The organism is Flavobacterium psychroterrae (assembly GCF_018380615.1).
Taxonomy (GTDB): Bacteria; Bacteroidota; Bacteroidia; order Flavobacteriales; family Flavobacteriaceae; genus Flavobacterium; species Flavobacterium psychroterrae.
This window is the reverse complement of record NZ_JAGYVZ010000005.1, coordinates 1-57,671: the sequence shown is the minus strand read 5'-3', so window position 1 is coordinate 57,671 and position 57,671 is coordinate 1. Positions and strand designations below refer to the sequence as shown.

The 57,671-nt window shown below is 32.3% G+C and carries 55 protein-coding genes (1 of these 55 running past the window's edge); 14 read left to right on the top strand and 41 right to left on the bottom strand.

Features of this window, described 5'->3' with window-relative positions; translation table 11 throughout:
* The 4 genes from cysS to KHA90_RS07145 all read right to left on the bottom strand — a co-directional run.
* Positions 1-395, bottom strand: the beginning of a protein-coding gene (cysS, locus tag KHA90_RS07160) for a cysteine--tRNA ligase (RefSeq protein ID WP_213296915.1). It extends 1,093 nt beyond the left edge of the window; only the first 395 of its 1,488 coding nucleotides appear in the window; its start codon is at positions 393-395; its stop codon lies beyond the left edge, outside the window.
* 77 nt (positions 396-472) lie between these two features.
* A complete protein-coding gene (locus KHA90_RS07155; RefSeq protein WP_213296912.1) occupies positions 473-838 on the bottom strand; it encodes a four helix bundle protein in 366 nt (121 codons plus the stop codon).
* Positions 839-923: 85 nt separating this feature from the next.
* On the bottom strand, positions 924-1,595 hold the full coding sequence (gene folE / locus KHA90_RS07150; RefSeq protein WP_072956467.1) for a GTP cyclohydrolase I FolE: 672 nt from the start codon (positions 1,593-1,595) through the stop codon (positions 924-926).
* Between the two features lie 204 nt (positions 1,596-1,799).
* Positions 1,800-2,996 carry a pyridoxal phosphate-dependent aminotransferase gene (locus tag KHA90_RS07145; protein WP_213296909.1) on the bottom strand — a complete coding sequence of 399 codons (1,197 nt, stop codon included), beginning with the start codon at positions 2,994-2,996 and terminating at the stop codon, positions 1,800-1,802.
* Between the two features lie 122 nt (positions 2,997-3,118).
* On the opposite strand from KHA90_RS07145, the gene KHA90_RS07140 reads away from it, so the two are divergent.
* The 5 genes from KHA90_RS07140 (at position 3,119) to KHA90_RS07120 (ending at position 10,983) form a co-directional block, all read left to right on the top strand.
* Positions 3,119-4,444 carry a PDZ domain-containing protein gene (locus KHA90_RS07140; protein ID WP_213296908.1) on the top strand — a complete coding sequence of 442 codons (1,326 nt, stop codon included), beginning with the start codon at positions 3,119-3,121 and terminating at the stop codon, positions 4,442-4,444.
* 158 nt (positions 4,445-4,602) lie between these two features.
* Positions 4,603-7,230, top strand: a complete 2,628-nt coding sequence (locus KHA90_RS07135; RefSeq protein WP_213296906.1) for a gliding motility-associated C-terminal domain-containing protein — start codon at positions 4,603-4,605, stop codon at positions 7,228-7,230.
* A 33-nt stretch (positions 7,231-7,263) separates the two neighbouring features.
* Positions 7,264-8,193 carry a PorP/SprF family type IX secretion system membrane protein gene (locus KHA90_RS07130; protein WP_213296904.1) on the top strand — a complete coding sequence of 310 codons (930 nt, stop codon included), beginning with the start codon at positions 7,264-7,266 and terminating at the stop codon, positions 8,191-8,193.
* A 10-nt stretch (positions 8,194-8,203) separates the two neighbouring features.
* The gene (locus KHA90_RS07125) at positions 8,204-10,375 is read left to right on the top strand and encodes an OmpA family protein (protein ID WP_213296903.1); all 2,172 of its coding nucleotides are present in this window, start codon (positions 8,204-8,206) and stop codon (positions 10,373-10,375) included.
* A gap of 137 nt (positions 10,376-10,512) precedes the next feature.
* A complete protein-coding gene (locus KHA90_RS07120; RefSeq protein WP_213296901.1) occupies positions 10,513-10,983 on the top strand; it encodes a hypothetical protein in 471 nt (156 codons plus the stop codon).
* A 188-nt stretch (positions 10,984-11,171) separates the two neighbouring features.
* On the opposite strand, the gene KHA90_RS07115 is transcribed toward KHA90_RS07120, so the two are convergent.
* Entirely contained in the window at positions 11,172-11,552 is a 381-nt protein-coding gene (locus KHA90_RS07115; protein WP_213296899.1) for a DUF1573 domain-containing protein, read from the bottom strand.
* A gap of 283 nt (positions 11,553-11,835) precedes the next feature.
* Here KHA90_RS07115 and KHA90_RS07110 point away from each other — a divergent pair, with 283 nt between their 5' ends.
* A complete protein-coding gene (locus tag KHA90_RS07110; RefSeq protein ID WP_213296896.1) occupies positions 11,836-14,472 on the top strand; it encodes a valine--tRNA ligase in 2,637 nt (878 codons plus the stop codon).
* 371 nt (positions 14,473-14,843) lie between these two features.
* Here KHA90_RS07110 and KHA90_RS07105 read toward each other — a convergent pair whose 3' ends face one another.
* From KHA90_RS07105 to KHA90_RS07095, 3 genes are all read right to left on the bottom strand, one after another.
* Complete coding sequence (locus KHA90_RS07105; protein ID WP_213296893.1) at positions 14,844-16,160, bottom strand: APC family permease; 1,317 nt, start codon at positions 16,158-16,160, stop codon at positions 14,844-14,846.
* 192 nt (positions 16,161-16,352) lie between these two features.
* Positions 16,353-18,647, bottom strand: coding sequence for a TonB-dependent siderophore receptor (locus KHA90_RS07100; RefSeq protein ID WP_213296890.1), 2,295 nt, complete (start codon positions 18,645-18,647; stop codon positions 16,353-16,355).
* Positions 18,648-18,908: 261 nt separating this feature from the next.
* Positions 18,909-19,634 (bottom strand): hypothetical protein, encoded by a 726-nt coding sequence (locus KHA90_RS07095; RefSeq protein WP_213296888.1) that lies wholly within the window; start codon positions 19,632-19,634, stop codon positions 18,909-18,911.
* A gap of 239 nt (positions 19,635-19,873) precedes the next feature.
* On the opposite strand from KHA90_RS07095, the gene KHA90_RS07090 reads away from it, so the two are divergent.
* Positions 19,874-21,034, top strand: coding sequence for an MFS transporter (locus tag KHA90_RS07090; RefSeq protein ID WP_213296886.1), 1,161 nt, complete (start codon positions 19,874-19,876; stop codon positions 21,032-21,034).
* 81 nt (positions 21,035-21,115) lie between these two features.
* Here KHA90_RS07090 and KHA90_RS07085 read toward each other — a convergent pair whose 3' ends face one another.
* The 10 genes from KHA90_RS07085 to KHA90_RS07040 all read right to left on the bottom strand — a co-directional run bounded on the left by KHA90_RS07085 (position 21,116) and on the right by KHA90_RS07040 (position 29,397).
* A complete protein-coding gene (locus KHA90_RS07085; protein ID WP_213296884.1) occupies positions 21,116-21,265 on the bottom strand; it encodes a hypothetical protein in 150 nt (49 codons plus the stop codon).
* 2 nt (positions 21,266-21,267) lie between these two features.
* Positions 21,268-21,744: a DUF6265 family protein gene (locus tag KHA90_RS07080; RefSeq protein WP_213296882.1), complete on the bottom strand. Its 477-nt coding sequence runs from the start codon at positions 21,742-21,744 to the stop codon at positions 21,268-21,270.
* 318 nt (positions 21,745-22,062) lie between these two features.
* A complete protein-coding gene (locus tag KHA90_RS07075) occupies positions 22,063-24,378 on the bottom strand; it encodes a type IA DNA topoisomerase (RefSeq protein ID WP_213296880.1) in 2,316 nt (771 codons plus the stop codon).
* Between the two features lie 247 nt (positions 24,379-24,625).
* Positions 24,626-25,705, bottom strand: a complete 1,080-nt coding sequence (locus KHA90_RS07070; protein WP_213296878.1) for an acyltransferase family protein — start codon at positions 25,703-25,705, stop codon at positions 24,626-24,628.
* A gap of 38 nt (positions 25,706-25,743) precedes the next feature.
* Entirely contained in the window at positions 25,744-26,379 is a 636-nt protein-coding gene (locus KHA90_RS07065) for a toxin-antitoxin system YwqK family antitoxin (RefSeq protein ID WP_213296876.1), read from the bottom strand.
* A 168-nt stretch (positions 26,380-26,547) separates the two neighbouring features.
* Positions 26,548-26,976 (bottom strand): hypothetical protein, encoded by a 429-nt coding sequence (locus KHA90_RS07060; RefSeq protein WP_213296874.1) that lies wholly within the window; start codon positions 26,974-26,976, stop codon positions 26,548-26,550.
* Positions 26,977-27,081: 105 nt separating this feature from the next.
* Complete coding sequence (locus tag KHA90_RS07055; protein ID WP_213296872.1) at positions 27,082-27,879, bottom strand: PhzF family phenazine biosynthesis protein; 798 nt, start codon at positions 27,877-27,879, stop codon at positions 27,082-27,084.
* A gap of 139 nt (positions 27,880-28,018) precedes the next feature.
* Entirely contained in the window at positions 28,019-28,573 is a 555-nt protein-coding gene (locus KHA90_RS07050; RefSeq protein WP_213296870.1) for a hypothetical protein, read from the bottom strand.
* Between the two features lie 123 nt (positions 28,574-28,696).
* Positions 28,697-29,020 carry a hypothetical protein gene (locus KHA90_RS07045; RefSeq protein WP_213296868.1) on the bottom strand — a complete coding sequence of 108 codons (324 nt, stop codon included), beginning with the start codon at positions 29,018-29,020 and terminating at the stop codon, positions 28,697-28,699.
* A gap of 140 nt (positions 29,021-29,160) precedes the next feature.
* Entirely contained in the window at positions 29,161-29,397 is a 237-nt protein-coding gene (locus KHA90_RS07040) for a helix-turn-helix domain-containing protein (RefSeq protein WP_213296866.1), read from the bottom strand.
* A gap of 114 nt (positions 29,398-29,511) precedes the next feature.
* Between KHA90_RS07040 and KHA90_RS07035 the strand changes: the two genes are divergently transcribed.
* Both KHA90_RS07035 and KHA90_RS07030 read left to right on the top strand, forming a co-directional pair.
* Positions 29,512-29,850: a hypothetical protein gene (locus KHA90_RS07035; protein ID WP_213296864.1), complete on the top strand. Its 339-nt coding sequence runs from the start codon at positions 29,512-29,514 to the stop codon at positions 29,848-29,850.
* Between the two features lie 378 nt (positions 29,851-30,228).
* A complete protein-coding gene (locus KHA90_RS07030; protein WP_213296861.1) occupies positions 30,229-30,606 on the top strand; it encodes a GreA/GreB family elongation factor in 378 nt (125 codons plus the stop codon).
* A 150-nt stretch (positions 30,607-30,756) separates the two neighbouring features.
* On the opposite strand, the gene KHA90_RS07025 is transcribed toward KHA90_RS07030, so the two are convergent.
* The 5 genes from KHA90_RS07025 to KHA90_RS07005 form a co-directional block, all read right to left on the bottom strand.
* A complete protein-coding gene (locus tag KHA90_RS07025) occupies positions 30,757-31,338 on the bottom strand; it encodes a hypothetical protein (protein ID WP_213296858.1) in 582 nt (193 codons plus the stop codon).
* Between the two features lie 58 nt (positions 31,339-31,396).
* Entirely contained in the window at positions 31,397-31,801 is a 405-nt protein-coding gene (locus tag KHA90_RS07020; protein ID WP_213296855.1) for a hypothetical protein, read from the bottom strand.
* Between the two features lie 404 nt (positions 31,802-32,205).
* Positions 32,206-33,918, bottom strand: a complete 1,713-nt coding sequence (locus KHA90_RS07015; protein ID WP_213296852.1) for a DUF262 domain-containing protein — start codon at positions 33,916-33,918, stop codon at positions 32,206-32,208.
* 230 nt (positions 33,919-34,148) lie between these two features.
* The gene (locus tag KHA90_RS07010; protein ID WP_213296849.1) at positions 34,149-34,991 is read right to left on the bottom strand and encodes a DUF3825 domain-containing protein; all 843 of its coding nucleotides are present in this window, start codon (positions 34,989-34,991) and stop codon (positions 34,149-34,151) included.
* A gap of 140 nt (positions 34,992-35,131) precedes the next feature.
* Positions 35,132-35,719 (bottom strand): hypothetical protein, encoded by a 588-nt coding sequence (locus tag KHA90_RS07005; protein WP_213296846.1) that lies wholly within the window; start codon positions 35,717-35,719, stop codon positions 35,132-35,134.
* A gap of 313 nt (positions 35,720-36,032) precedes the next feature.
* Here KHA90_RS07005 and prfA point away from each other — a divergent pair, with 313 nt between their 5' ends.
* The gene (gene prfA / locus KHA90_RS07000) at positions 36,033-37,109 is read left to right on the top strand and encodes a peptide chain release factor 1 (protein ID WP_213296842.1); all 1,077 of its coding nucleotides are present in this window, start codon (positions 36,033-36,035) and stop codon (positions 37,107-37,109) included.
* Positions 37,110-37,688: 579 nt separating this feature from the next.
* On the opposite strand, the gene KHA90_RS06995 is transcribed toward prfA, so the two are convergent.
* From KHA90_RS06995 to KHA90_RS06945, 11 genes are all read right to left on the bottom strand, one after another.
* A complete protein-coding gene (locus KHA90_RS06995; RefSeq protein WP_213296840.1) occupies positions 37,689-38,060 on the bottom strand; it encodes a hypothetical protein in 372 nt (123 codons plus the stop codon).
* Positions 38,061-38,071: 11 nt separating this feature from the next.
* Entirely contained in the window at positions 38,072-38,464 is a 393-nt protein-coding gene (locus tag KHA90_RS06990) for a phage holin family protein (RefSeq protein WP_213296838.1), read from the bottom strand.
* A gap of 35 nt (positions 38,465-38,499) precedes the next feature.
* Positions 38,500-38,784, bottom strand: a complete 285-nt coding sequence (locus tag KHA90_RS06985; protein WP_213296837.1) for a YtxH domain-containing protein — start codon at positions 38,782-38,784, stop codon at positions 38,500-38,502.
* Between the two features lie 46 nt (positions 38,785-38,830).
* Entirely contained in the window at positions 38,831-38,983 is a 153-nt protein-coding gene (locus tag KHA90_RS06980) for a lmo0937 family membrane protein (RefSeq protein WP_116753248.1), read from the bottom strand.
* Between the two features lie 40 nt (positions 38,984-39,023).
* A complete protein-coding gene (locus KHA90_RS06975) occupies positions 39,024-39,671 on the bottom strand; it encodes a porin family protein (protein WP_213296835.1) in 648 nt (215 codons plus the stop codon).
* Between the two features lie 35 nt (positions 39,672-39,706).
* Positions 39,707-40,219: a DUF4142 domain-containing protein gene (locus KHA90_RS06970; protein ID WP_244860265.1), complete on the bottom strand. Its 513-nt coding sequence runs from the start codon at positions 40,217-40,219 to the stop codon at positions 39,707-39,709.
* A 709-nt stretch (positions 40,220-40,928) separates the two neighbouring features.
* Complete coding sequence (locus KHA90_RS06965; protein ID WP_213296831.1) at positions 40,929-42,713, bottom strand: sensor histidine kinase; 1,785 nt, start codon at positions 42,711-42,713, stop codon at positions 40,929-40,931.
* A 10-nt stretch (positions 42,714-42,723) separates the two neighbouring features.
* Positions 42,724-43,173 carry a response regulator gene (locus KHA90_RS06960; RefSeq protein ID WP_055098384.1) on the bottom strand — a complete coding sequence of 150 codons (450 nt, stop codon included), beginning with the start codon at positions 43,171-43,173 and terminating at the stop codon, positions 42,724-42,726.
* Between the two features lie 21 nt (positions 43,174-43,194).
* Positions 43,195-43,746 (bottom strand): helix-turn-helix domain-containing protein, encoded by a 552-nt coding sequence (locus tag KHA90_RS06955; protein ID WP_213296829.1) that lies wholly within the window; start codon positions 43,744-43,746, stop codon positions 43,195-43,197.
* A gap of 157 nt (positions 43,747-43,903) precedes the next feature.
* Complete coding sequence (locus tag KHA90_RS06950; RefSeq protein WP_055098382.1) at positions 43,904-44,089, bottom strand: CsbD family protein; 186 nt, start codon at positions 44,087-44,089, stop codon at positions 43,904-43,906.
* A 105-nt stretch (positions 44,090-44,194) separates the two neighbouring features.
* Positions 44,195-44,671, bottom strand: coding sequence for a Dps family protein (locus KHA90_RS06945; RefSeq protein ID WP_213296827.1), 477 nt, complete (start codon positions 44,669-44,671; stop codon positions 44,195-44,197).
* 151 nt (positions 44,672-44,822) lie between these two features.
* Between KHA90_RS06945 and KHA90_RS06940 the strand changes: the two genes are divergently transcribed.
* The 3 genes from KHA90_RS06940 (at position 44,823) to KHA90_RS06930 (ending at position 48,918) form a co-directional block, all read left to right on the top strand.
* Positions 44,823-47,006: a DUF5723 family protein gene (locus KHA90_RS06940; protein WP_213296824.1), complete on the top strand. Its 2,184-nt coding sequence runs from the start codon at positions 44,823-44,825 to the stop codon at positions 47,004-47,006.
* 116 nt (positions 47,007-47,122) lie between these two features.
* On the top strand, positions 47,123-47,950 hold the full coding sequence (gene pyrF, locus KHA90_RS06935) for an orotidine-5'-phosphate decarboxylase (protein WP_213296821.1): 828 nt from the start codon (positions 47,123-47,125) through the stop codon (positions 47,948-47,950).
* 167 nt (positions 47,951-48,117) lie between these two features.
* The gene (locus tag KHA90_RS06930; protein ID WP_213296818.1) at positions 48,118-48,918 is read left to right on the top strand and encodes an ABC transporter substrate-binding protein; all 801 of its coding nucleotides are present in this window, start codon (positions 48,118-48,120) and stop codon (positions 48,916-48,918) included.
* A gap of 177 nt (positions 48,919-49,095) precedes the next feature.
* Here KHA90_RS06930 and KHA90_RS06925 read toward each other — a convergent pair whose 3' ends face one another.
* Together KHA90_RS06925 and KHA90_RS06920 are read right to left on the bottom strand one after the other, a co-directional pair.
* The gene (locus tag KHA90_RS06925; RefSeq protein ID WP_213296815.1) at positions 49,096-50,016 is read right to left on the bottom strand and encodes a helix-turn-helix domain-containing protein; all 921 of its coding nucleotides are present in this window, start codon (positions 50,014-50,016) and stop codon (positions 49,096-49,098) included.
* 340 nt (positions 50,017-50,356) lie between these two features.
* The gene (locus KHA90_RS06920; protein ID WP_213296812.1) at positions 50,357-51,367 is read right to left on the bottom strand and encodes an aldo/keto reductase; all 1,011 of its coding nucleotides are present in this window, start codon (positions 51,365-51,367) and stop codon (positions 50,357-50,359) included.
* Positions 51,368-52,019: 652 nt separating this feature from the next.
* Here KHA90_RS06920 and KHA90_RS06915 point away from each other — a divergent pair.
* Positions 52,020-53,513: a catalase gene (locus KHA90_RS06915; RefSeq protein WP_213296810.1), complete on the top strand. Its 1,494-nt coding sequence runs from the start codon at positions 52,020-52,022 to the stop codon at positions 53,511-53,513.
* A 271-nt stretch (positions 53,514-53,784) separates the two neighbouring features.
* On the opposite strand, the gene purU is transcribed toward KHA90_RS06915, so the two are convergent.
* The 5 genes from purU to KHA90_RS06890 form a co-directional block, all read right to left on the bottom strand.
* Entirely contained in the window at positions 53,785-54,639 is an 855-nt protein-coding gene (gene purU, locus KHA90_RS06910; RefSeq protein WP_213296808.1) for a formyltetrahydrofolate deformylase, read from the bottom strand.
* A gap of 96 nt (positions 54,640-54,735) precedes the next feature.
* Positions 54,736-55,458, bottom strand: a complete 723-nt coding sequence (locus tag KHA90_RS06905; protein WP_213296806.1) for a DUF4197 domain-containing protein — start codon at positions 55,456-55,458, stop codon at positions 54,736-54,738.
* Positions 55,459-55,777: 319 nt separating this feature from the next.
* Positions 55,778-56,371 carry a hypothetical protein gene (locus KHA90_RS06900; protein ID WP_244860264.1) on the bottom strand — a complete coding sequence of 198 codons (594 nt, stop codon included), beginning with the start codon at positions 56,369-56,371 and terminating at the stop codon, positions 55,778-55,780.
* Positions 56,355-56,975, bottom strand: a complete 621-nt coding sequence (locus KHA90_RS06895) for a hypothetical protein (RefSeq protein ID WP_213296804.1) — start codon at positions 56,973-56,975, stop codon at positions 56,355-56,357. The genes KHA90_RS06900 and KHA90_RS06895 overlap by 17 nt, the downstream gene beginning before the upstream one ends.
* A gap of 112 nt (positions 56,976-57,087) precedes the next feature.
* On the bottom strand, positions 57,088-57,510 hold the full coding sequence (locus KHA90_RS06890; RefSeq protein WP_213296802.1) for a cytochrome c oxidase assembly factor Coa1 family protein: 423 nt from the start codon (positions 57,508-57,510) through the stop codon (positions 57,088-57,090).
* Positions 57,511-57,671 lie beyond the last annotated feature (161 nt).

Below are 57,671 nucleotides of genomic sequence, written 5' to 3'. Positions count from 1 at the left end.
GTAGCCGTTGGTTCAATAGTAGGAGGAAGGAAATTAAAGGTGTCTAGCACTTTATGAAAATCCACAGTATATTTCTGTACAATTTCCATAGGTTCTAATTTCTCTAATCGGGATTGTTTTACGAAACGATCGTTATCAATATCCCCATCATCTGTTAAATGTCCTGCATCAGTAATATTTCGAACATAACGTACTTTATAATCAAGGTGCAAAAGATACCTGAAAATTACGTCAAATGACATAAAAGTCCTAACGTTTCCAAGATGTACATTACTGTAAACTGTAGGTCCGCAAACATACATTCCAATACTTCCCTCATGAATTGGATTGAAATTTTCTTTCTCGCCCGAAAGCGTGTTATGTACTTTTAAAGATTGACTTTTATATAAAGGCATAATCGTTTTACTGTTTATTCGTTTAACTGTTAATTTGTTTAATCTTGTAAACGTGCATTGTTTATTGCTTAAATGTTTTATTCTTTTGAAAGATAATACTTTTTAAGACTATTAATCTGATTGCAGATTTTCTCAATTTTCTCACGAGATGCTATATACTCAATCTCAGATAAATAATCTAAATCTTTTGAAATAATCAAATGGTTTAAAGTTTCCATTGCTGATGAATATGAAATAGTTAAAAAATGAGCTTTATCTTTATTCGTATTTCTCGAAGTTCCTTCTGCAATATTTGTAGCAATTGAACTGGAGCTTCTTTTTATCTGAGAAGTTATTCCGAATATTTCATTTGATGGAAATTTACTAGTTAATTTATAAATATCCAAAACAAACATTCTGGAGTTTTGCCAGACTTCTAACTTTTCAAACGAAAAAACATGCATGTGTTTTTTGTTTAATTGTTCAAACGTTTATTTGTTTAACTGCTTTCGATTAAACGACTTAACAAATAAACGATTAACCCGATATTTAAAATTGTGTATCCAATTTTATGTAATCTAAAAATTCTCTTTTTGTTTGAGGATCTTTGAATTTTCCGCCAAATTCAGATGTTACGGTGCTGCTTTCTATATCTTTAATACCTCTTGAATTTACGCAAAGGTGTTTTGCATCGATCACGCAGGCAACATCTTCAGTTCCTAAAGCTATTTGTAATTCCTGAACAATCTGCATTGTCAAACGCTCCTGAACCTGAGGTCTTTTAGCATAATATTCAACAATTCGGTTCATTTTTGATAAACCAATAACTCTTCCACTGGAAATATAAGCCACATGAGCTCGTCCTATAATGGGTAATAAATGGTGTTCGCAGGTAGAATAAACAGTGATGTTTTTTTCAACTAACATTTCACCGTATTTGTAATTATTGTCAAAAGTTGACGCTTTTGGCTTTTTTGTAGGGTTAAGACCTCCAAAAATTTCCTTTACAAACATTTTTGCAACACGGTTTGGAGTACCTTTTATGCTATCATCAGTCAAATCCATTCCTAAAGTCTGTAGGATGTTTTCAACATCTTTTTTTATTTTTTCTATTTTCTCTTCATCACTTAAGTCAAAAGCATCCTGTCTAACAGGGTTTTGAGCATTGCTGCTAAAATGATTGTCTCCTATTTCGTCTAAAAAATCTTCGTTATTTATCATTAAAAACTACTATTAGTATGGGTATATCTTTTTAAGGCGGTAAAGATAATTAATAAAAAGGAAACCTTTTCTATCGTTTTTACTATTTAATCGTTCCTTTTTAGATATAATTTAAATTAAAATCAAAATGGCGTTTTCTAAAAATACAAAAGACAATAACATAGCGTGTTATTGTCTTTTTGAAGGTGTTTATTTATTTTGAAATTATTTCTTATTGTAAACTAAAAGAGCTTCTTTTAAAATGTTTACAGCAGTAATTAAATCTTTTTTATTTATAACATAGGCAATTCTAACCTGATTTAATCCCATTCCCGGAGTCGAATAAAATCCGGCAGCGGGAGCAACCATTACAGTTTCTCCGTTAAGGTCATAAGTTTCAAGAAGCCATTGCGCAAAATCATCAGCATTTTCTATTGGCAATTGTGCAATGCAATAAAAAGCGCCTTTGGGTTTAGTCACAATTACGCCTTCAATTTTATTCAATTCGGTAATTAAAGTATCGCGACGACTTTTATATTCTGAAATCACTTCATCAAAATAACTTTGCGGTGTATCTATCGCGGCTTCACAAGCAATTTGCTCAATTGTAGGCGGACTCAAACGTGCCTGAGCAAATTTCATAACCGTTGCCAGAACATCTTTATTTTTAGTCACTAAACAACCAATTCTTGCGCCACACATACTGTAACGTTTTGAAACCGAATCGACCATGATTACGTTTTGCTGCACATCTTCAAGATTCATTACAGAATAATGAACATCATCTCCATCATATAAAAACTCACGATAAACCTCGTCTGCAATTAAATATAAATCGTGTTTTTTAATTAAACCCGCTAATTGTTTTATTTCGGCTTCAGAATACAAATATCCTGTTGGATTACCGGGATTACAAATCAATATGGCTTTCGTTCTTGGTGTAATTAATTTTTCGACAGCATCAATACTTGGTAAAGCAAATCCTGTTTCAATTGTTGAAATTACAGGAATTACAGTTGCACTTGTTGAGGATGCAAACGCGTGATAATTAGCATAAAAAGGTTCAGGAATAATAATTTCATCGCCCGGATCTGTAATTGTGGCCAGTGCAAACAACAAGGCTTCAGATCCACCAGTAGTAATAATGATGTCTTCTGAGTTAACATTTACGTTTTGACGTTGGTAAAATTGAGCTAATTTTTTTCTATAACTTTCATATCCGGCAGACGGACTGTATTCTATAAGAGTTAAATCAATATTTTTTACCGCCTCCATGGCCACTTCGGGTGTCTTGATATCCGGTTGACCAATGTTTAAATGATACACTTTTTTTCCTTTTTCCTTTGCAGCATCTGCAAAAGGAGCAAGTTTACGTATCGGAGATTCGGGCATGTTTCTGCCTTTGTGAGAAATTGTTGGCATGAGTTTTATTATTGAAGTGCAAATTTGCATATTTTTTTCGAATTTAACGTAAACATTACGGGTACTTATTAAAATGTAACAATTATCAATATTTTTAGTAATTTTATCATAAAATTTTATCAATGAAAAAATATTTCATGTTGTTTTTTGGGCTTTTGGCATCTTTGACGCTTCAGGCTCAAGGTGATTTTTTGATTGAAAAGCATAGCAAGAGGGTTACTATACCGTTTAAATTGATCAATAACCTTGTTTTTATTCCTATAAAAGTAAATGGTGTCGAGCTGAATCTCTTACTGGATTCAGGAGTCGAAGAAACTATTTTGTTTAGTATGGAAGACAAACAGGAAGTTACTTTTAATAACGTACAAAAAATTAAACTCAAAGGATTAGGAAGCGAGGAGGAAATTGAAGGACTAAAATCGACAAACAATACGTTAGAAACGCATGGACTAAAATCAATCAATCACTTGGTTTATATTATTTTAGATCAAAATTTTAATTTATCCTCACATATTGGGATTCCTGTAAATGGTATTATTGGATATAAATTTTTTAAAAATAATATCGTAGAAATCAATTATCAGCGAAAGAAATTAATTGTTCATTCCAATAATGAAGAAACGCGCAAAAAACTGGAGAAAAAGTTTAAAATGTTACCAATAACGATAGAAAAATCCAAACCTTATATTTATACAACAGCAATAGTTGATAGTATTAAAGTGCCGGCAAAGCTGCTTATTGATATTGGTAATAGTGATGCTTTTTGGATTTTTGAGAATAGTAAAATCAAATTACCTAAAAAGAATTTTCCGGATTTTTTAGGGAAAGGATTTAGTGGTGATATTGAAGGTCATAGAGCCAAAATTGATAATTTTTTAATCGAAGATTTTAATTTTAAAAAACCAATAGTTTCCTTTCCGGATTCAAGTTCTATTAAAAACGTAAAAATGGTTCCTGATAGGATTGGTTCTATTGGAGGAGAAGTTTTAAAACGATTTACCGTGGTTTTAGATTATGCAGATAAGAAGCTATATCTTAAAAAAAACAACAAATTTTCAGATCCCTTCAGTTATAACAAAAGCGGAATAACTGTTCAGCATAACGGGCTTCAATGGGTACAGGAAACGGTGCATTTAGAAACCGTAAAAGTAGCTACATCTATAGAAGAATCAGGTTATAATGATAAAAAAGACGGCAATTTTAAATACAAATTTTCATTAAAACCGGTTTATGAAATTGTAAATATTCGTAAAAAATCAGCTGCCGAAAAATGCGGACTGCAAAAAGGTGATATTATTGTGAGCATCAATAATAATATTCCTTATAAATATACACTGCAGCAAATTAATACACTTTTAAAATCAGAAGAAGATATCTGGATTACGCTAGAAGTAGAAAGAAATAGTCTCCTTTTAAAATTCAGATTTAAGCTTGAAGATGAACTGTAAATGTATGATCTGCAATTCAATAAAAAATTAAACTAAATTAAATCGTATAACCACATATTTGCAATTACTTTAAATTTTGTGAAAATTTAACTATTAAATCTCTTTTTTTGTTCTATGAACGTTATAATTTTATTATGTTTATAAAAAAATAGGAGTTTATGGTTAAAAAATACGCTAATTTCTTACAATTTGTATTGTTTTTTATATTTTTATCGGTTTTGCCTTCACAAATGTATGCACAATGTGCGGGAATTGATGCTAGTAAAGTAATTTGTGATATTGAACTTCCAGTTAATACATCAATATCACTATTTGATTTATTAGGTGGTTCACCAACTCCTGGCGGAACATGGAAAGATGACAATAATTCAAGAGGTTTAAATACTGCCACAGGAGTATTAAACGGACAACTTATACGTCGCGGAGGTACTTACAAATATACGTATACCGTTCTGGGTGTTGGAGGATGTACAGATAATACATCTACTGTAACATTAACGATTGGCGCATATCCTGGAGTTCCGGCTCCATTTGCTACCGTATGTAGTTCTGCTAATACTTTTAATCTTTTCACAGCATTTAATAGTACCGTAATGGGACCGCATTCAAATGGAAGCTGGACAAATAGTTCAGGCGGATCTGTAGATGCAGTAATTCCAATTACAGGATTACAGGGGTCATTTGATTTTACTTATACCGTTCCTCCGGTACTTCCTTGTGATACAGCACCTCTCTCGGTTACAGTTACAGTGACCATTTTTAGAGCACCTGAACCTGGAACAGCAACTGATTTAGAATTATGCGGAGATACTGATTTAGGCTCTTATACAGATTTAGACCTCCATACTTTACTTGCCGGTGAAGATATGGGAGGAGAATGGAATGGTGCAGGATTAACCTCATTAACAGATCATAATGTAAATCTTCAGGAAGTATTTGATGATTTAGGACCTGGAGAATATATTTATACCTATACAGTTCGATCTTTTCCTAATACTAGAATTTGTCCGGATCAAACTGTACCTATAACCATTACACTCGAAAAACGACTCGATTTTACAGGCGCCCAAATCGTAGTAAGCTCAGATATTTGTGAGGATAAAATTCCTACAGCAACTTATTCGGCAACAATTACCCAAGGACCTGAAGCAATTCCGGATGGAGAGTACAAAGTCACTTTTAACGTTTCCGGTCCCAATGGAGGATCAACAACTGTCACCGCAAATTTTGTAAATGGTATCATTAGTTTTCCTGTCGATGCTGCTTATTTTAGACAAGTAGGTTTATATACAATTCGCGTTACTAATATTGCAGCAACAACTGGTAAACAAACCTGTGTGAATATTATTGATAATTTATTTGATGAATTAAATATTTATCCGCTGCCACATTTAGATGGCGCTGTAATGACAACATTCCCAACATGCCAGAATAAGGATTCAGTTGTACAAATTTCAAATGCCGCTCAATTAGCTAATGGCAATTATAACATTGTTTATAATATAACAGGCGATAATTTTGCAACAGGACAAACTGCCAATATTAACTCATTTGGCGGAAGTTTTAATTTTAGAATTCCCGGAACTTTAAATGTAAACAGTGGCGTTTCAAATATAACGATTATTAAAATTACCAATAACGTAACAGGTTGTACAAATGTGGCTAATATTCAGGGAAACTTGGTAATTAATCCTTTGCCAAATGCAGCAACCGTGAGAGTTGCAATTAATGATGTTTGTTTAAACGATCCCGTTTCTGTATCAGTTTCCGGCTTAGGAAATTTAACAGATGCTACATTATCGTACACACTTTCAGATAGTAATTCCTCAACATTACAAACCGCGGTTTTGACTGTTTTAAACGGAAACGCGACTTTTATAATTCCCGCAGGTTTACTTTTAAACATTGGCTCTACAACAATTTTAGCTACTAATTTAAAAAATAATAGTACCAATTGTGACAGTAACTTAAGCAATGTATCCGATGGTTTTTCTATAAATTCAATTCCGTTAGCGCCAATTGCAGAAAACCAGATATTTTGTAAAGTAGATAGAGCAACAGTTACAAATTTATTTCCACGCGGACCTCAATATAAATGGTATACTTCGGCTACGTCAACAACGGCACTTGCAGGAACATATGTTTTAAAGTCAGAAGATCTGTATGTAAGAGAAACTTCTCTTTCAAATTGTACATCAGCTCCCACAATGATTTCAGTTATTGTTAATGATACACCCGCTCCTGTATTGAATCCCGGAGGAGCAGATTTTTGTGGTTTGGCAAATCCAACCATTGCTGATTTGTCCCGAGTTACCAATGTACCATCGACAGTTGCGTGGTACGATGCAGAAAATAACGGAAATTTACTCGCTTCATCACGTTTATTGGTTCATAAAGCCAAATATTACGGATTTGATCTTTCAACTGTAACTGATTGTATTTCTGATACTAATTTAGAAGTAACCGTTTCATTAATTGATTGTGATGTCTCGCAATATGCATTTTTTATTCCTGACGGATTTTCGCCAAATGGTGACAATATAAATGATACTTTCAGAATTCCTGATATTGAATTTTTATATCCGGATTATACGCTTGAAATTTTCAATAGATATGGAAACGTAATGTTTAAAGGAAATGTAAATAAACCAAATTGGGACGGAAGAAATTCTGAATCAGCTGGTTTTGGTGACGGAATAGCGCCAAACGGTGTCTACTTTTATATTATCAATTTTAATAAGGATAATAGAAAAGCGCAACAAGGCCGACTTTACCTTAACCGATAATTTCTTTTTTATATTATTAAATATAATTTTCAAATGAAAAAAATAATACTTTTTATATCTTTTCTCTTTTATATCACCTCCGCCACAGCGCAACAAGATCCTGAATACACACATTATATGTATAATATGAGTGTTGTAAATCCGGCGTATGCAACAGGAGTTCCTGCAATGCTAAATCTGGGAGGATTGTACAGAACGCAATGGGTTGGAGCTGTTGGTGCGCCTAAAACTTTTACCTTTTTCGGTCATACCGCTGTTACGGATAAAGTCGAAGTTGGTCTTTCATTAATTTCAGATGATATTGGCGACGGCGCAAAAAAGGAAAATAACTTTTATGCTGATTTTGCCTATGTTTTAAATCTTGGAGGAAAAAATAAACTTTCATTAGGATTAAAAGCAGGTTTTACTTCGCTGCAAACTAGTTTTAACGGATTCAAATTTAGCGATCCCGAAACAGATCTGGCTTTCGCCGAAAATATAAACGTAACCAAACCCAATATTGGAGTAGGAGCGTATTATTTTAGAGATAATTTTTATGTGGGATTATCAGCGCCAAATTTATTGAGTTCAAAACACATCGAAGAAAAATCCGGAATTAATGCTTACGGGTCTGAAGCGATTCATACATTTTTAACAGCCGGATATGTTTTTGAAATCAATGATATGGTCAAAATAAAACCAGCATTTATGTCAAAATTTGTAACAGGATCACCAATTTCTGTAGACTTGACGGCGAATGTTTTGTACGATAATAAATTTGAATTAGGTGCAGCGTATAGAATAAATGATGCCGTAAGTGCTTTGGTCAATATAAATGTTACGCCAACTTTAAGAGTGGGTTACGCTTATGATCATACACTTTCGAATATGGGTCAGTTCAATTCCGGTACGCACGAAATTATGCTCCTTTTTAATTTGGATTTATTAGGAAAAGGATATGATAAATCACCAAGATTCTTCTAAAATGAAAAATATGAAAAAACTACTCGTTATTATATTCGTATTTTCAATACAGTTTATAAATGCACAAGATCTTGAATTGGCAAGAGCAAAAAGATTTTTTGATAAAACATATTACAGCGAAGCAATTGTTCTTTATGAAAAATTAGCCGAAAAGAAACCTTCGCAGGAAGTTATAAAAAATCTTGCCGATTCTTATTTTTATACCAATGATTTAATAAAAGCGCAACGTTATTACAGACTTTTGGTTCAGAATTATAGTAACGATTTAGATCGAAATTATTATTACAGATATGCACAGACTTTAAAAGCGAGCAATAGTTATGATGATGCAAATGCTGCTTTAAAGGAATATTATTCAAAATCTGCCAATACTGAAGATAGCGCCAATTTTGAAAAAGAAATTAAAACTTTAGAAAATGTTACGGCAATTGGAGCGCGATTTGATATTAAAAACTTAGCAATAAATACGCCTAATTCTGAATTTGGAGCCGTAGAATATAAGGATAATTTGGTTTTTGCAGGCGTAAAACTAAAACCGGGATTGTTTGATAAAAAGTATAAATGGGACAATGAAACGTATTTAAATTTTGTCGAAATTCCTCTAAAAAATATTAATTCAGCCGATTCTACTGGATATTATTTTGCAAAAGAATTAAAAACCGGAATGCACGAATCGAATATTATTTTCACAAAAGATGGAAAAACGATTTATTTCACCCGTAATAATTCTAAAAAAGGAAGTAAAAAAACAGACGATAAAAAAATCTCCAACCTTCAAATTTTTAAAGCCGAACTAGTTGATGGAAAATGGAGCAATATAACGTCGCTCCCGTTTAATAGTGCCAACTATTCAGTAGAACATCCTGCTCTTAGTGCCGATGAAAAAGTATTGTACTTTGCTTCGGATATGCCGGGAACATTCGGTTCTTTTGATATTTATTCGGTAAACATCAATAAAGGCGCATTTGATACACCAAAAAATTTAGGTCCAATTATTAATACCGATAAAAGAGAACAATTTCCTTTTGCATCAGATGATAATAAACTTTATTTTTCATCAGATGGACATTTAGGCTATGGATCGCTTGATGTTTTTGTTTCGGATATAAGCGGAAATGAATATTCAAAACCTGTAAATGTTGGTTTACCATTAAACTCAAATCTGGACGATTTCTCCTTTAATATAAATTCAAATACAAAAGAAGGATATTTTGCATCCAACAGAGAAGGTGGAAAAGGAAGCGATGATATTTATCAGTTTAAAGAAATTAAGGATTTAATTGTAGAAGATTGCAAACAGTTTATTGCCGGAACAATTACAGATGTTGACACGAAATTAGCTTTAGAAAATGCAATTGTAACATTACAGGATGCAGATAAAAAGACATTAAATACAGTAACGACAAATGCAGACGGAAAATTTAGTTTTACAGTTCCTTGTGAAAGTTCATTTATAGTTTTAGCATCCAAAGAAAAATACACAAGCGAATCAAGATCATTATCTTCAGGAAAAACCAGAGATGCAATTAATGATGCTTCGATGGCATTAAAATCTTTAGAAGTAATTAAGCAGGAAGAACAGCAAATTGCCGAAACGAAAAAGAAAGAAGAAGAAATTGAAACAGTTCGTAAAAAAGAGAGAGAAGCTCTGGCAGTTATCGCTTTAAAAGAAGCGGAGCAAAAAGCAAAAAAAGATCAGATTGTTGCTGCTGAAATCAAGAAAAAAGAAAAAGTAGCTGAAATTGCCGCCAAAGAAGTTAAGAAAAAGGAAAAAATAAAACAGATTTTAATTGACGAAAAAGATATTGTAAGAGATAAAGACAGATTGATTATCAAAACTGATCCTATTTATTTTGATTACAATATGTGGTACATCAGGAAAGAATCAAAAGTGGTTTTAGGTCGCGTTGTAGAGTTGATGAAGAAATATCCTGATATGGTAATTGAAATTGGATCACATACAGATTCAAGAGGAAATGCAAAATTCAATGAAGATTTATCTCAAAAAAGAGCCAATTCAACCAGAGAATTTATAATTCAATCCGGTATCAATGCAAAAAGAGTTCATTCAAAAGGTTACGGAGAATCAGTTCCAATTATAAAATGTAAAACAGATGAAGCCTGTTCAGAAGAAGAACACGAACTAAACAGAAGAAGCGAGTTTGTCATTGAGAATTTATAAATATAATATTCGAATAAGATTTATTCCAAAACTTTCATACGTTTAATTTTAAATAACAATTTTAAAAAAGAAGCTTTTTTTTAGCTTCTTTTTTATTTAACTTTATAAGATAACAATCATCCTAAAAATATCTAATTATGAAAAATCTCGTAATATCTTGTTTGCTTTTGTCTTGCATTGGACTTCAAAGTTGTAAAAAAAATGAAGAAAAAAAAGAAGCGGTTCAAACCGATGCTGAAAAAATTGTAAGTACTCAATGTTATAAAGCAGTATATGAAAAAGATACTATTGATTTGAAATTGAATACTTTAAAAAACGGCAAATTATCAGGAAACATGGTCATGAAAGTGGCAACTGCTACTGAAAGAACCGGAGAAATTACGGGAGAATTTCGTGGAGATACCTTATTTGCAGATTACACTTTTGTTGAAGTCACCAATAAAACTAAAACATTCAAAAATCCTATGGCATTTTTAAAACGAGATAACCAATTGATTTTAGGAAACGGAACCATGCAAACTACAATGGGAGTAACTTATTTAGTTAAAGATAAACCAATCGATTTTGATCGTGTAAAATATAAATTTTCAACTTTGGAATGTAAATAATTAAAAAACTAAACACGACTATCTTTGTCAAAGTTTTAACAATCAAAATTTTCATCTCATTCAACGACAAAGCTTACAGTCCCGAAGCTTCGGGATAAAACCCGACAGGTTTACTTCAAAATAATATTAAAAAAAGCCGTTTCTTAAATTAAGAAACGGCTTTTACTATTTTTGGAGTTTTATTTTTTTTACAACACTTCGCCTTTAATTTTTAAGGCAATTCTACCTTCAGGATAGTTTACAGCATTTGTTTCAACCGTAATTGTTTTACGAATAGGACCTGCGGCCATATTGTATTTTACATCAATTTTACCTTTTTTACCTGGCATAACTGCTGCTGCGGGCTTTGTAACAACTATTGAACTAACAGTAGATTCTGCGCCGGTAATTAAAAGTGGAGCATCGCCGGTGTTTGTAAATTCAAAAGAGCGAAGTCCATTGTCGCTTTTTGAAATTTTTCCGTAGTCAATTGTATTGTCCGGGGCTGCAAATTCAATTTTTGGGCCATTTTGTGCATAACCTATTGCGCTAAACAATATGACAGCAATAAAAGAGGCTACATTTTTCATTTTGAAATTGTTTTAAAGTTGTAAGTAAATATACATTCTTTTAATTAACACACAAATTAATAATTCGCTTTTTATAATGTACTTAATTATTTACTTTTGTTGTCAATGTAATTACAAAAATTGAACCAATTTTTTTACTGTTAATTTGTATAAACTGTTTAATCGTTTATTTGATAAATGAAATTACGGTTAAAAAAATAAAAACAAATCAACAATTGTACACATGAAAGGATCAACAATAAAACAATAAAACAAATCAACGATTAAAACATATCTACAATAAATGACAATTCCCGCACAATTTGACGCTAAAACGATCGAGAATAAATGGTATGATTACTGGATGAAAAATAACTATTTTCATTCAGAACCAGATCATAGAACACCTTATACAATTGTAATTCCGCCACCAAACGTGACAGGAGTCTTGCACATGGGGCATATGTTGAACAATACAATTCAGGATGTTTTAATTCGTAGAGCGCGTCTTAAAGGTTTTAATGCTTGTTGGGTTCCGGGAACGGATCACGCATCTATTGCAACCGAAGCAAAAGTTGTAGCAAAATTAAAAGCAGAAGGAATCAATAAAAATGATTTAACACGCGAAGAATTTTTAGCACACGCCTGGGAATGGACAGATAAATACGGTGGAGTAATCCTTGATCAGCTTAAAAAACTTGGTGCATCTTGCGATTGGGAAAGAACCAAATTTACAATGGATCCTGATATGTCAGCTTCTGTAATAAAATCATTTGTTGATTTATATAACAAAGGATTAATTTACAGAGGATACCGAATGGTAAACTGGGATCCTGAAGCAAAAACAACTTTATCTGACGAAGAAGTTATTTATGAAGAACAACAAGGAAAATTATTTTTCTTAAAATATAAAATCGAAGGTTCAGAAGATTTCCTGACAATTGCAACAACACGTCCTGAGACTATCTTTGGCGATACTGCGATTTGTATCAACCCAAATGACGAACGTTTTACCCATTTAAAAGGGAAAAAAGCAATCGTTCCTATTTGTGGAAGAGTGATTCCTATTATTGAAGATGAATATGTAGATGTAGAATTCGGAACCGGATGCTTGAAAGTTACTCCGGCACACGACATGAATGACAAAACGTTAGGAGAAAAACACAATCTTGAAATCATTGATATTTTTAATGAAGATGCTACATTAAATAGTTTCGGATTACATTATCAGGGAAAAGATCGTTTTGTAGTTCGTACCGAAATTGCAAAAGAATTAGAAGAAAACGGAGCTTTGGCAAAAACCGAAATCCATTTGAATAAAGTAGGAACATCAGAAAGAACCAAAGCCGTAATCGAACCAAGATTATCAGATCAATGGTTTTTGAAAATGGAAGATTTAGTAAAACCTGCAATTCAATCTGTTTTGGTTGATGGCGATATTAAATTACACCCAAAACGTTTCGAGAATACTTACGCGCATTGGTTAAACAATATTCGCGATTGGAATATCTCTCGTCAATTATGGTGGGGACAACAAATTCCTGCGTATTATTACGGAGACGGAAAAGAAGATTTCGTAGTTGCAGAAAACATAGAAGATGCTTTAAAACTTGCACAAGAAAGAACTAACAATCAACAACTAACAATTAACAATTTAACACAAGATGTTGATGCGTTAGACACTTGGTTTTCTTCGTGGTTATGGCCAATGTCAGTTTTTGGCGGAATAATGGATCCGGAAAGTGAAGACTTTAAATATTATTATCCAACAAACGACTTGGTTACAGGTCCGGATATTTTATTTTTCTGGGTTGCGAGAATGATTATTGCAGGTTACGAATATGCTGGAGAAAAACCATTTACAAATGTGTATTTAACCGGTTTAGTTCGTGATAAACAACGCCGTAAAATGTCTAAATCATTAGGGAATTCTCCTGATCCTTTAGACTTGATCGAAAAATTTGGTGCAGATGGTGTTCGTGTAGGATTGCTTTTAAGTGCTTCTGCAGGAAACGATATTATGTTTGATGAAGAATTATGTAATCAAGGAAAAGCGTTTACAAACAAGATTTGGAATGCCTTTAAATTGATTAAAGGTTGGGAAGTTTCAGAAACTATTCCACAGCCGGAATCGTCAAAAGTAGCGATCGAATGGTACGAAGCTAAATTGCAGCAAACATTGGTTGATATTGAAGATAATTTTGAAAAATACAGAATTTCAGATTCATTAATGGCGATCTACAAATTAGTTTGGGATGATTTCTGTTCTTGGTTTTTAGAGATGATTAAGCCAGCGTATCAACAACCAATTGATAAAGCAACTTTTGATAAAGCAATCGAAATGCTGGAAAGTAATTTGAAATTGCTTCATCCTTTCATGCCTTTCTTAACAGAAGAAATTTGGCATTTAATTGCTGACAGAACTCCGGAAGAAGCTTTAATTGTTTCGACATGGCCTGAATTAAAATCTTTCGATGCTAATTTAATTGCTGATTTTGATAGTACGATCGAAGTAATTTCAGGAATTAGAACCATTCGTAAAGACAAAAATATTCCGTTTAAAGATGCTATTGAATTAAAAGCAATCAATAGCGAGAATCTTTCAACTTATTTTGATACCATCGTAACGAAACTAGGAAACATTTCAGCTTTTGAATATGTATCGGCTAAAGTAGATGGAGCGTTATCTTTCCGTGTAAAATCAAATGAATATTTCATTCCTATTTCAGGAGGAAATATCGATGTTGAAGCTGAAATTGCAAAACTATCGGCAGAGTTGGTTTATACACAAGGTTTCTTGAAATCTGTTCAGGCAAAATTATCCAATGAAAAATTTGTTGGCGGAGCACCTGAAAAAGTATTGGCAAACGAAAGACAAAAAGAAGCCGATGCTTTAGCAAAAATCGCTACAATCGAGCAAAGTATTGCTGGTTTGAAATAAGAGAATTAAAATTTAATTTTGAAATACGAGAGGCTTTCCGAAAAGGATAGCCTCTTTTTTTTTACACAATATTTCTCCTTGCTTCTCCGCAAGTAGCTCGACAAAGACTGTGTCTTTTCTTTGCAGAGTTACTTGCGAAGATTCTTCGTTCCTCAGAATAACAATAGGAGCGTGAAGGATTGCTTTTCGATGTCCACTAAACACCTGTCGGGTTTTTAGATAATATTGTCATCTCGACGAAGGAGAGATCACACAAGTAGCTCGACAAAGATTGACGACATTCTATGCGGAATTCCTAGTGTGATTTCTCTCTTCTATCGAAATGACAAAAAAAAATAATTCGTGAATTCGTGGCTATAAAAAAGCCTTAATTATTTCTTCTTCTTTCTCAAAACCAAAAATAAAGGATAAGAAATCAGCGTGATTATAATAATAATTAAAAAGCTTTTAGGGTCGCTGTAAACAAACCCTATAAGTAATGCAATCGAAGCAATAATAGCGATTATAGTTGTCCACGGATACCAAAGAGAGCGATAAGGTCTTGGTAAATTGGGTTCGGAAATTCTTAGTTTTAAAAGAGAGCAATAGGCTAATCCCCAAACGATAATAGAGGTAAAGGCGGCAAATGAAAATAAGACTTCGAATGATCCAATGCAAATTAAAAATAAACTGAAAAATGATGAAACCAGAAGTGCCACAATTGGAGTTCCGCCTTTATTAACCGTTGTTCCTTTTTCGATAAAAAAACCATCACGACTTAATCCGTACAAGATTCTGGGCGGAATCATCATAAAAGCATTCAGAATACTGATTAATGAAAAAATTGAAATTACGGTTACGATTATAGCACCGTTTTTTCCGAATATAATATTTGCAACATCGGCAGCAGCCAGACTTGATTTTGCAATGTTTTCAACTGGCAGAATATAGAAAAATGCAACGTTTATTAAAACATAAATTGCGATTACTAGTAAAACTCCGCTATATAATGATTTCGGAATGTTCTTGCTTGGATCATCATTTTCTTCGGCAAAAAAGCAAACGGCATTCCATCCATTATAAGTTCCGATGATCAGTTGAAGTGATTTGAAAAATCCAAATAATAAACCAATCTGAACCAGAGAATTATCTTTGGGAATTGGAGCCAGTTTAACGCCCGAATACATAAAACAAGCCACAACTAGAGCGAAAAAACAAATCACTTTTAATAAACTTGTAATTTGCTGAATTGTACTTCCGTTTTTCACTCCGCTTAAATGCAATAATACAAATGCAATTAATAGTGAAATCGCCATTTCGGTCGAATAATTTTTGAGATCCGGAAACAAAATAATAATATATTCACTTATTACAATACAGTAAAAAGCGGGCGGAATTGCATTGGTAATATAATCAAACCATCCGGAAAGAAAACCGGCATAATTGCCAAAAGCTCTTTTGATATAATTATAAGAGCCTCCGGCTTTAGGCAGCATTGTAGCAAGTTCAGCATATGAATTAGCACCAATTAAAACAAATATTCCTCCAAAAAGCCATGAAGCAATAATAAGCCAGTAATTATCTAAAAGTGATGCAATTGATCCTGGAGTTCTTAAAATTCCAACTCCTATAGTTCCTCCAATTAATACGGCAATATTAAAACTAAAGCCTAAGGTTTTTTGTAATTGGTTTTTCTTGGAATCTGTCATGTTTGGAATTTTTGTTTTGATGCGATAAAAAGTATCTGCGACAAAAGTAAATATAATTAGAGCATTTTCTTTTGTGAAAATAAAAAACCTCATTTATTGCTAAACGAGGTTTGGCATAAAAACCAAAAGCTTCTTCTGATTTTCAGATGAAAATGCAGAAAAAGCTTTGGAAAAAAAATCTAATTCAAATTTTTAAAACTTGTATTTCAGGCTTGTCATGATTTGACGCGGGGCAATTGGATTCACACTATAATTTTCGTGAACCGTATAATTCAATTCGTTTGTGATATTTGATAATCGGCATAAAATCGAGAACTTTCTCCATTCATATCCTAACGAAGCATCAACAGTTGTATATCCTTCTAACGGAATATCTCTGTCTCTGATTGTGATCGTGTAAGCCGGATTTGGATTAGGGTTAGCAGGCGTAGGTTTAACCGCTGTCCATAAATAATCATCATTCCATCCACCTGTACGATCTCCCACATAATTTGCAATTGCTCCAAAAGTCAATCCTTTTAATAAACCTTCAGGCAATTTGTAGAAAAAGCTCAAATTTGCTGTGTTTTTTGGCGTTCTTGCTAATACATCACCAACTACAAGACTTCCGTTTGTGCCTGATGATTTAGATACTTTGGTTTCATTAAAACTATAACCCGCCATAATGTTCAATCCTTCAACTGGAGTGGCTGTAATATCTATTTCAACACCTTTACCTTTTGTTGCACCTACTAATTCTTTTATGGTAGTTGTAGCATTTTGTGTAACACCATCGGCTAAAAACTGAGCTGTTTGGGCTAAATTATTATTTGATATTTGATATAAGGTTACGTTTGTACTCAAAAGACCTTTCCAGAAATCTTTTTTAATTCCCACTTCATATTGATCTATAATAGAAGGATCTAAAGGTTTTAAATCTACAGTTGTTCCTGTATTAGGCGTAAAAGAGTTAGAGTAACTTGCAAACAAAGACAAATCTTTAGTAGGCTGAATTACCAACCCTGCTTTAGGCGAATACGCTCTGTTTAAGGTTTTAGCTCCCGTAACTGGTATCGCGTTGTCAAGAGTTGTTGTAATCACGTTTTTCTCTATTATTTCCTTTGAGGTTGTAACTTCACTTTCCTGCCAAGACCATCTTAAACCTGCCAAAACTTTTACATAATCAGTAACCGAAATTAAATCCTGAGCATAAGCACCAAAACGTTGTGTATTTGTAGTGGCTAATTGAGTTGCTCTTGTTGGATAAGGTACATTTAAACTTTGTGTGCTATAGTCGTAATTATAAAGATTAATTGCTGTAGCTTCTGTAGTGATCGCGACAGCACCATTTGGAGTTGCATAAAAACCATAAGTATAACTTGGAGCGATAGAATTTTCATAATCAACTCCTGTAAAAATCTGGTGTTTAATACTTCCTGTATTAAAAGTTCCCTGTAAGCTTAACTGATCACCAAAAATATGTTCAGCACCATCAGATTTTGTTAGTCCGCGTTTCCAGTTTCCGTTAGCTTCAATTGTACTTAATTGTGCTGTAGAAGTTTGTGTTCTGCGGTAAGATTGATAAGAAGAATTAAAATTTAATTTCCAGTTTTTATTGAAATCATGATTCAGCAATACCGAAGCACTCGCCGATTTAGTATTTGCAGTTGACCAAAGCGCTCCGAAATATTCGTTACGAGGTAAATCTAAAATTGTTTTTTCGTAGATTCCCGTACCAAAATCAGGCGTCCAGTCAGCACTTAAATAATCTCCCTGAACCGTAATTTGTGTTTTATCTGAAACATGAAATAAAAACGAAGGATTGATATAGATGCGTTCGTTTTTTACATAATCCCTAAAGCTTTCTGAGTTTTCATATGAAGCGGTAAAACGGTATGCTATAGATTTGTTTAAAGGTCCGTAAAAGTCAATAGTTGGTTTATAAAAAGAATAGCTTCCTATTTGCATAGAAATTTCACCGCCTTTTGTGAATTTTGGAGTTTTGGTTACCAAATTCATGATTCCGCCAGGAGCGACATTTCCATATAATAAAGCAGAACCACCTTTTAAGAATTCAACTTTTTCTAAAGATGAAACCTCCGGAATTGAACCGGCATTGTAACGGAAACCATTTTTAAACATATTATTAGCAGACATATCATAACCTCTTGAGAAAAAAGATTCCTGAGCGCCACCACGAGCTGATCCTACATAAACTCCGTTAAGGTTTTTTACTACTTCACTTAATCGTATTGCTTGTTGTTCTGAGATTATTTCGCTGCCAATAATTTGAACACTTTGAGGCAAGTCCATTACTTTAATTCCTGAACGTGCTGCTTCAATAGGCTTTTTAGGCTTATTTGCTGTGATTAAAACTTCATTAAGCGCTTCTCCTTTTTTGTTTTTTACAGTATCATTTGCAGTTGAGGTACTTTCTGCGCTTGTATACTGCTGACTATAAGATGCAAAACTTATTAAGGATAAAACAAGAAGTAAATTATATTTCATGGTATTTATTTAGATTTAATAAAAATAACTTTTGCAAATATAACGTCTCACAAAGGCTTTAACAAAATATTTAGATAGAATTTATTACTTAAATTTTAATTAATTTTTACTTAAGATTAGCTTAAGATTTTGTGAAATTCAATATAATTTTCTATTAATTAGAGTTATTCTAAATAGTGTAATTGTCAATTAAGCATAAAAAAAACCTTGCTCAAAAGAGCAAGGTTTTATGTAATTTAAAAATGAAATAATGTTTTTGAATTATTTAACCGAAATTAAATAAGTTGCCATTTTCCAGATTTCGTCATATTTTTTACCGTTGTGATCACCGGAAGCTTTTTCAGTATAAGCAAATTCTACCATATAGTTACCTGACCAGATTGGTGTAAAAGAGATTTCTCCTTTGTCATTACTCCATAATTCTTTTTCCCATCCGTTTGGAGCAATTACTTTCATTTTTTGTTTTGTTGCAATTTTCCCGTCGTACAATGCATTTACATTTACTGTAGTTTTTTGTTTTGCAGTTGCTGCATCTTTAGAAAATAAACTAATAACATTAGAGTTTGCAACAGCTTCATTTCCTTTTTCAGCACTACCAACAATAACTGTAGCACTTGAATTATAATCCAGCACCATAGTTCCATAAACATCTTTTACTTTGTGGTGCATCACAACAGTATAAACGCCATCTTCATCCGGAGTAAAAAATGCCTGATATTTATTATCTAAAGCTTTTGAAGTAAGTTTTGTTTCTTTTTTTGAAGGAGAAATTAATACTAATGAAAAATCTTTTAAATCAGAAAACCATTTGTCTGCTTTTGTAATGTCATTATCTGAAAATTCTCCGAAGAAAACTGAAATTTCCTGTGCTTTTCCTTTAGTTCCGGTTGCTTTAGTTTCAATCCAAAGAGCGTGAGCAAATAATTGTGGCGTTGCAACTAACATTAAAAGTAAAAATGTTATCGTTTTTAAAGTCTTAGATTTCATAATATGAATTTTAATTTTTATTTCTACAAACTTAAGGCTTATTTAGAATAATTAAAAATAAAATTTACAAAATTAATGTCTTTTTGATTATTAACATTCTATATTTAGTTTATCCACACTTTTCGAAGTTTCATTTTAAATGCAACAAAGTTAGGGCAATTTGTTTTTACAGAAGAAAGTTAAAAGAGATGAATTTGGTTTTAAAAGCCTTAATTTTGCGCCTTTAATTGCAAAACTTCATGATTTTACCCTTCTTTAAAAAACTTCAAAATACTCCCAGAGGATTCCGTATAGCAAATACTGTATTTTTTTTCCTTTCCGGATTTGGATATTCTTCGTGGGTTTCCCGAATTCCGCATATAAAAGCGCAGCTTAATTTATCTGAAGCTGAATTTGGAACTGTTTTATTCGCGTTTCCAATAGGTTTAATGCTGACAATGCCTTTTACAGGAAAGTTATTAAATAAATACAGCAGCCGGTACATCATGCTGTTAGGAGCAGTTATGTTTAATATTGTTTTGGCTTTGCCTGGTCTGGCTGGTTTTGTCTGGCAGTTGGTTATCATACTTTTAATTTTTGGGGCTTCTCGAAATATTTTTAATTTGTCTATTAACGCACAATCGCTGGAGGTTCAAAAGTTATATCCGCAATCAATCATAACCCGTTTTCATGCCGTTTGGAGTATAGCGGTTTTTACAGGCGCAGGATTGGGTTATGTTATGGTATCAAGGCATATTGCACCATCGCATCATTTATTAGGTGTAAGTGTTTTTATGATGGGGCTTACGGCTTGTTTTTATCCATTGAGTATCCATAATCAGCCTGTACCTGTAAAAAAGAAGTTCTTTTCGATGCCGGAAAAAAACCTGATTAAGTTTGCCATAATTTGTTTTGTCTCTATGGCTTGCGAAAATACAATGTATGACTGGAGCGGTATTTATTTTGAAAATATATTGCACGCTTCTCCTAAATTAACCAGTGCTGCATTTGTGTTTTTTGCAACAGCAGTAACTTTAGGACGTTTGTTTGGAGATTACGGTGTAATGAAATTTGGCACGAAACGAATCCTCCTTTACAGCGGAATTTTGATCACAGTAGGATTTTTAATTTGTTTTTTGTTGCCTTTTATTTATCCAACAATTTTTGGTTATGTATTAATTGGAGTTGGGGTTTCCTGCGTCGTTCCGTTAGTATTTGGTATTGCCGGAAGATCATCAAAATTAAGCAGTGGTTCTGCATTAACATCCATATCTACAATTGGTTACCTGGGGTTTTTACTTGTTCCGCCAATGGTGGGCTTTATCTCTGAATATTTAAGTATGAAATGGGCGTTTTTAGTAATGGCACTTTTAGGAATTCTGATGATTTTTATGGTGAATAAAATCGGGGAGAAGGAGTAGGTTTTTGTGAAGTTGTTGAGATTCTGAGTTTTTTTTATTTTTGACGTTGGCACGAGCATCTTGCTCGTGAACGTAATGTTTCTAAACTGGACTAAAGTCCAGCTCTACAAAATTGGTCGAACCTATGGTTCTTTTCTCATCAAACTGAAGGTATTGTGAATTTAAAATTCCGAAGGAATGATCCATATTGTAGGGCTGGACTTTAGTCCAGTCTAAACAAGCAGTTTTCATAATTATTTCTTCAACATAACAAACTTCTCCGAACTCACTTTTCCATTTAATTTCCCAGAAATCTCAGCAATCAAAGTATTATCAGCACCTTTTGTGTAAGTGATTTTTTGAGGATAATCATGTTTAGGATTTTCGAAAACCAATTGTTTATCTGATTCTGCAGTTGAAGGAAATGCAACAGGTTTATCATCATTTTGACCTTTTACTGTTGCGAAATATGTTAAGGTTTCTCCTTTTTGTGCGAGAACAATACTTTCGAAATGCAAAGTGTCTTTTCCTTTTATAAAATAAGAAGAGGCGCTAAAAGTACTATCGTTTAGTTTTATCCAATTTTCAGAAAGTACGCCATCTGGTGAAGCATTTTCCCAGTTTCCAATCAGCCAATCGGCTATTTTGATTTTGTCCTTTTCGATAGATTCCTTTTTTTGACAAGAAACAACGGCTACTAAAAGCATTAAAAGAGTAATTTTCTGAAACATATATTTCGGTTTTGGTGTTAATGTAATTGTGCTAAAGTATGAAAAAAAAGTTTGCCACGAATTGCACTAATTTTCACGAATTGATTTATGTAAATTGGAAGGTAAAAAACTGCCACAGATTAAAGGATTAAAATGATTTTGTTCACGCAGATTTAAAAAGATTTAAGCAGATGCTCGCAGATTTTAATAAATAAAAATCAAATAAAATCTGCCTTAATCTGCAGAATCTGCGTGAAAACAATTTGTGTAAATTCGTGTAATTCGTGGCAAAAACTAAAAGGAAAAATCATTTTAATTCTTTAATCTGTGGCAAAAAAATTAAACGCTTTCGTTCAAAATAGAATAAACCAATTCCTTAGTTGGTTTTTGATCTTTTAGTTTTGCTCGTACATCATCAAAAGTAACTTTAAAATCGCAACCCAGCTTATAATCGCCACAACCATAAGCGGTTTTTCCTTTCATGATTGTTCCTTTTCTACATTTTGGGCACGTTAATGAATCTGCTGTTGTATTTGATGCTGTTTCTGATTTTGCTTTTGGAGCTGTTTTCTTTGTTTCTAGTTTAAGCTTGTAATTTTCTTCAAACCTGATCAAACCTTCAACATTTCCTTCTTCGGTTTTAAAGCCTTTTATATTAACTGTTGATCCTTTTTGGACTAATCGTAAATATTGGTTTTCAGATATTTTTTTGTCGGCATAAGTATAGGGTAATAAAAAATCACAACCCGCTTTATAATTGCCACAACCGTAAGCCGATTTTCCTTTTATCAAGGTTGCTTTTTTACATTTCGGACAAGTTTCGGCTAAAATTCCTGCGGCTTTCTTTTTTTCGACCTTTAGAACTTCTTTTTGAACGCTTTGTGCGTGCGAAATATTGGCGTGTCTGGTTTCACTTCGAACTTCGGTTACCAAAGCTTCAACCATTCGTTTCATGTTTTTAATAAACGCTCCAGCCGTAAAAGTGCCTTTTTCGATATCCTTCAATTGCTTTTCCCAAGAACCCGTTAATTCTGCCGATTTTATCAGTTCATTTTGAATTGTATCAATAAGCTGAATCCCGGTTGGAGTAGGTAAAACCTGTTTTTTATTTCGAACAATGTATTGACGTTTAAAAAGCGTTTCGATAATATTTGCTCGTGTTGACGGACGACCAATACCGTTTTCTTTCATCAATTCGCGTAAATCTTCGTCATCGACTTGTTTTCCTGCGGTTTCCATAGCGCGCAGTAAAGTTGCCTCTGTAAACTGATTGGGCGGTTTGGTTTCTTTTTCTAAAAACGAAGGTTCGTGCGGACCTTTTTCTCCTACAACAAAACTCGGCAATAAATCGGCTTCTTTTTCTTTAGCGTTAGGGTCTTCGAAAACCACCCTAAATCCTTTTTTCAGGATTTCCTTTCCTGTGGTTTTAAACATTACATCGGCTGCTTTTCCTATTACTGTAGTATTGGCAACCAGACAATCGTCATAAAATACAGCAATGAATCGGCGTGTAATAATATCATAGACTTGCTGCTGATTGTATTGCAAATTAGACTCAATTCCGGTTGGAATAATCGCGTGGTGATCCGTAACTTTTTTATCATTGAAAACCTTCGGCGATTTTTTTATTTTTTTTCCTAAAAGCGGTTGCGTTAACTCGGCGTATTTAGATAATTTTTGCAGGATTCCCGGTACTTTCGGATAAATATCATTGGGTAAAAAAGTCGTATCAACTCTGGGATATGTAACTACTTTTTGTTCGTACAAAGTCTGGACGATTTTAAGCGTTTCATCTGCCGAAAATCCAAATTTTGTATTGCAATAAACCTGTAATCCCGTTAAATCAAATAGTTTAGGTGCAAACTCATTTCCGTTTTTCTTTTCGACCGAAACAATTTCGAATTCGCTTTCTTTGACTTTATTGGCTAAAAGTTGTCCATCTTCTTTTTTCAAAAAACGACCTTCTTCATAACTAAAAAGCGTTTCTCTGTACAAAGTCTGCAATTCCCAATAGGGTTGAGGTTTAAAATTTTCGATTTCTTTCCAGCGATCTACAACCATCGCTAATGTTGGCGTTTGCACGCGCCCAATAGACAATACTTGTTTGTAACCGCCATGTTTTACGGTGTATAAACGTGTGGCATTCATACCTAATAACCAATCACCAATGGCTCTGGAAAATCCGGCGTAGAATAAATTATCGTAGTTTTCAGAAGGTTTCAAATTGTCAAAACCTTCTTTTATGGCTTCGGTTGTTAAGGACGAAATCCATAAACGCTGCACTTCGCCTTTGTAGTTTGCTTCGTTCATGACCCAACGCTGAATCAATTCTCCTTCTTGCCCGGCATCCCCGCAATTGATCACCAATTCGGCTTTATCGAATAAGCTTTTTACAATTTTAAATTGTTTTTGAATGCCTGAATTCTCAACTACTTTGGTTTCAAATTTATCAGGAAGCATGGGTAAGTTGTTCAAATCCCAGCTTTTCCAGTGCGGTTTGTAATCGTTAGGTTCTTTTAAAGTGCATAAATGACCAAATGTGTAAGTAACCGCATAACCGTTGCCTTCATAATATCCATCATGCTTGGTATTGGCTCCCAAAACGGATGCGATTTCGCGTGCTACACTTGGTTTCTCAGCAATACAGACCTTCATTTTTCTCCTTCTAATTTAAATGCGAAATTAGGGATTTAGAATTTGGTATTGAAATTATAAAGGGACAAAGGTTTTTTTTAATCGCGCAAAGGCGCAGGAGTCGCAAAGTTTTTTTCACGCAGATTTAATTTTGATTTTATAAATCTGCTACCATCTGCTTAAATCTTTTTTAATCTGCGTGAAAAAAAACTTTAATCAGTATTGTAAATAAAAAATTTACGTCTTTGCGACTTTGCCGAAATATATTTTAAATCTTTTTTCTCCTATCCGTAAGATATTTTCTAATTGGGATATCATAAAAAACCATCGTCAAATAAGCGATACCCAATAAAAACAATGTTCCTGCAAACATAATCAAAGCCAGTTGACCCGTTTCCGGTTTGTATTTGGTGTAATAATTTGCAAATATCCACATGGCTGCGTAATGCGTCATGTATAGCGGGTACGATATTTTTCCGAAGAAGATACACAGTTTTCTGAATATTGGTTTTAGAGTTGCTCCGGCACCTAATACAATCAATATTGGGAAATAGAGTAAAACCACTAAAGGTTCTGTGAGCCAATTATAATCAGAAAAAGGGATAAAGAAAGTTAAAAGCAATAAAACCGATAAACCAATAAAGCCCAGTTTTGATTTAATAATCCAATTGGAGCGGTAAATAAGCATTCCTGCCAAAAAAGAATACGAAATGCGAGCAAAACCATCCCAAAAGGTTTCTCCACTCCATCCGCCCATTAACGAACCTCCAGCGTGATAACTTGTAAAACAAATTCCTGCTCCAGCCAAAACAGTCAATAAAAATAGAGAACGACGGCCTAATTTGTAAAGGAAAAGCGCATACAGAATATTGGCAACATATTCCCAAAACAAAGACCATCCGGGCGCATTTAAACCAAATAAATTAAAATAACGATCTGCCATTACCGGAAAAGGAATCAGAAATGCCGAGGCCAAAAATATCAAGATCACTTTGCCTGTTTCGTAGGTTTCAGAATGTTCGCCAAACGGATCAAATAGAAAAGCCAATAAACCCAATACAGAGCCAAAAACAACCAAAGGATGCAACCTGATTAATCGTAACGTAAAAAAGTCGGTAAGTTTCATTTTGCCAATTCGGTCATTATAGGCGTAGGCAATCACAAATCCGGAAAGGCAAAAGAAAAAATCAACGGCTAAAAAACCATGCGCTATAAAATTATCTTTAGGCGGATAAACTATTTCCATAAAATGAAAAAACACAATCGCCAAAGCGGCTATTCCTCTTAATCCGTCGAGAATTTCAAAATGTTGTTTTGGTTTTAAGGGTTCGGTGGAGGTTTGTGTCATGTTTTTTTAGTTGTTTAATAGCATGGTTATCAATTAGACTATAATCTTTTTTCGTATTTAACGTCTATAATTTTTCCGCTACTGTCATAAGTAGTTTCTTTTTTTTCTTTTTCTGAAGAATAATCAATCTCTTGGCGTATAGTTCCGTCAGCGAAAAAGTATTTCCAAATTCCTATTTCGTTTGAGTCGTTTGAATAAGTTCCTTCACCTATCAAAATTTCATTCTTAGAATAAATACTGAACTTACCAATTTGGTTATTATGTAGATAATTCTCTTTGGATTTTATTTTTCCGTTTTCCCAATAAACAATTACTTCACCTTCTTTTTTTCCATTGATATAGTTTGTTTCAGAAATTAGTGTTCCGCTTTCATAATAATATTTTTGTAAAGCTTTCTTCCCATTAATGTAGTTTGCGGTTTTCATTATTTTCCCGCTCTCGTAAAATTCTTTCCAAATACCTATTTCTCGATCATTTTCAAAATTCCCTGTTATTCCCAGCACACCATTTTTTGTATACCGGTTCCATAAACCCTCTTTAGTGCCTATGTCAGACATGAAACCTTTAACTTTAATTACCGAACTGTTCTCATAATATTCTTTATAAACTGTACTACTTTTATTTTGAGCAAAAAGAAATGAAAAGTTAAAGAGAAGGAACAAAAGTATTTTCATTCGTATATTTTTAAAATTATAGTTATTTGTTTTTTAGATAGTAAAACTTATAATCCGTTTTGACAAAGATTGATTTTTTCTATTTATAAAAAAAGCCACAAAAAATATTTTCTTGTGGCATTTTTATATTTTGTGCTCTAGTATGTTATAAGTGCAAAGTTAAAGGTGTCACACTTTAAAAACATCAATTCGTTGCATCCAGAAAATTCCTGAGGCAATAAACGCAAGTCTTGTTTTAACGATTTGATCGGTTTTGTTTCTTGGGTTTTTAGTTATAAATCTTGCCGTAGATTTATTAAAATTCAAGGTATATTTTTCATCAAAATCTTCGTTTTTATTTGCCGAAAAAGTAATCAGATTGTCTTTTGCAGTCCATTTTCCTTTTCCGTATTTGTTCACTTCCGGAGGAGTTCCGCCTTGCATTTTTGTATAGGAATGAAACAGGAATGTCCCGTTTTGATTTAAGGTTAGTTTATATTCTATGATATGGTTTCCTTCTTCGCTGAGTGAACGCGAATAATCACCAATAAAATTGTCTGATTGTGCAGATAAAGTCAGGTTGAAAATTAAAATAACGAGTTTAATTATGAGTTTCATCAGAATGTTTTTTATTGGTTTTAAACAGATAAAAATTATTTTTCCAAAATTAACTCGTTTAGTATTAATTACCTTACGTAAAGCCGTAAATCCAGATTTAAAAAATTATAAATTAAATTCTCCTTCTAATACTGTTACCGCTTCGCCTAAAATAAAAACTTTATCAGCTACAAGTTCCGTGCTCATTGTTCCTGTTCTTGACGAAGACTGATAAGCATTGAATTTTGTTTTGTTCAGTCTTTCTGACCAGTATTTAGTCAAAAAAGTTTGAACGCCGCCAGTTACAGGATCTTCATTTGTGCCGGACCAAGGCCAAAAATAACGGTAATGAAAATCGAAATTTGCGGTGTCTGAAACTGCGGTTACTAAAACGCCATTAATTCCGGAATATGAATTTACTAAAGCCGTAAAATCAGGTTTTAAATTGGCAAGTTCAATCGCACATTTAATTTCAATTAAAATTATTTTGTTTTTAGGACTGTATCTTTTATTCGAAATTTCAGAAATTCCAAGTGCGTCTGTCATTTCCTGAGGAACTTCGGTTTCTTGAGTGTTGTAAACAGGAAATTGCATTTTGATTTTATTTCCTACTTTGGCAATAGGCAACTCAACATTTTCAGCGTTGATAAATTTTATATTTTCGAATGAAGTTGTATCGAAAACTATTTTTGATGAAGCCAATGTTGCGTGCCCACATAATGGAATTTCTGTTTTTGGCGAAAAAAACCGAATGCTATAATTGTTATCTGAGATTTGCTTTATAAAGGCAGTTTCCGAAAATCCAATTTCTGTAGCAATATTTTGCATTGTTTCGCTGTCTAGTTCTGTGTTAGGTAAACAAACTGCAGCCGGATTTCCTTTAAATTTTTCGTTCGTAAACGAGTCTACAAAATAAGTCTTCATTTTTTAAATTTTATATAAGTTTTAGAACTATCTCAAATAGCAATCAAATTAAAGAATTTACTTGTTTAAAGTTGTAGTTATTTTGTGGTTTATTGTTGAATTTGTACTTGCTATCTAGATTTTAATTTGTGGTAGCTTTTTATAATTCATTACGTTGGTTTTCTGATTTGTTTTTTAAAATTAGTAGAATTATGATAAGCGGTATAAGAGAAAAATAAGAATATATTCCTCCGCCTGCATTCGTTTTTTCACGACTAATGTAGTTTTTACCTCCTAAAAAAACTTCGTCATTAATTGTATTTCGCCATACTTTTATAACTTTTATTTTTTCATTGAAATTATAATTTTCATCTATTAAGATTATATTTCTATAACTGCAACTTAACTCTTTTTTGTTTTTTGAATTGATTAAATTGCCCTTAATTATAGTGTTTTTTCTTCTAGAACTACCATCAGATGTTATTTCAATATAGGCGGTGTCTACAACAAAATAATCTTTTTTTAAGTATTGTTCCGGATTGTCAAATGCTTTATAGTTTTCAAAACGTTTTTGAAAATTTCCAAGAATATTTCCATCAATAACACCATGAATGAGCTCTGAAGTAAAAATAAGCAGTGAAAATGCCAGATGGATTAATAATATATATTTAAGAATTCTATATTTTTTGAAAAACTTGTGGTTTTTTAGTTTCATTTATTATTATAATCTGATTACACTTGATTCAATCTTCGAAACACAAAAAAGCATTTTATAAAATGTAAAAGTTATAAAAGATATTTTCGTGTAATTTTTATGTTTCGAATAATACTTTATTTTTTAAATATTATGTCTTACTGCGACAACAATTTCCAGATAATTGTCATAGTCGGGGTCAATACATAATTCAGTACCATTTTCAAGAAGTATTGTACTTTCAAAATAACCCGTAGTAATTTGTCCTCCCTTGCTATAAGATGCTGAAATGCGTTTTGTTTGAATATTTACAATAGACGAAAATGGAATAAATTCTACCTTACCTGAAAGTAAAGTTGTTTTTTGTAACCCATCTTCCAAAACAATAATTTCATTAACCGTACGAAGATGAAGAATGTGGAGAAATAGACTCAATGCTAAAAATAGTACCGATTCTAAAATCATCATATAATCTTGATTTTTAAAACCATTGAAAAGGTAATAAATACAAAACGAATCAATTATGAAAAAAAGTATGTTTACTTTAAGTAAAAATAAAGTTCTAAATTTTGAATGTATTTTCATTTGATGCAAAGAAATATTTCGAGTTACAAATCTTTAATTAAATCACTTGGAGATATTTTTAAAGATTGAGCTATTTTAAACAAAGTACTTATTTTCATTTCCTGTTTGCCTTTAATGTATTTTCTTAAGTTTTCTACATCCATTTCAGCATCATGCGCAACTTCTCTTTGCTTTAACTTATTTTCCTCAATTACATCTTTTATCCTGATTCCTAATTGTGTAACAACTTCTGGAATTTCACTTTTTCTTGTTCTATTCATGAGAATGAAATTACAAGTAATAGATTGTTTTTAAGTAATTGTAAAAAACCGATTGTTTTCAACCGATAATTTTGTAAGTTTGTTCTTTAATAAATAAACAGAATCTCATTAAACATGGAAATAAAAGATACAAAACAAGCCGCAGATTTTTTTGAATTAATGAATAAAACAAAAGATTTCAGAAAACTAAAACATGAAAATAATAGTGAAAATTCGTTTAGCATAAAGCTAAAAGTTTCCGGTTATAACGAACTTAATTTGATGGTCTCGGATTTGCTCAAAGCGAGTATTATTTTGTTAAATGATGAAGCAAAAAGTCTGTCAAGTATTACCGCAAATACAGATATTAATGTAATGACTTTCCTTGAAATTGCATTGCAACTTTTACCAGAACAAGAAATGGAATTGTTGGATGATTTGCACAAGATTTATTTACAATCAAATGCAATATAGACTTTCTTCACAGCAATATTAAAATGTGATAAATGACTCTTTTTATTACCTCTATGTTTTTGTAAGAAAAAAGCGTATCTTGCAACAAGAATAAAACACAATGGAAACTTCAAATTTTTATTTAGTAAATAGCTGTTTAATGTGCCTGATGTGCACATTATCGTATTTGCATGATGATACTTTCTTAAAAAGCTCAAAAGAGTTTATTAATTCTGCCCTGTCGCAACTCTAGGCAGGGATCCTTTTATTATATATAGTCATTTATTTAATCTTCAATTTTTATTTAGGATGTGATATCATTGAATTTGCCCTGGCTGCAAGATATTCAGTGAAGAGTGTATGTCGCAATCTATTTAAAATGAAGCAAACAAGAAAGTCATGTCAGAAAATATTATATTAACAACAGGAACATACGATTTAATTAAAGATCACGTAAGACGTAAAAAAGTAACACCACAAGAAGAAGAGTTGCTATTAGGTCAGTTAAAAAAAGCAACGCAGGTATTGCGAAAGAATCTGCCGGAAGATATAGTTTCAATAAACCGAAAAATAACTTATAAAGACCACAGCAGTAACGAACAAAAAACAATTTTACTTGTTGGTCCTGAAAAAGCAAAAACAAGCAAAAACAAAATTTCGGTTCTTTCAGATGAAGGTATTGCAATGGTTGGCTACAAAGTAGGTGATATTATAGAATGGCCTGCTAAAAAAGGTAATTTGAAATTAGAAATTTTAAAAGTAGAAGAGGAAGTGTAAATCTCTTTTCTGATTATAGTTAATAAAAACATCCCAAAAGAGTTTTCTTTTGGGATGTTTTTTTGTTTTTATAGATTCTTTGTGAATTGGTTATTTATCAAGTAATTTATAGCATCGCTAGGAGTTGAAGACCTTTATGAAAGATACTTTTTATTTGATTTTCTTTTCAAATCTTCTTTTTGAACGGTCAAAAGCAGTTTTTTCCCAAGAACTATCAAAGCCTTTCCAAAATAGTCTAATTGTGTAATTTTGGGAAGATGAATAAATTAAAACATCAATATCATCATATTTAAAAAAAATATTATTGTTATCAGCCTGATCGTTTATAAATTTTTTATTGTCTTCAATAGCAGTTTGTATCTTGTTTAAAAATTCGATTGCTTCGTTTTTTTCAAAATTTTTAAAAGCGTAACCTTGATAAAGAACGCCAGCATCGTTCCAATAATTCCCATAAAACCCTAATACTAAACCTTCTTTTTGTTTACTTTCACATTTATACAGCAAAGTTGTTAATTCTCCAGAACTTGCAGCTGCAAGGGGAATTATTTCAAATTGTACGATTTCGGTTGTCGAGCCTAAAACATCTTTAAATAAGAAATTTTTTGAATTATAAAGTGCAACATCTTTACTGTATTCTTTTGCAACCCAAACATTATTATTAGTTGTTTTTACTTGTGAAAAAAGTAAATTATTAACTAAAATAATAAATCCAAGCAAGTATTGTAGTTTCATTTTTTAGTTTTTTATGATTACCTTTTTATGTGTTTTTAATGTTACTCAAGCTACATTATTATTCGTATAATTCCCAATACTCATCATCAATAAATTGCATAAAAGATTCACTTGTAAAAATTTCGCTAAAATCTCCATCTTCGTCTAAAAGGTAAAAACTATTCCCTTTTTTGATTACAGCACTATAACTCATACTTGCTTTGTATGGAGTAGCAAAATGATAAAGTTTGTCTTGTTCCGTACAAACTTTATTAAAAACTGAATAAAGAAACAAAAGACGAGTTTGACGTAATATTTCAGTAATATCGTCAATAGTTTTCAAGTATTGTTGAGGTGTTTTTATTTCATTAATATCAAAATCTTCTTTGAGTAACTTTATATTGTCTGTAAACGGTTTAAGTTGAAAATTAGTCGAAACATTTTCAATTTTTTGTGATAGTTTGTTTAGTTCCTCTTTTGTCATTGTTGTTTTTTTAGTGTGTTTTTTTGTTTATTCCAGCATTTTTATCAGATATCGCAGATTTGCAATCCTTGCCCAAAAAGATTAGATTTTTAATATTATGTGAACGTTAATCTTCGCGCCATCGAACTTATTTAGAAGTTTTTGGTGCTGACGGTTTAGAAGGGGGACTTGGCGGATTGTTTCCTCTTCCTGGTCCGGATGGGTTTCCTGTTTTACTTGGTCCGTTGGGTGGCTTTTGATTGCTCATATTTATGAAATTTTAAAAGTTAAATATTCAAAATTGTTATTTTATATTGTATTATTTTTCGCCGTTGCTGGTACGGATTGTAAATCAGCGCGATCTAACATGAAGATATATCCGCGATCGGGTTTTAAGAAAGAAAACTTCACACAGTGATAGTAACTTATATTTTCCATACCATTTTTGCTTGTTCATATAAATCGTCTGCTCGTTCTTCTATTGTATTTTCATTCCATTCTGGAAGGTGTAAATATTTTGAAATTGTCTCAAGTCCACTTGAATATTGAAGTAAACCTTTTTTATCTGCTTTACCTTTTTTCTTTGTCGTCCAACTTGAATCCCTAATAGTTGCATTTAAAGATTGTGTTATAATAGTTAAATTTCCGAGGGTTAAAAGTTTTCTATTTCTTTTAATTCGGTCTTCTTGATTTGATAATTTCCCCCAATGATTTTCCCATTTTTTTGGCATTAAATGTTCTAAACTATATTTGCTTATTCCTAATACTTGTGTTGATTGTAAACTTCTATTTCTAATTTTTGATTCAATTAAATATAAAATTCCTGCTGATTGTTTATTGACTAAAATCTCAGAATGAAAACCTTTTTTTAATTCTTCATCAGTTGGAAGAAAGTTAATTTTATCAGATTGTGTTTCCAAAAAGTCTGTGAATTGTTGCTTAGATAAAATTTGATGCGAAATCAATCTGTCTGTAAATAATTGATTGTAGTTTTTGGTATTTGCATGAACTGTCATTCTTCGCATTATGAAACTTTCTAAAAACTCAAACAATTCTTTTTTTGTTTGAATATCAGTAACGTTTTTGAGAATATAAAGAACATAAGGAATTAGGGTTGAAGTTTCAAGACCAAATATAATTGCATTAATTCTTTCTACACCATACTGGTTAGTTAATTCATTTTCAATAATATCAAAATTAAAATTTTCTTGAAAGAGCAAAGCATATTCTTTAATTTCAGCAAGAATTAAATTCTTGTCATTACTCAAGTATTCTTTTATGAATTTTTTATACGATTCAAAAAGTTGTTCAACTTTTGAAAATTCAATTTTATCATCTGTTTTTACAGAAAATGTATTTTCTTGAATTTTAATTTGTAAATAGGAGTAGAAAAATAAATCTATAAAAGTTCTTTTTAAACGACCTGTTGTTATTTCTCGATCCCAATAATTTTTAGTTTCATCATCTTTTTCGAAAACATTTTTCCAATAAATGTTATATGAATTTATTTCGTTTCTATTAAAAAAGTAATTTTTTAATAATTCAGCTGTTGTAAGTTTGACTCCTAAGGAATTTATTGTGTCAAAAATTTGCTGTTCGTCTTCGTTTTCATCAAGATCAATACCAACAAATAAAATTTTTGAAAGTATATTTTGAAAATTAAGTTTGGTTGGGTCAATGCTCTTTTTAAAAAATGTGTAAGCTTTCGTAATATTGTCTTCTCCAATCAAATCTTTTTCCTCTGTTAAATTCAGAATAATTTCGAATGCTTGAATGTCGTTGTGATTATGTTTTAAAGCGATGTCGTTACTAATAAGTTTAAAAATTCTCTCAAAAGTTGAATTTTGATTTGTTTTTAAACATAAAACTTTAAAAAAAATATTTAGTGTTGTTAAACGCTGTTGTCCATCAATTAAAGTTCTAATGTCACCAACTTGGTTTGCTGTATTTGTCGGCTGTTGTTTTAAAATTACTGAGCCTAAAAAATATGGTTTGTTTGATAAACTTACGTTTTCCATATCTTCCAAAAGTCTTTCCCATTGATCATCTCCCCAAACATATGCTCGTTGAAAAAATGGAATTTCTAAAATTCTATTTCCGTTAAAAATGTCATTAATTGTTCTTTTTCCTGCGTCCATATTTTTTTTAATGTTGTTTTCTTTATTTTTTAGTCGTATTCACATGTATTTGGTTGCTCTTTTATATCTTTTTGGTTTGTTTTACCCGTACTTATAGCACCTGATAGTAAATGATTTTCAATCTATGGTCACAAAAAATTAATTTTTTATATTAGTATTGTGTTTTATTGAGGGCACGGATTTATATTTCACGAAAATTGTTTTAAGTCTCGCACAACATTTTGCCAAATTTATGGAGTTAGCCAGTCGTCATCTGGTTTTGTAATTAATCTAGCATCTATATATGCCATATCCATAGTTAAAATTGTCTTTCCTCTATAAATATTGCGTTGTTTATCCTTATCTATTACGAAAGCAAGTTCTGCTAAGTTTTCCTCATTTGTCAATACAAGTGGTAGTAATAATTGTATTTTTCCTTCATACCAATGAGGTATAGCAATTTTATAATTACGTTTAACTTTTTCTTTCAAAGCTTGAATTGAACCAAGTATAATGTTTTCCGCCATTTTAGCATTTCCTTGTAAAATTGAGGGAAACCTAGTAATATTTTGTTCAACTATATGAGTCAAATTTGTATCAATTTCTAGTTTAGTATCAAAAACTAAATCATTTGCGTCATCAATATATGTTGCTATTTCAGGTGTAGGAGAATAAAACTGCATTTTTTCTGAATAACTGTCAATAAATGCGTAAAATGTCCAGTCGCATTGATTCCTGTCTTTTGCTTGACCATTTTTAAAAAAAGTTGCAAAAATATCTTTACCTCTTTTCGTTTGAAGACCAGTATTAAAACAGCATTTGTCTTTTTCTTTTGAATAAACAATTTTATTTTGTTCTACAACTCTCAAAAAAGTGTAATTCAAATAATTAGTAAGAATAGGATAATTTTGATTTGGATATTTATTTCTGAATTCTTCTGTCTTAAAGTTCCATTCTTCTTGATTTCTTGTCATTTTGGATAAATAAGAGAATGGAGTTTCCCAAGTTTGTCCTTCTTCTCCATTAAATGGAAAATGTGCAAAGTATTTTCTAGGACTTTGATCTTTATATTTTTTTGTTAAACTTTCGTACATCTTAATTTTTTTTATAAAATGGGTTCATATTAGTTATTGAGTTAAATTGAAAACAAACATCGTCTTTAATTTAAACTAAACACCAAGTAAAAACACCTGATTTTTTGTTTGGAAAAACTTCGCAATTAAGTTTATTTACTTTAGTTATACGATGTTATAATTCCATCATCTCCACCGTAAAAACATGAAGGGCTAATATCATCCCAACACCATTGCCATTCTGTTCCGTTTCCGTAGTTTGAAGGATTTGCACTATTTGGTTTTCCATTCATATACTGCAACATATCAATAGACATTCCTATCCATATTTTATTATTGACAATCTTTTCGCAGTCTTCCTTTGACCAGATAGGATGTTTTATTTGAAGTTTTCCGGCTTTGGTTTTTTTCCAATTAATTTCTTCTTGAACGGTTTGTTTTATTTTTTTCTGATCTAATTCTTTATTCATTTCAAGTATTCGATTATCAACTCTTTCTTGTTCTATTTTCGCATTTTGAGATATTGAATTGATTTTCTTAGAAAACTCTATTTTATCTGTATTTTTTAAAGTATTATAAATTGTCAATAATGAATCTGTATTGATTGGCCAAGCGATGGTACTTAGATAGCTTATTGATTCATTCAGAACTTTGTCCGAATTTTTTAATTCTAGTTGTTCTTTTTTTTGAATGTCAGATTTGCATGAAAATAAGAATGTAACAACTATTATGAATGTAATTTTTTTCATATTTTTAATTTTAGTTTTATCTTATTTCAAAATTAACTCCTTACAAACCAACTATTTTACGGAAATCCATAAAAGCCAATTAAAAACCTGAAATACTTAGCCCTGATAAAAGCGGCATCCTTTTTAGGCAAACGAAAATTTCTAAATCAAACGAAAAATATTCTGCATAAAAAGATACAGCGGATAGCAGGAAAAAGCTCCAAAAAACAACGACAATTAAACTAAATCTAACCCTTAAAAAACTCAAAAGGTTAATGATAGAATTTTAAACAAAAATTTCGTAAATTTGCACTCCAATAAAAGGAATTAGAAAATGTTAGATAGACTTCAAATAGTAAAACAACGTTTTGACGAGATTTCGGATTTGATTATCCAGCCGGATGTTATTTCTGATCAAAAACGTTATGTGCAATTGAATCAAGAGTACAAAAACCTGAAAGCATTAGCTGGAAAGCGTGATGAATATGTGCTTTTGATGGCTAATATAGACGAGGCAAACGAAATTATTGCTGATGGAAGTGATGCAGATATGACCGAAATGGCCAAAATGCAATTAGATGAAGCAAAAGACAGATTGCCTGAACTTGAGGAAGAAATCAAGTTTATGTTGATCCCTAAAGATCCTGAAGATGCTAAAAACGTTATGGTCGAGATTCGTGCCGGAACGGGTGGTGATGAAGCGAGTATTTTTGCGGGTGACTTATTCAGAATGTACACTAAATATTGTGAAAATCAAGGTTGGAGAACTTCTGTAGTTGATATGAACGAGGGAACTTCCGGAGGTTTCAAAGAGGTTATTTTTGAGGTTTCGGGCGAGGATGTTTACGGAACTTTGAAGTTTGAAGCTGGTGTTCACCGTGTACAACGTGTTCCTCAAACAGAAACTCAGGGTCGTGTGCATACATCTGCAGCTACGGTTATGGTTTTACCGGAAGCGGAAGAGTTTGATGTTCAAATTGATATGAATGATGTTCGTGTGGATTTCTTTTGTTCATCAGGACCTGGAGGACAATCTGTAAATACTACGAAATCTGCGGTACGTTTAACGCACATTCCTACGGGATTAGTGGCGCAATGTCAGGATCAGAAATCACAACATAAAAACAAGGATAAGGCATTAGGCGTATTACGTTCTCGTTTATACGAACAGGAATTAGCTAAAAAAGAAGCCGAAGATGCTACAAAACGTACTTCTCAGGTGAGTTCTGGTGACAGATCGGCTAAGATTCGTACTTACAATTACGCACAAGGTCGTGTTACAGATCACAGAGTTGGTTTGACTTTATACGATTTAGGAAATATCATGAATGGCGACATTCACAAAATTGTTTCCGAATTGCAATTGGTGAACAATATGGAGAAATTGAAGGAAGCTTCGGAGGTATTTTAATCTGAGGTACTAAGGTTCTGAGTTGCTAAGTTGCTGAGTTTTCTTTTAAGTCTCAAAGGTTCATAGTTACAAAGGGACAAAGGTTTCTTTTAGAAAGGCATAGGAAAATGTCTTCTGGGATTTTCTCAAATTATATAAAAAAATGCCTGTTTCAATTATTTGAAACAGGCATTTTTTTTATTTGAATATTCTGATTTGTTTGATCAGATTAATCTTATTTAAACCTGCAAAGAAAACCTTTGTCCCTTTGAACCTCAAAACTTTGCATCTCAAAAAAAAAAGAGACTGTTTCACCAATGTGTGACAGTCTCTTTTTTGGTTCATATTAAAGTATAAACACATGCAAAGTTAAAACCTCTGCACCTTTGTACCTCAAAACCTTTGAACCTTAGATGAAAAAATATAGTGAAGGATATTAACTGTTTAACCGTTTGTTTATAAAACGTATAAAGCAAGTTAGATACCTAGAAATACTCTCGAAAATTCAAAACATTTATATAGATTCGAGTAAACGTATACACCATTTTTTAATACTATTTCGCTTAACTTTTCCATAATACATAATTTATAGTTAGACAATTACTCTCTTGATGATTCGTATTGTGATGATCCGTCGCTTGCGGTGTCATGATGTGGTTTTGAAACTAAATTAGTTACGACCAGTTGTAATAGTGATCCGGCAATGCCTTTGAACATCGAGGTACTTTTACCAACTATAAATCGTTTTGCGAGATAACCAATCCCTATGCTTATTGCAGACTGGGCTATATTGCTTTTAAAGCCTACTGTTTCGTTGATTTCCTCAACCGTATTACGGATAAGGTTAAGAGGTTTTAAATTCTCTTTGATATCTTCAATTTCGTCCTTAATAGAGCACCATTCGGCATCCTGTCGCAGTTCTAATTGTTTTATTTGCTGATCTAATGAATCAAGTGTGTAAATAGTTTCCATAACAGTCTTTTTTAGTTTTTTGATTGATTTAAATCAGTTTCATCTTCCTTTTTAGTTTCTTTTAAAATACTGGTAACAATCATGTTGCCAATAGGTGTTTTAATAATCTTATGTTGCATTGTATGCATTACAATTGCAACAATAAGATAAAATAGAGCTACGATAAAAAAACCGTAATAATACTCTCCAAGCACTTTTCCAAGCCATAAACTAATCCCTATATTAAGGAACAAGGTAAAAAATGCAACAACAGCTCCAACTGCTATTCTTGATGTTAATGTTGATAAAACATCTGCTACTGCTGATACCGTTTTAAGTTTAATTAATTCTAAACTTGTTTTGGCATAGTTTTCAGCTTTTTCATAAAGATTTAAGTTCTCGTTTGTTGTTGCATTTGATTCCATGATATAGGGTATTTATGGTTTAAAAATTTCACTTTTTAGTAGTTCGTTTTTACACTTTTTGCTTCATCTTTAATAGAATTGAAGTCTTCTTTTGCCTGGTTGAATTTTGCTTTTCCTTCGTCAAGAATATCTTTTCCGTTTGAAGTAATTGTGCTTACAACTCCGTCAAATTTTGTTTTTAAATTATCTCCGTAATCTTTTGATTTATCTGAGATTTTTTTTCTTGTGTTTGATCCTTTGTCCGGTGCAAACAATACTCCTAAAAATGCTCCTGCAGCTGCAGCTCCTAAAATTCCTAAAATTGTGTTACTTGTTTTCATAATATTTGATTTAGTGATTAATATATTTAATTTATAATGTTGATTTTTAAATTTCTCGACCTTTGATAAGTCTGAATAATATTGCGATAATTGCAATTACTAGTAAGATATGGATGATACTACCTAAGCTGTAAACAAAGAAGCCTAAAGCCCATAGAATAACCAGTATAACTGCGATTGTATATAATAAATTTGACATGGTTTTTATATTAAGGGGTTAATGAAATGTTTTATGTTTTTTAGTTTAACTTATATGATAAGTATAAAGATAAATTGCTGTTTTTTGCATCTGGGAATGTATAAGTTTGTCCTAAAACAGTTCTTTCTTTACCAATAGTTGTTAAACCATAGTTGTAACGTAAACCAATACTTATAGGGCTAAAGTCAACTCCAACACCTGCTACAATACCTGCATCAAATTTGTTTAAGTTATCTGTATCAATATCCTCATTAAATTCAGCAGCTCCATCTCCCGTAAATTTAGAACTAACTAGGTAAGAGGCATATCCACCTGCCTGAAGGTTAAAGTTTTTAGTAATATTAACTCTTACTAATAAAGGAACTTCGATATAGTTTAATTTAAATTTTGCATCTCCTGAAGCTATATCACTGTTGTATTCTAACTTTGAACCTCTTGTAGTAAACAAGATCTCTGGTTGAATAGCGACAAAATCAGATATTGGTAATGTTGCATAAACTCCGGCGTTAAAACCATATAAGATATTTTCGTCAGTTGCTTCATCATTATCTGATAAAAAGTTAGACATGTTGAATCCTCCCTTTACACCAAACTCGGTAGTTACATTAGTGTCTTGAGCGTGCAGCATTCCAAAAGAAGCTGTTAAAAAAAGTGTTAAGGCGCATAAAAAATTTGATTGCATTTTCATAGTTAAAAAAAATTTAGTTAATAATATTTAGGCATTTAAATAATCTCATAATTAATCCTCTGCATTTCGCGTAGGATCTGGTATTGTTCAGGTAAATATTGTAACACTAATTTTAATATCGTTTTGTCATTTGTTTGTTTTGAAATTGATTCTAATAATCCAATTTGTTCTTTTAAGGATTCTGTCATTGCATTCAAATACGTTTTATTAAAATCAGTATTATTTGCATCAATCAAATCGTATAAATCTCGCTTATTATGTGTTGCATCAATTTCTGTAATTATAATGAGCTTTTTTGTAGCCATTTTTGAAATATCATGTAACAATTGATTCTGATTAATTTCTATTTTTTTACTCAACTCCCGTATTGTAAAATCTGAACTTTTTTGTTGTGCAATTTGACTTTTTGAAATAATTGACTTCGTAACATTTGCCGTTGCTATGAAAAAAAAAGCTTCGATTTCTTCTTTTTCCGTTTTATTAAAAGTTTCACTTTTTAATGAGCTTTCTACCGGATTATTTTTCTTGCATGATGCTAAAGAAATCATAATTATCAATAAAAAAATTAGTCTAAAAAATGTCGCTTTCAATTGGGGCGCTGCTTTCATTATTACTTCATAAAGTATTACATTACAAAGATGCTAACGAAACAAACATTTTGCTTTACAGCATAAAAATGAATCGTTATATAATTCCCATAACTCAATTGTTTGCTGGGTTTATGCTCTAATTTTCAAGTATTTATTGCTTTAAAGTTTATAGCAAAAAAAAAGAAACCATAGAATTAACTATGGTTTCTTTTAATATATAAGTATATTTTATTTTCCTACTTTTTTAAGTCTCAGTTTTCAGTCTCAGTTTTCAGTCTCAGTATTCAGTCTCGGTTTTCAGTCTCGGTTTTCAGTCTCAGTTTTCAGTCTCGGTTTTCAGTCTCAGTATTCAGTCTCGGTTTTCAGTCTCAGTTTTCAGTCTCAGTTTTCAGTCTCAGTTTTCAGTCTCAGTATTCAGTCTCAGTATTCAGTCTCGGTTTTCAGTCTCAGTTTTCAGTCTCAGTTTTCAGTCTCAGTTTTCAGTCTCAGTATTCAGTCTCGGTATTCAGTCTCGGTTTTCAGTCTCGGTTTTCAGTCTCAGTATTCAGTCTCAGTATTCAGTCTCAGTATTCAGTCTCAGTATTCAGTCTCAGTATTCAGTCTCGGTTTTTCTGTAAACTGTCACTGCGACTGAAAACTGAAAACTGCGACTGAAAACTGAAAACTATCACTCCGGTAGAAAAACGGTAAAAACAGATCCTTCGTTTGGAGTACTGTCGGCTATGATATGACCTTTATGATTGTCTACTATTTTTTTGCAAATGGCAAGACCAATTCCTGTTCCTGGATAATCTGTTTTAGAATGCAAACGCTGAAACAAAACAAAAATGGTTTCTTTGAATTGAGGATCAAATCCCATTCCGTTATCTGTGAAAGTGATCTTATAGAATTTTTTTACATTTGGTTCTAATAAATCAGGATAATCGCTTGAATTTACTTTTTCGGTTTCAATTGTAATTTCGGGCGTAATATCAGGCTGACTATATTTTAGAGAGTTTCCGATAAGGTTGATGAAAAGTTGTTCTATTTGATACGGAATAACCGCCAGCTTCGGCAATTTTGTAACCGTAATAATTGCTCCCTTTTCTTCGATGATTTCTGCTAATTCAGATTCGGCATTTTCCAGTAATTCTTTTAAGTTTAATTTGATGAATTCCTTTTTCGTGGTATTTGTTCTTGAGAATAAAAGTAAGTCGTCAATTAAAACACGCATTCTTTTAGCCGAAACTTCAATTTTAGATATATAAGCTTTTGCACTTTCAGATAAAACGGCTTTATCTGCTTCAGAAATTCTGGAAACAAAAGTCTGAATTTTTCTTAAAGGTTCCTGTAAATCGTGACTTGCAACATGATTGAACGAAGCCAGCTCTTTATTGCTTTTCTCTAATTCTCTATTACGTTCCTGAAGTTCTATATTCAGTAAATGCTCGTCGGTAATATCAAAATTAATTCCCAGTAAAATTTTACTTCCCTGTTGATCTGTGAGTAATTTTCCGGTCGTTTTAAAATATCTTATTTCGTAATCCGGACGTGTGATTTTATAATAAACAAAAGGCAATTGCTTTTTCTCAACAATAACTTCCATTGATTTTGCGACCTTAGCTTTATCATCAGGATGTACAAATTCCAGAATAGTATCTTTTACCGGAACAAATGCATTAGGCTCAAAACCTAACAAACGAAATTGATTGTCTGAGTAATCGATTTTATCAGTATCTAAATCCCATTGCCACGTACTAAATTTACCAATACTTTCAGATTCAGCCATTAGTCCGCTTGAAATTAAAAGTTTTTTATTGTAAATTTTCAAACGTTCAAAATCTCTGCTGATTTGTCTGTAGGCTAATAAAATAAAAAGCAATGCTGCTAAAAATAATGAAATAGAAAATAGGGGACTTAAGGAGATTTCGGCAGCGTAGATTTTTAGCCTTTTTTCAAGATAATTTTTCTCGATGTCGTTCATTTCGTCTACTTGAAAACGAATGTTCTCCATCAGGATTCGACCGCCAAACATATGATTGTCGAGTTTTCGCTTATCATATGTTTTAGGATCGCTGTATTTTAAACAATTTTCAAAAGAAACAAAACGCTGAATTATCAGCTTAAATAATTTTTGAAGATTTTTTTGCTGTTTTGGATTATTAGCAGTTAATTTTTTTAGCGTAATAAATGATGTGTTTACCTTGTCGCGCGAATAAATATAAGGCGTTAAAAACCTGGAATTTCGTGTAATTATATATCCACGCTGTCCAGTTTCAGCATCCTTAATGGCCGACATTAATCGCTCTAATTGAATGTTTATTTCATACGTATGCATTACAACTTTACTGGATTCGTCTATATCCTTGTTGTGTTTGTAAGCAATTGATGAGAGAAATAACAGAATGAAAACCGCGATTACAAAAATAACTCTCAAAGAGTTTGAAGAATTAAAATTTGGGATCCACTTCATTGATATGCTATTATTTTAGTCGAAGCAGGAAATTATCACGGTTCAAACCAGAGGTATGATAATGCCAGTTTACGGTCACGACTTCATTAATTATTTTTTTAAGCGTATTAAAATCGCTTGGTTTTTTAATATAAATATTGGCTCCCTGAATAAAAGTATCTTCAATATCTTCCTCAGATGATGAAGTAGAATATATTGCAATAATAATATTTTTAAGATGTTCTGTTTTTTTAATCTCGATCAAACATTCTTTACCGGTTTTTTTAGGCATGTTCAAATCCAGAAATAAAATATCCGGTAATTTAGTTTCAGGATCCATTAAATGATCCATCAATTGCATTCCGTCGTGAACAAAATCAACTTTTGTCTGAATTTTTATTTCCTCAAAAGCATCCTTAAAAAAAAGACGATCGTCTTCATCATCATCAGCCAATAAAATGTATAATGCGTTTTTTTGCATTTTAGTATGGTATTATGGGTTTTATTTTAAATTTTCTCTACGTTTCTTAATTATTCTCTGAAATGCCGATGGCGTAATTCCCGTAGTATTCTTAAACTGAGTACTCAAATGCGCAACACTTGAATAGTTTAGTAAAAAGGCAATTTCGGTCAGACTCATTTCATTAATAATAATTAATTGCTTAGCTCTTTCAATTTTCTGTAAAATAATAAAATTTTCAATAGAAGAATAAGTTACTTCTGAGAAAACATTTGATAAATAACCGTAACTATGGTTTAATTTCTCTGCTAAAAACACAGAACTCTTATAATTATTGCTGTCTTCCATGAAAACAAGCTCAATTATGGCGTCTTTAATCTTTTGGACTAATACACTTTTCTGGTTTTCAACAACTTCAAAACCGCACGGTAACAAATTATTTTTTAAAGATTCGAGCGCATCAGCATCCAGATTGTCAGCAATTTCAATTTCGCCAAATCCCAGAGTTGTAAAATTTATATTTTGTTGGTCCAGGTTATGTTTCAAAAAAAGCGAGCAAATAGTGTTGATGTCGAACTTTATAAATAGTTTCATTTTATAGAAATTTTGTTAAAGATAATTAATTTATTTTTGGTTACAGAGTTTTATGCTTGATAGCGATTTGAAATATTGAAAAATTTAAATAAAATTCTCAAAAAAACACCGTCTAATATGTTTTATTAGACGGTGTTTTTTATTGATTTAGAACGTTTTACAAATCAGCAATGATTTTGCGAACCTCATCTTTTGTCTTACCTAATTTTTGTTGAAGTTTTCCGTACATTTCGTCTTCTTTTCCTTCATCGTATAATAAATCGTCATCAGTTAAATCAGCATATTGTTGTTTCAATTTACCTTTTAACTCGTTCCAGTTTCCTTTTATCTCTGTAGTATTCATGATATTGTTTTTTTGTATTTATAATATTGTAAAATTCCGAATTCTATACTGTTTACTCGTTATATGAATTTTAAAAAGCGTTTCATAATTCACATTTCATCATTTTTAAACCTGATAACGACGTAAAATCCACGCCATTTTTTCATGCTCTTTCAATAAACCGGTCACAAAATCAGCAGAACCAAAATCATTATTATCAGCATTTTCAAAAAGCGGAATATAATCTCTGAATTCGGTTACCAATTGCTCATGATTTTCTAAAAGTTCCTCAAGCATGTGTTTTTGAGAAGTATATTCTTTAGGAGATTCTTTTAAGGTAGAGTTTTCTATAAACTCGTTCATGGTTCCAATAGTTTTTTCTCCAAGTTGGCTAATGCGTTCTGCAACCTCGTCAATTTGAGCTTCTAAAATTCGGTATTGATCTTCAAACAATTTATGCAATTCCATAAAGCTATTTCCTGAAATATTCCAGTGAAATTTTCTTGTTTTTACATAAAGGGTCATTTCATTTGATAAAATTGTGGCTAATATATTGGTACTTTTTTTTAAGTTTTTTGGAGTTATCCCTATATGTGGAGTCATAATTAATGTTCATTATCAAAAATAAATCATAGCTATTTATTTTTTCTTACATAATTTGTTGAAGATGTTACATGAATTCAATGTTTTGGTAACCTCATTGTAAATCTAAAAGTGTAGTTTTGCCCCGAATTTATCTAAAAACCAAATTTTAATGAAAAGAACTCTACTTAGTTTAATACTTATTGCAATTACATTTTCGGCAAAAGCGCAATCATATCTGGGTTATACTCATGATAATTACGCAGGTGTACAAAGTGTATTATTTAACCCGGCTTCTATTGCCGATTCTCGTTTTAAAACCGATATTAATTTGTTTTCCATCAGCGGTTCAGTAGGAAATGATTTATACGGAGTTAAACTTTTTGATACTTATAAAAAAGGTTATGATTTTGACAGCCAGTCTGTAATGACTCCAAAAAATGCTAACAGCGGTATTGCAAATTTTGATATCATGGGCCCATCTTTCATGTTTAATATTGCTCCTAAACATACTATTGCTGTATTTACAAGAGTAAGATCTGTTACTAATTTAAGAAATATCAACGGAAATCTTGTAGATCAGGTTAAAGAAGGTCTTGATAAAGCAAGTGACTTTAATTTTAATGCAGGAAACGCAAACGGTGCCTCAAATACCTGGGCTGAACTTGGAATTTCATACGCAGCAGTTTTATATCAAAAAGACCAACACTTTTTAAAAGGAGGTTTGACTGCTAAATATTTACAAGGTGGTGTAAACGGATATATTAAAGGACAAGATGTTCAGGTTGCCTACAATGAAAACACAATAAATCCTGATAAAGGAACTCTTACTTCAAGCGGAACAATTACTGTGGGTACAAGTCAGGATTTTGAAGCAAAAGAAGATTATGAATTTGACTCTAATTCAAACGGATTTGGTTTTGATCTTGGACTTGTTTACGAATGGAGACCGGATTATGATAAATATGATTTAAGTAAAGCAAAACCAGCTGATAATAATTTCAGAGATTTAAATAAATACAAATTGCGTTTCGGATTATCTGTAACTGATATTGGATCAATTAACTATAAAAATTCAAGACAGGATACTTATAATGTAAATGGTACAATCACGCAGGAAATGATCAATGATGCTGATAATTTCTATGATTTCCTTGAGGAACATTATACAAAAACATCATCGACTAAAGGAATGAAAACCAATTTGCCAACGGCACTTCATGCTGATGTTGACTGGAATATGTACAGAAAATTCTATTTGAATCTTAACGGAGATATCAATATGGTTTCTGATAATAAAATAAATGGTTATGGCATCGCTGATCGTGTAACTTTAACGCCTCGTTACGAATCAAGATGGTTTAGTTTTTATGTTCCAATGACTTACATGGAATATAGCAAAATGCAGGTTGGTTCAGGAATACGTGTTGGAGCTTTTTTCATTGGTTCAGGTTCTGTGTTGACTAATTTAGTTTCGAAAGAATCAAAAGCTGCTGATTTTCATCTTGGGATAAAAATTCCGGTTTATGAAAAGAAATTCAAAGATACAGACGAAGATGGTGTTATCGATAAAGAAGATGCTTGTAGAAAAGTAGCAGGTCCGGCAGAAAATAAAGGTTGTCCTTGGCCAGATACAGATAAAGATGGAGTTTTTGATAAAGATGATGCATGTCCGGATGTTTCGGGTCCTGTAGAAAATAAAGGCTGCCCATGGAAAGATTCTGATGGAGATACTTTATTAGACAATGTAGATGCTTGTCCTGCAATTGCTGGTCCGGTAGAAAACAAAGGTTGTCCTTGGCCGGATACAGATCAGGATGGCGTTTTAGACAAAGATGATGCCTGCCCAACTGTTGCCGGTTTAGCCGAAAATAAAGGTTGTCCGGTTTTAGATGCTGACAAAGACGGAGTTCCTGATAATGTTGATGATTGTCCTTTAATTTACGGTCCGGCTGATAATAAAGGTTGTCCTAAAGTGACTAAAGCTACATTAGATAAATTAAAAGTAGAAGCTAAATCTATCTTTTTCGTAACAGGAAAAGCAACATTAAGCGATGCTAAAAAAGGAGTAACTTCAGGCAGATTAGACGCTATCAAAGAAATCCTGAAAAATTATCCAAATGCTAAATTTGCCATCAACGGACATACTGATAATGTAGGGAATGCAAAAGCAAACCAAAAATTATCTGAAGCAAGAGCAAAAGTAGTTATGGATGCATTAATTGCAAAAGGAATCAATCCTGATAATTTAAGTTCACAAGGATTTGGAGCTACAAAACCAGTTGCAACTAATAAAACTGCTTCAGGAAGAGCAGAAAACAGAAGAACAGAAATTGTTTATTTAGGTAATTTATAAGCCTGAACTGAATATAAAACTAAAAAGCCATTCTTAATTGAATGGCTTTTTTTATTTTTGCGTACTTTCTAAAAAAGAACTATTTCTGATGCATTAGAAGAGCTAAAAAATCAAGAATGACAACACAACAACTACACGAACAAATCCTTTTAAAAAAATCTTTTTTATGCGTTGGACTCGATCCCGATCTAACCAAAATCCCACCTCACTTATTAGAAACCGAAGATCCTATTTTCGAATTCAATAAAGCCATAATTGATGCAACGCACGATTTAACCGTGGGCTACAAACCAAATACTGCTTTTTTTGAAGCATATGGAATAAAAGGATGGATGTCTTTGCAAAAAACAATCAATTACATCAACGATAATTATCCTGAAATTTTTACTATTGCCGATGCTAAACGTGGCGATATAGGCAATACGTCAAGCATGTATGCAAAAGCTTTTTTTGAAGATTTAAATTTTGATAGTGTAACCGTTGCGCCTTATATGGGGAAAGATTCGGTTGAGCCATTTTTAGCTTTCGAAAACAAACATACCATCATGTTGGCATTGACATCTAACGAAGGTGCTTTTGATTTCCAGACATTAACCACAAACGGAAAAGAATTATACAAGCAAGTTTTAGAAACTTCTAAAACATGGAAAAACAGCCACAATTTAATGTACGTTGTTGGCGCTACTAAAGCCGAATATTTTACCGAAATTAGAAAAATTGTTCCGGATAGTTTCTTGTTAGTTCCCGGAATTGGCGCTCAGGGCGGAAGTTTATCCGAAGTTTGCAAATACGGAATGAATGATAAAATAGGTTTATTGGTGAACTCTGCAAGAGCGATTATCTACGCTTCAAATGGAACTGACTTCGCAGAAAAGGCAAGGGAAGAAGCTTTGAAAGTACAACAGGAAATGGAAGAAATTATTAGTTTAAAGTTTCAAGGTTAAAGTTTGCTTTACTTTAAGCTTAATTATACCACAGAGTTACACAAAGATTTTCCAGAGTTTCGCAAAGTTTTTTGCTTTATTTCTTTGTGTATCTCTGTGAAAAACTTTGTGTAACTCTGTGGTAGAAAAACACAATCCAATAACTTGAAACAATAAAAACCTGAAACTTGAAACAACTAACAGATCAACTCGGTACTTCACATTCTTTTGAGAATTCTCCTAAACGAATCATTTCGTTAGTACCTTCTCAAACCGAATTATTATACGATTTAGGTTTAGAAGAAAAAATCATCGGAATCACCAAGTTTTGTGTGCATCCGTATCATTTTAAATCAACTAAAAAGATTGTTGGCGGAACCAAGAAAATTCATTTTGAAAAGATAAAATTATTGCAGCCTGATATTATCATTTGCAATAAAGAAGAAAACACTCAGGAAATCGTAGATCAATTAAGTGCTATTTGTCCGGTTTGGGTAACGAATATTATTACTATTGAAGATAATTTTCAGATGATTTCAGATTTTGGTCATCTTTTTAATTGCAGAACCGAATCTCAAAAATGGAATGATAAACTGGCTTTTGCTTTAAGCGATTTCAAAAAATATATTGCAGATATTCCAGTACAAAAAGCAGCCTATTTTATCTGGAAAAATCCATTTATGGTTGCCGGAAATGATACATATATCAATGAATTATTAAAGCTAAATCACTTTGAAAACATTTACGAAGACAAAGGCAGATATCCAGAAATAGAACTCAAAAAAATGCGTCTTGAAGGCGATCCTGATTTGGTTTTACTGTCATCAGAACCGTATCCTTTTAAAGAAGAAGATGCTTTTGAAATAGGAAGATTCACGCATCACGCCAAAACTGTTTTTGTCGATGGCGAAATGTTTTCCTGGCATGGGAGTAGATTATTAAAAGCTTTTGCGTATTTCAAAATACTGCACGAAAGATTGAAAAATTAGTTTCAGGTTTCATGTTTTCTTTGTTTCAAGTTGCTATACTTGGAGCATAATTTTACCACAGAGGGCGCTAAGTTTTTCACAGAGTTTCATAAAGCTTTGTGTAAAATCTTGTAGACAATATTCTATAAAAAATCTTTGTGAAACTCTGTGGTAAAATATCCCGCTTATATTTAAAAATTAATTAAACGAGCTCCTGAATTCTAAAGGCGAAACATTGGTTTTACTTTTAAATAATTTATTAAACGATTGCGGATATTCAAAACCCAGTTGATACGCCATTTCGCTCACGCTTAATGAAGTGGTTGTAAGTAATTCTTTTGCTTTTTCAATGATTTTATTATGAATATGATGCTGTGTACTTTGCCCTGTTAAAGAGCGTAATAAATCACTTAGATAATTAGGAGAAACATTCAATTCATCCGAGATATAAGCAACAGTTGGTAACCCGAATCGCTGTACTTTATCACTTTCAAAATAATCAGAAAGCAAAATTTCCAGTTGAGTTAGAATCGTATTATTAGCACTTTTTCTGGTAAGAAACTGGCGGTTGTAAAATCTGTTACAATAGTTAAGAAGTAATTCAATATGCGAAACCATCACATCCTGACTAAAGGCATCAATTGCAGAACAATATTCCTGCTCGATGTTTCTCATAATTCCGGTAATCATTTCCTGTTCCTTTTCTGAAAGATGTAACGCTTCACTAACAGCATATGAAAAATAGCCATAATCTTTAATGTTTTTAGCCAAAGCATAATTCTGAATAAAATCAGGATGAATCACCAACATGGCTCCATAAACGGCAGAATCAACAGAAACCTCTGTAGAAATAACCTGTCCCGGCGACATAAAAGTCATTACACCTTCGTCAAAATCATAATAATTTTGACCGTATTTCATTTTTCCTGTAAACCCTTTTTTAATACAAACCGTATAAAAATCGTAAACTACACTTTTTAAATTGTCATCAAAATGGCAGGTAATTTTACTTAAATCTACAAAACTAACTAATGGATGTTGCGGTTTTGGAATTCTCAATAATGAATGCATTTCTGAAATCGAGCGAATCAAGTACGGAATATGAGCTTCTTTTTTCATGATAAAATAATAGAATATTTAGAGAAATATAGAACTAAGGAAAAGCTATCGTAAAGATAACTTTTCTTTAGCAATTATGATTTGGTTTCATCGTTACTTTCCATAAGATTAGACTTCGCTTCAAATGACGTTTTCACTTTGTTTTAAATTATTTGCAAAGTTAAGGGTCATTTATATTGTATTTTTTGAAAACCTCAGGATAGTAGGATTGTGTTTACATTGCGGGCTTCGACTTCGCTCAGCCTGACATATGCAAACACAAAACTTATTATAAAAAACCCACATAAATCCGCGATTTCGCTTTAGCGAATCCGTATTATCCGTGTACTATCTCGAAGTCTTATTGATCAATCGAAGCCATATTAGCGGCATCATAACGATCTCCGGTTGGAGTCCCGAGCGGAATAATCTTTTCCAATCGGTTCATTTCCTCTGTTGTTAGAATTGTTTGCGCTGCGGCAATATTTTCTTCAACATATTTTACACGTTTCGTTCCTGGAATTGGTAAGATGTTTTTCGAAGAAATCCACGAAATTGCCAATTGCGAAGCAGTCATTTGTTTCTCTTCTGCCATTTTTTTAATTTCATTTACTAGCTGAATATTTTTCTGAAATTGTTCACCCTGAAAACGAGGCAAAGCTTTTCTGAAATCATTCTCAGGAAAATCATCCGGACTTTTAATATCTCCCGAAAGAAAACCTCTCCCAAGTGGAGAATAAGCCACAAAGCCAATTCCGAGTTCATTTAATGTATCTAATATCCCATCTTCTTCTGCACTTCTTTCAAATAAAGAATATTCGGTTTGAATAGCCGTTAAAGGATGGATTGCATGTGCTTTGCGAATCGTTTGTGATGAAACCTCAGATAAGCCTATGTAGCCCACTTTTCCTTCTTGAATCAATTCTGCCATAGCGGCAACAGTTTCTTCGATTGGTGTATTAGGATCAAGTCTGTGCAGGTAATACAAATCGATATAATCAGTTCCTAAGTTTTTTAGAGAACGTTCGACCGCTTTTTTTACATACTCTTTTTTGCCGTTGAATTTCCAGGTAAGTTGTTCGTTATCATCAATTTCATAACCAAATTTAGTTGCAATGCTATAAGCGTTTCTATTTCCTTTTATTGCTTTTGCAATTAAGCGTTCGTTGTGTAAAGGTCCGTATAAATCTGCAGTATCTAAAAAGTTCCCGCCTAATTCAAGCGAGCGGTGAATGGTTGCAATAGCTTCTTTTTCATCGGCTTTGCCATAAATATCAGCACCGGCAATTTGCGTCATTCCCATACAGCCTAAACCAATATTGGGAACAATAAACCCCTGATTTCCTAATTTAATTTTATTGATAGTACTCATGATTTCTGTTTTTAGATTTTTAGTTTGAAATTCTAGAGCAAAGATCCGTCAGTATTACTTTTATAAAGTATCTAAATCTCGTGTAGTTGTATCCAAAATGAGGAGAAGGGAAAAAGGTTTCAGGTTTTGTTTGTTTCAGGTTTCAGTTTTGATTTAACCGCAGATTTTTTTACCACAGAGGCACACAAAGATTCACGCAGAGTTTCACAAAGCTCTGTGTATAAAGTGCAAACTATAATTTACAATAAAAAATTTTGTGAAACTCTGTGAAAAAACTCTGCGAATCTTTGTGGTATAACTCTGCTCAAAGTAAATTAACCTGAAACAAAGAAAGCATGAAACGAAAAACCAAACCTGAAGTAAAAAAAGAATGCCGGCATCTCGAAGACGCCGGCATCATTTAACTAACCAAAACCAAAATAATAAATAACCAGTTTATTACACTACAAAGATCTTATATATATGAATGTTTTGCTGTTAAGGTTTTGTTATTACTTTGTTGGACATAAGTTAAGATTTTTTAATTGCTGTTTCTGAGCTTTGTGTAATGTTAAATAAATTTTGATTATTAAAATATAATAACAATCAATTTTGTTTATGAATATCGTAAAGATTAGTTTGTATATTTGATAAAACATTAAAAATCAGCATTATGGATTTGAACAAAAAATTAACAACTGCAACAGGAACTCCTGTTCCAGACAATCAGAATATTCAAACTGCAGGACCTCGTGGACCTGTTTTATTGCAAGATTTCTGGTTCTTAGAAAAAATGGCGCATTTTGACCGCGAGGTAATTCCGGAACGAAGAATGCATGCGAAAGGGTCTGGAGCTTACGGAACTTTTACGGTTACTCATGATATTACAAAATATACCAGAGCCGACTTATTCTCGGAAATTGGAAAACAAACAGAAATGTTTGTACGTTTTTCAACCGTTGCAGGAGAAAGAGGTGCAGCTGATGCCGAAAGAGATATTCGTGGGTTTGCCATGAAATTTTATACAAACGAAGGAAACTGGGATTTAGTAGGTAATAATACGCCTGTTTTCTTTTTTCGTGATCCAATGAAATTTCCTGATTTAAATCACGCTGTAAAACGTGATCCAAAAACCAATTTAAGAAGTGCTGATAACAATTGGGATTTTTGGACATTATTGCCAGAAGCTCTGCATCAGGTTACGATCGTAATGAGCGATAGAGGGATTCCGAAAACATACAGACAAATGCACGGATTTGGAAGCCATACTTTTAGTTTCCTAAATGCTCAAAATGAGAGAAATTATGTGAAATTTCACTTTGTTTCACAACAAGGAATCGAAAATTTATCTGATGAAGAAGCTGCTTTATTAGTTGGTGGAGACAGAGAAAGTCATCAAAGAGATTTGTTTGATGCTATTGAAGAAGGAAACTTCCCAAAATGGAAAATGTTTGTTCAGATCATGAGTGAAGAACAAGCGTCTACATATCGTTTCCATCCTTTTGATTTGACTAAAGTTTGGTTAAAAGGAGATTTTCCGCTAATACCTGTTGGAGAATTTGAATTAAATAAGAATCCTGAAAATTATTTTGCCGAAGTAGAACAAGCAGCATTTAATCCTGCACATGTACCGCCGGGAATTAGTTTTTCACCAGATAAAATGTTACAGGCGCGTTTGTTCTCTTACGGAGATGCACACCGTTACCGTTTAGGAGTAAACAACTTTCAAATTCCTGTAAACTCACCAAGATGTCCTTATAATACATTCCACAGAGATGGAGCAATGCGAGTAGACGGAAATAATGGCGGACGTAAACATTATGAGCCAAATAGTTTTGGAGAATGGCAGGAACAACCTGAATTTAAAGAACCGCCATTAGCACTTCATGGTGATGCGTATGCACATAATTTCAGAGACGACGATAATGATTATTTCACTCAGCCAGGTTTATTATTCCGATTATTAACCGATGAGAAAAAACAATTATTGTTCAAAAATACCGCCGGACAAGTAGGAGGAGCTCAAAAATTTATTCAGGTGCGTCACATTCGCAATTGTTATAAAGCTGATCCAGCCTATGGAACCGGAGTAGCAAATGCATTGGGAATGACAATGGATGAAGTAAATAATTTTTCTGATCCAAGATTGTTGATCGAAGTAAGGTAAAATAAGTTTCTGAGCTGCTGAGTTACTAAGATTCTAAGCTTTCAGGTTAAATAGTAAACCCGACAGGATTTTAATAAAAACCTGTCGGGTTTTTTATTTGATATTTATAGAAAATAAACCAGTGAAAACCAGTTTAAATCCGTCTAATCCGTGGACAAAAAATACAGACAAAGCTTTGCGATCTTCAAAATGTAATATATAATCTCCACTCAAAAACTTAGCGACCTTTGCGTAAAAACTCTGCGGACTTTGCGGTAAAAAAACTCAGCGTTTAAGAAAACACAACAGTCTTATTACTATAAACCATTGTTTTACGTTCTGCATGCAATTTAATAGCGCGAGCCAGAACAATACGTTCCAAATCCCTTCCTTTCATAATAAAATCATCTACGGAGTGTATGTGCGAAACTCTTGCAATATCCTGTTCAATAATTGGACCTTCGTCTAATTCTGCCGTAACATAATGACTTGTAGCACCAATAATTTTCACCCCACGTTTAAAAGCTGAATGATACGGTTTTGCACCCGGAAAAGCAGGTAAAAACGAATGATGGATATTGATAATTTTGTTTTCGTAAAGAGCAATTAAATTTGGTGTGATAATTTGCATATAACGCGCCAAAACAATAAAATTAATATGATATCTATTTAGCAATTCAATTTGCTTGGCTTCCCCTTCGTCCTTATTGTCTTTTGTAAAAGGAACACAATGAAACGGGATATCAAAACGTTCTGCAATTGATCTTAAATCGTTATGATTACTAATAATTACCGGAATTTCAACATTTAATTCCCCGGCACTGTAACGTCCTAAAATATCAAACAGGCAATGGTCGTATTTAGAGACAAATAAAGCCATTTTTGGCTTTTGTTCCTGATTATACAAATCCCATGACATATTAAAATCAGTTGCAATAGTTTGATCAAAATCTGCTTTTAAACCTTCAATAGTAATAGTATGATTGGTTAATTCGCATTCTAATCGCATAAAAAATACATTTTGCTCCACATCAACATGTTGATCGATATAGATAATATTTCCTTCTACTTTAGCAATAAAAGTTGTCACTGCGGCTATAATTCCTTTTCGGTCTTTGCAATGAATAAGAATGGTTATTTTTTGCATTTGGTTAATTGGTTAATCGGTTAGTTGTTGATTTTTTAATCGTTTTATTGTTTTCGATTAAACAACAAAACGATTAAACATTTAACTACAAAAAAATTATTTTTTGTCCTGCATTGCAAAAACTTTTTTCAGTAAAGGCGAAGTTCTGGCATTTATATTAGTACGTATATCTTTTTCTTCAACAGCAATCATTTTAAAAACACCCGCAAGAGCCTGATTTGTTGTATAATCTGTCAAGTCCGGATTTACTTTTTTCACTAACGGAATCGTGTTGTATTTGTTGATAATTTTTGTCCAAACGACATCAGCGCCTACTTTTTCAAAAGAAGTTTTAATTACAGGATTAAATTTACTGTACAAGGACGAAGTAGTACTTCCTTGTAAATAGCTTGTTGCAGCACTTTCATTTCCTAACAAAATGTTTTTAGCATCCGTGAACGACATATTTTTTACAGCCGAAACAAATATGGGCGTTGCCTCTTTTACAGCATCTTCCGCAGCACGATTCAATACTTTTATTCCTTCATCAGCTAGAGATGATAACCCGACTTTACGTAACGTAGCGTCAACCTTTTGTAATTCAGCCGGCATTAAGATTTTTACAGCTTCATTTTTATAAAAACCATCAACAGCGGTTAATTTGCTCACTTGTTCAGTAATTCCTTTGTTTAAAGCCTCTTTTAATCCGGATGCAATATCCACACCGCCAACTCCGGAAAGTTGAGTAGATAATTTTGCTAGTTTTTGAGCAAAAGTTTCTTTTACCTGAGCTTTACAACTAAGAGAAAATATAAGAGCTAAAATTAAAATCTTTTTCATTAGGTAGTTTTTATATAAGTTTCAAAAATACTACTTATTCAAAAATAAAGCCACAATTTTTTTTGGGAGCAGAAACAATTTGTTTTATAATTAACATTCGTCCCGCTGTTCGTTTCAATCTTTTGCTTTTTAAAGGAAAAAGCAAAAGGATTTCCACTTCCATCGGGGCTAAATTAGAAGATTTTGTTTTTTAAGAAGTACAGGTTTCTTGAAATTATTTAACATTGTCAATTTTGATAAATAATTTGGAGTGTTTTTTAATTGCCATAAATTCAGCGACTTAGAATCTTAGTAACTCAGCATCTCAGAACCTTAAAAATCACGGCCAATACATTCTAACATTATAATCCCAGTACATTTTGCTTGAGATATAAGTAGGCTGAAATTCCTTAATAGGCAAATTATTCTGATCGAATAATTCTACTCTTATGATTTTTTCGTTGGTATCATCTTTTAAGTCAATGTTTCCTTCGGCATCGTCTATGAGTTTCTTTTTCTTTAAATAAAGAGTTGGCTTTTCGATAATAAATGCCACCGCAGCTTCATTTTTAGATTCTCTTTCTACGGCTAAATTTCCGGAACCATCAAATGTTTCAATTCTTTGCAGGTAATTATTATTGTAATAAAAAAGCTGATAAGCAACACCGCCATGAAGAATCTGTAGTTTTTTATTTTGTACGCGAAACCGTAGAATTTGTTTTTTAGCATTTGTAAATTCAATAGGGCCATTTCCTTCTTTATCAATATAATTAGATAAAACTCTCACAGGTTTTGAGAATTGCTTTATTCTATTACTATAAATATGATATTTAGCATCAGATTGTGCGAATGTAAACATACATTGCAGAAAACTACAATATAAAAAGAATAATTTCATTTGCTTCTTGCTAATCATTCTAGTTATATTCACCATTAATATTTTTACGGTCTATTTGTTTAATACCGTTTTTTGTGAAAGAATAATTAGATTCTTCCTGCCATTTCCATGTATTTTGTTTTTCTGAATCTTCACCAATTGCGCTGTAAATAATTTTGATGGTTTCCTTAGTCGTAATCATTTTTATTTCAGAAAAACGATCCTGAATTTTTGCAGAGGATTCTGTTTTTTGACAATATTGTAATCTCTCTAATACTTTTGGATCTTCTTTAAACCATTTTCTTAAAAATGATAAATGAGTATCAGAGCATTGGTAACCTAAATTAAGCGCTGAAAGAAATCTACATTTTAAATTACTTCCATCTTCTTTTTTATCTCCATCCCAATGACAGTCATTACTAACATCCATTGCAATGTAGCCCAAAGCTGCTCGTTGAGGATCTGTTAATGTTTTAATGTAATTAGTATTGAGTTGAAGCGAGCCGTTTTGGTCCAGCCACAATATTTTTATATAAATATCCTGTGCTGCATTATCTGTAGAGGATTTGTTTGTTGCTATATTAGTTGTTGCGATTGTTTGAGAAAATACTGAAGAACAAAAATTAAAAAGAAATAATAAAGTAAATAGGCGGATAGTCATGATTGAAAAATATGAAAATTTATTATCGATAAAGATACTCTATCTATTTTCATTTTGTACAATAAAAAAAGGCAGAAATCTTTTTAAGAAACCTGCCTGAATTTTCGTGTAATTATTTTTTTAATACATCAATTTCTTCTTTAGTAGCTTTTATAAAAACTGATATTTCGCTATATTTCCACGTTCCTCTTTTTTCTGCCACTACAAATAAGGTTCCTTTTCCTTTTGGTCCTTTTATCGGGATTTGTAAGTCGCAATTTCCTCCATCATTGTTTGTTGTATGTATGCTGCCGGAAGTCATTCCGTCATCTTCAATTGGGCTTCCAAGTTTTTCGATAACCAGTTGGTTGTGTTGTACCTGATTCATGGCGCCTTTATAAGCATCAGAATTTGTCATCATAGAGGTAACTCCAAAGAAAATCCCGCCTATAAATAAAACAAAAATCAATAAAATACTCACACATCCGGTAGGTACAAACCATTTCCAGTTTCTATCCCACCAACTTCTTCTAACTTCAATGTAATCATCTTCCATAATTGAAATTTAAATTTAGATGAGAAAGATACTATTAACCCGTTGGGTGTAATTATTTCAAGTAAAAAATACGGACTAGATATTGTTCAAGATACTGAAATTCAGTATCTTGATGTCGCCAAACAAAACAATATCTATGTCAAATATAATAAAAAATTATC

Coding starts and splice junctions, on each gene's coding strand:
- KHA90_RS07155 (WP_213296912.1), bottom strand. CDS start 838: ATGCATGTTTTTTCGTTTGAAAAGTTAGAAGTCTGGCAAAACTCCAGA.
- folE (WP_072956467.1), bottom strand. CDS start 1,595: ATGATAAATAACGAAGATTTTTTAGACGAAATAGGAGACAATCATTTT.
- KHA90_RS07145 (WP_213296909.1), bottom strand. CDS start 2,996: ATGCCAACAATTTCTCACAAAGGCAGAAACATGCCCGAATCTCCGATA.
- KHA90_RS07140 (WP_213296908.1), top strand. CDS start 3,119: ATGAAAAAATATTTCATGTTGTTTTTTGGGCTTTTGGCATCTTTGACG.
- KHA90_RS07135 (WP_213296906.1), top strand. CDS start 4,603: ATGGTTAAAAAATACGCTAATTTCTTACAATTTGTATTGTTTTTTATA.
- KHA90_RS07130 (WP_213296904.1), top strand. CDS start 7,264: ATGAAAAAAATAATACTTTTTATATCTTTTCTCTTTTATATCACCTCC.
- KHA90_RS07125 (WP_213296903.1), top strand. CDS start 8,204: ATGAAAAAACTACTCGTTATTATATTCGTATTTTCAATACAGTTTATA.
- KHA90_RS07120 (WP_213296901.1), top strand. CDS start 10,513: ATGAAAAATCTCGTAATATCTTGTTTGCTTTTGTCTTGCATTGGACTT.
- KHA90_RS07115 (WP_213296899.1), bottom strand. CDS start 11,552: ATGAAAAATGTAGCCTCTTTTATTGCTGTCATATTGTTTAGCGCAATA.
- KHA90_RS07110 (WP_213296896.1), top strand. CDS start 11,836: ATGACAATTCCCGCACAATTTGACGCTAAAACGATCGAGAATAAATGG.
- KHA90_RS07105 (WP_213296893.1), bottom strand. CDS start 16,160: ATGACAGATTCCAAGAAAAACCAATTACAAAAAACCTTAGGCTTTAGT.
- KHA90_RS07100 (WP_213296890.1), bottom strand. CDS start 18,647: ATGAAATATAATTTACTTCTTGTTTTATCCTTAATAAGTTTTGCATCT.
- KHA90_RS07095 (WP_213296888.1), bottom strand. CDS start 19,634: ATGAAATCTAAGACTTTAAAAACGATAACATTTTTACTTTTAATGTTA.
- KHA90_RS07090 (WP_213296886.1), top strand. CDS start 19,874: ATGATTTTACCCTTCTTTAAAAAACTTCAAAATACTCCCAGAGGATTC.
- KHA90_RS07085 (WP_213296884.1), bottom strand. CDS start 21,265: ATGAAAACTGCTTGTTTAGACTGGACTAAAGTCCAGCCCTACAATATG.
- KHA90_RS07080 (WP_213296882.1), bottom strand. CDS start 21,744: ATGTTTCAGAAAATTACTCTTTTAATGCTTTTAGTAGCCGTTGTTTCT.
- KHA90_RS07075 (WP_213296880.1), bottom strand. CDS start 24,378: ATGAAGGTCTGTATTGCTGAGAAACCAAGTGTAGCACGCGAAATCGCA.
- KHA90_RS07070 (WP_213296878.1), bottom strand. CDS start 25,705: ATGACACAAACCTCCACCGAACCCTTAAAACCAAAACAACATTTTGAA.
- KHA90_RS07065 (WP_213296876.1), bottom strand. CDS start 26,379: ATGAAAATACTTTTGTTCCTTCTCTTTAACTTTTCATTTCTTTTTGCT.
- KHA90_RS07060 (WP_213296874.1), bottom strand. CDS start 26,976: ATGAAACTCATAATTAAACTCGTTATTTTAATTTTCAACCTGACTTTA.
- KHA90_RS07055 (WP_213296872.1), bottom strand. CDS start 27,879: ATGAAGACTTATTTTGTAGACTCGTTTACGAACGAAAAATTTAAAGGA.
- KHA90_RS07050 (WP_213296870.1), bottom strand. CDS start 28,573: ATGAAACTAAAAAACCACAAGTTTTTCAAAAAATATAGAATTCTTAAA.
- KHA90_RS07045 (WP_213296868.1), bottom strand. CDS start 29,020: ATGATGATTTTAGAATCGGTACTATTTTTAGCATTGAGTCTATTTCTC.
- KHA90_RS07040 (WP_213296866.1), bottom strand. CDS start 29,397: ATGAATAGAACAAGAAAAAGTGAAATTCCAGAAGTTGTTACACAATTA.
- KHA90_RS07035 (WP_213296864.1), top strand. CDS start 29,512: ATGGAAATAAAAGATACAAAACAAGCCGCAGATTTTTTTGAATTAATG.
- KHA90_RS07030 (WP_213296861.1), top strand. CDS start 30,229: ATGTCAGAAAATATTATATTAACAACAGGAACATACGATTTAATTAAA.
- KHA90_RS07025 (WP_213296858.1), bottom strand. CDS start 31,338: ATGAAACTACAATACTTGCTTGGATTTATTATTTTAGTTAATAATTTA.
- KHA90_RS07020 (WP_213296855.1), bottom strand. CDS start 31,801: ATGACAAAAGAGGAACTAAACAAACTATCACAAAAAATTGAAAATGTT.
- KHA90_RS07015 (WP_213296852.1), bottom strand. CDS start 33,918: ATGGACGCAGGAAAAAGAACAATTAATGACATTTTTAACGGAAATAGA.
- KHA90_RS07010 (WP_213296849.1), bottom strand. CDS start 34,991: ATGTACGAAAGTTTAACAAAAAAATATAAAGATCAAAGTCCTAGAAAA.
- KHA90_RS07005 (WP_213296846.1), bottom strand. CDS start 35,719: ATGAAAAAAATTACATTCATAATAGTTGTTACATTCTTATTTTCATGC.
- prfA (WP_213296842.1), top strand. CDS start 36,033: ATGTTAGATAGACTTCAAATAGTAAAACAACGTTTTGACGAGATTTCG.
- KHA90_RS06995 (WP_213296840.1), bottom strand. CDS start 38,060: ATGGAAACTATTTACACACTTGATTCATTAGATCAGCAAATAAAACAA.
- KHA90_RS06990 (WP_213296838.1), bottom strand. CDS start 38,464: ATGGAATCAAATGCAACAACAAACGAGAACTTAAATCTTTATGAAAAA.
- KHA90_RS06985 (WP_213296837.1), bottom strand. CDS start 38,784: ATGAAAACAAGTAACACAATTTTAGGAATTTTAGGAGCTGCAGCTGCA.
- KHA90_RS06980 (WP_116753248.1), bottom strand. CDS start 38,983: ATGTCAAATTTATTATATACAATCGCAGTTATACTGGTTATTCTATGG.
- KHA90_RS06975 (WP_213296835.1), bottom strand. CDS start 39,671: ATGAAAATGCAATCAAATTTTTTATGCGCCTTAACACTTTTTTTAACA.
- KHA90_RS06970 (WP_244860265.1), bottom strand. CDS start 40,219: ATGATTTCTTTAGCATCATGCAAGAAAAATAATCCGGTAGAAAGCTCA.
- KHA90_RS06965 (WP_213296831.1), bottom strand. CDS start 42,713: ATGAAGTGGATCCCAAATTTTAATTCTTCAAACTCTTTGAGAGTTATT.
- KHA90_RS06960 (WP_055098384.1), bottom strand. CDS start 43,173: ATGCAAAAAAACGCATTATACATTTTATTGGCTGATGATGATGAAGAC.
- KHA90_RS06955 (WP_213296829.1), bottom strand. CDS start 43,746: ATGAAACTATTTATAAAGTTCGACATCAACACTATTTGCTCGCTTTTT.
- KHA90_RS06950 (WP_055098382.1), bottom strand. CDS start 44,089: ATGAATACTACAGAGATAAAAGGAAACTGGAACGAGTTAAAAGGTAAA.
- KHA90_RS06945 (WP_213296827.1), bottom strand. CDS start 44,671: ATGACTCCACATATAGGGATAACTCCAAAAAACTTAAAAAAAAGTACC.
- KHA90_RS06940 (WP_213296824.1), top strand. CDS start 44,823: ATGAAAAGAACTCTACTTAGTTTAATACTTATTGCAATTACATTTTCG.
- pyrF (WP_213296821.1), top strand. CDS start 47,123: ATGACAACACAACAACTACACGAACAAATCCTTTTAAAAAAATCTTTT.
- KHA90_RS06925 (WP_213296815.1), bottom strand. CDS start 50,016: ATGAAAAAAGAAGCTCATATTCCGTACTTGATTCGCTCGATTTCAGAA.
- KHA90_RS06920 (WP_213296812.1), bottom strand. CDS start 51,367: ATGAGTACTATCAATAAAATTAAATTAGGAAATCAGGGGTTTATTGTT.
- KHA90_RS06915 (WP_213296810.1), top strand. CDS start 52,020: ATGGATTTGAACAAAAAATTAACAACTGCAACAGGAACTCCTGTTCCA.
- purU (WP_213296808.1), bottom strand. CDS start 54,639: ATGCAAAAAATAACCATTCTTATTCATTGCAAAGACCGAAAAGGAATT.
- KHA90_RS06905 (WP_213296806.1), bottom strand. CDS start 55,458: ATGAAAAAGATTTTAATTTTAGCTCTTATATTTTCTCTTAGTTGTAAA.
- KHA90_RS06900 (WP_244860264.1), bottom strand. CDS start 56,371: ATGGTGAATATAACTAGAATGATTAGCAAGAAGCAAATGAAATTATTC.
- KHA90_RS06895 (WP_213296804.1), bottom strand. CDS start 56,975: ATGACTATCCGCCTATTTACTTTATTATTTCTTTTTAATTTTTGTTCT.
- KHA90_RS06890 (WP_213296802.1), bottom strand. CDS start 57,510: ATGGAAGATGATTACATTGAAGTTAGAAGAAGTTGGTGGGATAGAAAC.